The sequence below is a fragment of the Campylobacter concisus genome (genome assembly GCF_015230035.1).
Classification (GTDB): Bacteria; Campylobacterota; Campylobacteria; order Campylobacterales; family Campylobacteraceae; genus Campylobacter_A; species Campylobacter_A concisus_BK.
Window position 1 is genome coordinate 1 of the sequence record NZ_JAAKZD010000014.1, and the last position, 40,752, is coordinate 40,752.

The window sequence follows — 40,752 nt, forward strand, 5'->3', positions numbered from 1 at the left end:
CTGCGTTGGATTCGAACCAACGGCCCCCTCATTAAAAGTGAGATGCTCTACCGACTGAGCTAGCAAGACATGATTATTTAAAAAAGAATTGAGATTATACAAAAAACATTATTATATGTCAAGAAAAAATTAAATTTTAAATCAAATTAAAGCTATTTTGTCCGCTATTTCTAAGCAAAAAATATAAAATTTTATTTTTTAATCTTCTAAATTTAAAGCTAAAATTTCTTATAAATTTAAACCATTTTTACTTTGTAGCTCAACAAACAAAACTCCTTTGAGCATCTAATCCGCTTAGTGGTAAATTTAATTCTTGTCTAAAAATCTTATCGCCATTTTTCTAGCTTTTTCTATCTTTTCAGCCTCTTGATTTTGAACTGCGATAGATGATATCCACTTTTTACCAAATAAATTTTGAGCCGCTTCTATCATAACTGCACAAGCGTATGGCTCTTTTTCACTAGAGATGCCTTGCAAAAATGCAGCTTTTGTTTTATCTCGCAAGATTGCTTGGCTGACCCTGTGAAAGGATATTTGCATAAGGCTAGCTGCCGCCCAAGCTCTGCAAAGGCTATCTTTGCCTTTTAACATCTCGCTTATTAAAATATCTATTTGCTCTAACGTGCCAACCCAACCAAGCGCTATTATAAGCTTGCGGCGTAAGGCATCATTTGTCTCCAAAAAAGAGGTTATTTGAGGGATAAGACGGTCGCAAAATGCGGCATAAAAGTCTCTATGCTTAGACTTAGAAAGAATTTGCGCTATTAGATAGATAGTATCTACTTTTAGTTTTTGATCGCTTTCTTTGGCTAAACGCTCAAACAAAAACTCCAGCCCAGCGCCTCCATGCCTATCAAAACTGCTTTCTAAATTTAGTTGCCTGCCCTCTTGCCACTCTTTGCAAATGAGCTCGTAGTGATATGCTATCTCGTCACTTGCGCCCAAATTTGCTATAAATTTGATCCTTTTGCTGTCAGGAAAATTATCTTTTTTAAGCCCCAGATACTCTTTTTCAAGATCATTTAAACTTAGCACTAAATTTTACTTTATCATCTCAAGTTTGGCTTTGCAGGCATCTTTGTAAGCACTTGTGAAATTTGAGCCAACGCATTCGTTTAGATAAGGCTTAGCTAGCTTATACTGCTTTTGTCTGATGTAAATTTCACTTGCCAAATTTAGAGCATGCAATCGGTCCTCTGGCTCAAGCTTCATATTTAGTATAAATTTCGCCTCATCAAGCGCCTCGTCAAGGTTATCTATCTTTAGCGAAGCCTCCGAATAGTCAAAATTTAGCTTTGGTGAAAAGGTATTTATCTTGGCCCTAGTTTGCAGCTCAAGCGCCTTTTTAGCGTAGGTTGCAGCGATAGCATAGTCGTTGCTCTTCATCGCGTAGTCACATATAGCTGCGTATGCCTCGATGATCTTAAAGTCTTGCCCCCTTAGCTGCTCGATCGCACTGATCGTTGAGACCGCCTCGGTAAAGCGCTTTAGCGCAAGCAGCGAGTAAAATCTATCAAAAAGCGATGGCGTAGGATCCGAGTACTCGACTGCTGAGCCAAGCGAGAGTGCGTCATTTGCCGCAGTGATCGCATGCTCGTAGTCTTTATTTTTATATAAAATTTTGCTCAAATTTACCAGCCACTCGACTCTATCTTCTAAATTTTCATCCTTTACGTGCGCCTTTGCAAGCTCTAGCGCGTCGTTGTAGCGTGCCGTTCTAAAGTAGCAGTTAAAGAGCTTAAACTGTGGCAAAGAGACCTTGCTCACATCGTAGTTTTCTAGTAAATTTACAACCGCCGTGCAGTCATCTTTGATAAAAAACTCTTTTGTTAGCTCAAGCGCAGCCTCGTTTACAAGCTCCATAGCTCTACTTAAATTTTCATCTTTTGCGAGGTTGTGATAGGCTAGCGCATCGCCAAATTTACGCTCTTTTAGATCAAGCTCAAGCTCGCTAATTAATGCCTTTTGGCTGATATTTGTGCCTGCGTATTTTTCGATGAGCTCTTTATATCTTGCGTGAAGCGCGGTGGCGTTTTTGTCATCCTCTTCAAAAAATAGCCCATCCTTTGCCTTAGCGACCTCATCGATATAATCGCCATATTTAAACTCTTTTTCGTATCTGTTTAGATACTCATACGCCCTTTTTTCATCTTTGGTTTTAGCTAGATTTAGCGCTAAATTTTTTAATGCTGCCTCGTAAAAATCCTTTGTCCTGTCACTATTATTTACCAAAATTTCATAAATTTTAGCAGCCACGTCTGGCATATCTTTGCTGGCAAATGTATAGGCTAAATTCATCGATTTTGTCGGATCGTTCATGAAAAATTTTTCATTTGCATTTGCGATCTTTAGTACAAATTTCTTCGCCTCGTCAAATTTCTCTTTATCGATATTTGCGTCTGCTAGGCTTAGTGCAGCTCTACTTGCAAGGTCGATGTCGTTTGTAGAGTAGAGTACCTTTTCATAGTCACTTAGCGCCTCTTTTTGCCTGCCTATTTTATATAGGTAGTCAGCATAGTCAAGCGTGGCAAGCTTTGTAAATTTAGACTCTGCGTGCTCTTCACTTAGTATGTCAAGCATATATTTTGCATCACTTGCGATGCTATCTTTGAGGTAAGCTCTGGCGATGAGATATAGTACCTCTGAGTAGTTCTCGTCAGAAGGGAATTTTCTTATCCAGGCTCTACCCTCGCTTACGATATCCTTTGGCTCCAGCCCCTCAAACTCGCTCTTTGTCTCAAAAATTTTATCAAGCGCTCTTAGTCTAAAAAGTAAAAACTCACTTGAGAAAAGACTGGCTGGGTGCCTTTTCATCGCTGTTTGCGTATCTTTTACCACGCTTTCATAAGCGCCCTTTTCGTAAGCTCTTTTTATATTTATGTAGATGTCTATGTCGTTGCTATCAAGCCCAGCGATAGGCGCTTTGTTAAGATCAAGCGCTCCGATGCTTGGACTTAGCATATCTCTAAAATCAGGCGAAAAATTTAGCCCAGACACTCTTTTGTTGTTTTCACTTAGCGAAGTGTCGATGATGATGCTAAAGTGCTTTGAGATGGTCGTCTTTGGCGTATCTTGCACGCTTGGACTGCTGTAAAGCTCAGTTTGAACATTTAGAAGTTTTGAAGGCGCCTTTGGCATGATGACGATAAAGAGTTTGCCGTCTTGCTTTTTATATTTTATGTCCATTAAAGGCAGCGTCGTATCTTCGATCTTTGGCAAGATCCCATCATCGAGCATACAAACGTAGCGCTTCGTATCATAGGCTAAAATTTGCTCCACACATTCAAATTCTTTCTCGTCGCTTAGCTGAAGGACGCTATAAGGCTTATTTGCATTTGCGCCGCTGTTTAGGCTAAGGCTAAAGGCGGATAGATAAAGCGGTAAAAATAAGATGGTTAAGAGCTTTTTCATGCCGCCATTATAGTTAAATTTTCTAAAATCCTGAAGCAAAGACAAAATGCTCGATAAATTCCAAAATCGCCCCAGAAAATAAAAAGGCAAAGACCGTGCCAGCAACTGCAACTCCAACGATCACCTTTAGCGCCATCGAGACGTTTGAGATGTAGATATTTTTATCTTTTACGATAGGCTCTTTTAAAAACATAAAGACGATGAGCTTTAGGTAGTAATAAATCGCAATCGCGGAGTTTATCATGATGATGAGGCTAAGCACGACGTAATCAGACTTTATGAGCGACGAGATAAGCACCATCTTGCCCCAAAATACGCTAAAAGGCGGTATGCCAGCAAGGGCGATCATGAAAATTCCCATTATCACGGCGTAACTTGGCAAAATTTTAATAAGCCCTGAAAATTTCTCATACGGATGTTTAAAGCGCTTGTCCCAGCAGACGACGTCGTCGCACCTTGCGACCCAAAGCATAGAAAATGCGCCCAAATTTGCAAACAAAAACATGATCCAGTAGAAAAACAAGGCGACATTTGCCTCGTGAGAATTTGCCACAAGCGCGCAAAGCACGACACCAGCGTGAGCTATCGAGCTAAAAGCGAGCATCCTTTTGACGTCTTTTTGCACTAGCGCCATGATGTTTGCAAGGCTCATCGTAAGCACGGCGATGATGTAGAGCATATCTTTTATCCATGAAATTCCAGAGCCCTCAAGCATCGCAAAAATTCTTAATGCGACGATAAATCCAGCAACCTTTGGCACGATCGACATATAGCCTGCTAGCGGGGCATTTGAGCCCTCATAAACGTCTGGTATCCATGTGTGAAATGGTATGAGCGAGAGCTTAAAGCCAATGGCTGAAGCGATGAAAACGCAGCCAAGAAGGATTATTAAATTTTGATTTAGGCTAAGATCTTTTATGACAACGCCTATACGAGCGATGTCTATTGAGTTTGTTGCTAGATAAAACATCGCTATCGCCATCGCAAAAAAGCCAGCTGAGAGCGAACCCATCGCGAAGTATTTGATGGCAGCCTCGACGCTTTTTGCCTTGTTGTGAAGGGCGATTAGGGTGTAGAGGCAAAGCGAGCTGATCTCAAGGCCTAGAAAGATGATTAGTAGGTTGTTTGAGCTCACCATAAACAAAAATCCAGCGATCATAAACAAAAATAGCGCGTAATACTCGTAAATTTTATACTCAAAATACTCTTTTGTGCTAAGCGCAAGAGGGATGAAAAGGGCTGAGGCGATTAGGATAATGATCTGCGAGATGATAGAAATTCCATCAACTAAGAGCATATCCCAAAAGCTTAGGCTAAGCCCGTTAAAATCGAGCGTAATGCCTAAATTTACAAATATAGCGATGATGCAAAATACGCAGTAGAAATTCCTCGAAAGATCCTTTTTTATCGCTCCAACTATGAGGATAAAAAGCGCAAAAACCATCATGCTAAGCATCGGCGAGAGTGATTGCAAAGAGATCTCGTTTAGGTCTAAAAAGGCTATTTCGTTCATAGTTTGCTCCCGCCGTTTAAAGATGAAATTTTATCCTTCGTGCCGCTATTTACAGCTCTAGTTTGCATTTTGCTTATGATATTTTGCACGCTTGGCTCAAGCGGTTTTAGTATCAAATTTGGTGCGATGCCAAGAATGATTACGAGCAAACAAAGTGGCACAAGAGCGGCTAGCTCTTTGAAATTTAGATCTTTTAGACTTAAATTTTTCTCCTTGCACTCGCCAAAAAAGACCCTTTTATAAAGTACCAGCATATAAACAGCGCCCACAATGATACTAAAGCCACCAAGTAGCGCAAAGAGCTTGTTTAGCTTAAATACGCCAAGTAGGCTTAAAAACTCGCCCACAAAGCCAATCGTTAGTGGCAAGCCGATACTTGCAAGCGTTGCTATAAAAAATATAAGTGCGTATTTTGGCATCACCTTGGCAAGGCCGCCAAATTCGCAAATTTCTTTTGTGTGAGCCCTCTCGTAGATGACGCCAACTAGCAAAAATAGCGCGCCGCTTACGATGCCGTGGCTTATCATTAAAAATATTGAGCCGCCAAGGCCTATTAAATTTAGTGAAAAGATGCCAAGCATGATGACGCCCATGTGTGAAATGGAGCTATAAGCGATCACTTGCTTCATGTCGCTTTGCGCGTAGGCAACTAGGGCTGCGTAGATGATCATGATGATAGCTATGACGCAGACAAAGCCACTTAAAAGTAGGCTCGCATCTGGAAAAAGTGGGAGCGAAAATCTTACAAAGCCGTAAGTACCCATCTTTAAAAGCACGCTAGCAAGCAGCACCGAGCCGATAGTCGGAGCCTGTCCGTGCGCGTAAGGTAGCCACGTGTGAAATGGAAATAGCGGAGTTTTCACGCCAAAAGCGAAGAAAAATGCTAAAAATAGCCAAATTTGAGCATTTTCTCCGATGCCAAGCTTGTACCAATCAAGAAGATTAAAGCTAAAGACGCCGCTTTTTTGATAGCACAGATATCCGATAAAGATGATCGCTACTAGCATAAAGACAGAGCCTAAAAATGTGTAGATGAAAAATTTAATCGCCGCGTAAATTCTATTTTTACTACCAAATGCGCCGATGATGTAAAGAAGCGGTATGAGGCTAAGCTCCCAAAAGCTATAAAACAAGATCATATCAAGCGCGCTAAAGACGCCCATCATCGTGCTCTCTAAAAATAGCACGCTAATAACAAGGTGCTTTAAATTTCCATCATCGCTAAGTGCGGCGATAGAGATAAAGCTCATAAATGCGCTAAGGACTATAAGCACAAGCGAGATGGTGTCGATGCCGACAAAGTAGCTGATATTTAGGCTTGGTATGAGCGAGACTTGATGCGTTAAAACAAAGTCGTAACCCTGAAAATCGACATTTACGCAGATAAAAATGGCTAGCAAAAGCTCGATTAGCGCGATGCTTGCTCCATAAAATTTGATGCTTTTATTTTCTATCAAAAAGCCAAGTATTGCGCTTATTGCTGGGAAAAATATGATGACACTTAGCATTATTTGGCTCCGTTTAATAAAAATATAAAGCTTAAAAGCAAGGCAAATCCAGCGACCATAAATCTAAGCATGACACTTAGATCTCCACTTTGCATTTTATTTGCAAGATATGCAAATTTAGTAACCACAAATGCGACAAAATCGACACTTTTATCGACTATCATCTCATCAAATTTCTTACAAATTTTAGAGATTAAAGCGTAGCCATTTATAAAAAATTTCTCATAAAATTTTGGTATAAAGTAGGCATTTTGCAAAATTTTGTAAATTTTACTTTCGCAAATGCTCTCTTTAAAAATTTCTTTTTTATAAGCAAACACAGCAAAGCCAGCGCTTGCAAGAACTAAGCCAAGCGTTAAAACGAGTAAGAAAATTTCACTGCTGTGAGATAAATTTAGCTTAAAATCCCCAAGGCTAGCACCCAAAAACTCGCTAAAGTTGCTCCAAAAAAAGCCGCTGATAACTGAGAGAACGCCAAGCACACTCATGCCAACAAGCATGTAGTTTTTGGCTTCATGTACGTGCTCCTCGCTCTTTGGCCTTGCAAAAAAGACAAGCATGACAAGTCTAAAGCTATAAAATGCCGTAAGCACCGCGCCAAAGAGCAAGACAAGCCATAAAATTTGGCTCTGGCTAAAGGCAACTTCTAAAATTTTATCTTTTGAAAAAAAGCCAGCAAATGGGTAAAATCCAGCCAGTGCGCAGCTTGCTATGATAGAAAGTAACGCGGTTGGCTTCATAAATTTATAAAGTCCGCCCATTTTTTTGATATTTAGCTCATCATTCATCGCGTGCATAACGTTGCCAGCGCACAAAAAGAGCAGCGACTTGAAAAATGCGTGCGTGACAAGGTGAAAAAGTGCGATCTTATACGCCCCAAGTCCAGCCGCTACAAACATATAGCCAAGCTGCGAAAGCGTCGAGTAGGCGACTATCTTTTTAAGGTCATTATGCACAAGCGCAATGCTTGCGGCAAATATCGCTACAAATGCGCCAAGGCAGGCGATAAAGTGCGAGATTTCAGGCACATTTGCAAAGATGAAATTTGCGCGTATGACTAGATAGACGCCAGCTGTTACCATGGTCGCAGCGTGTATGAGCGCAGAAACCGGAGTTGGTCCCTCCATGGCATTTGCAAGCCAAGTGTGAAATGGAAACTGCGCGCTTTTACCCATGGCGCCTATAAAAAGAAGTGTGGCAATGATGCCTAAATTTAGCCCAGAAAGGTCGCTTCTAGCGTTAAAGACCTCGCTAAATTTAAGCGAGCCAAAGCTATAAAATATATAAAAGATACCAACAAGCATGGCAAGATCAGCCACTCTGTTCATCACGAAAGCTTCGTTTGCAGCGACATTTGCGCTAGGTCTTTTATACCAAAAGCCAATGAGCAGCCAAGAGCAAAGTCCAACGCCCTCCCAGCCGATAAAGAGCCCTATGAAGTTATCGCTTGATACAAGGACGTTCATGCAAAAGACAAAGAGCCCAAGGTAGCTAAAAAAGCGATTGAAACTTGCGTCATCTCTCATGTAGCCAATGGAGTAGATATGCACGATGCTAGCGACCACGCCAACAGTGCTAAGCATCACAAGGCTAATCGCGTCAAGGTAGAAGCTAAAGCTAAGATCGAGCGAGCCTAAGTTTATAAACTCTTTTAGGGTTAAATTTAGTGGCTCATCTACGCTAAGACTAGCCGTTAGCATGAGTGAAGCTGTGGCGCTAACGATCATGAGAAGCGAGCAAAAAAGACCGATAAATAAATTCTTACTGCTATGTGAAAAGATGCCAGCTATGATGAAGCTAAGAAGCGGGAAAAATAGCGAAATACAAAATAAAATCATCTCTTAGCCTTTCATATTTGTCATCGAATCTAAACTGATACTGCCAGTCTTTTTATACCAAAGCACGAGCAGTCCAAGCCCCACAGCGACCTCGCTAGCGGCGATGGCTACTATGAAAAATGCTATTATCTGCCCAGTTAGGTCAAAGTAGTATTTTGAAATGGCTGCAAGTGCGATGTTTGCTGAGTTTAGTAAAATTTCGCTTGAGAAAAATAGCATTATCAAATTTCTTCTTCTCATTATGCCAACTAGCCCTATGACAAAGACTAGGCTTGCTAGGATGAGGTAGTGAGTAAGGCCTATCATAGCATCTCCTCAAATTTGCTTTGCGCGTCTAGGTCTTTATGTATCAAGATGATGCCAGCCACCATCGCCACAAGCAGCATGATAGCGCACATCTCAAAGGCTAGCAGATACTTGCTAAAGAGCAAAATTCCAACCGCTTCGATATTGCCAAGGTTGTTTAGGGTAGAATTTACCACCTCTTGCTTAGCGCTATAGATCGGTGCTAAAAAGATAAATATCAAAAGAAGCGCTATGAAGCTACTTAAAAGATAGACGATGATCTTTGCTTTTTTGCCGCTTTTTGGCTCGCACTCCTTGCTGGTGTCAAAAAACATCATCGCAAATGCGTATAAAACGACCACCGCGCCTGTATAGACGACGATTTGCACCACGCCTAAAAACTCAGCCCCAAGCAAGAAAAATATAGCTGATATAAAAACCATGCCAGCAGCTAGCGCAGAGACCGCGTTTAGGGCGTTTTTGCAAAGCACGCTAAAAGAAAAACTAACTAATATAAGGGCGCTAAAAAGATAAAATGCAAAGCTCTCATACATCGCTTGACCCTTTTAAATTTATATCCATCACTTCTGCCTTATCTTCATTTGTAAGCGCATTTGGCGTCTTTTTTACCAGGCTATCAGCATTTTTAGGTAGCGCGCCATAGCCCTCAAACTCAGCTTGATCTTTTAAAAATTTATCATCCGTCAAAAACTCAGCCTTTGTGCCAAAGAGGATTTTGTTTTCACTTGCGACCTCGTACTCTTGCCCGCAGACGATAGCAAGCTCAGGGCAGACATCAGCGCAAAATCCGCAATAAACGCATCTGCTTAAATTTATCGTGTAGCTTGCGACCTTTTTGCGGCCATCCTCGCCAAGAGAGGTTTTCATCGAGATGCAGTTGCTAACGCAAATTTTCTCACATAATCCACAGCCTATGCAGCGCTCATTTTCGCTTTCAACAAATTTTAAAAGCCTGTGAATTCCCCTATATCTGGCGTTTAGCTCCATCTTTTGCATAGGGTATTTTAGAGTGTGCGACTTGCTAAAGAGCATCTGCTTTAGCGTGATCTTTAGCCCCACCAAAAGATCAAGCTTAAAAGTAGCGGCGATGAAGTGCTTAAATTTGTCAAATGCCCCTTTTGGCTCTATCTTTTCGTCTATCAAAATATATCTTTTCTCGCTCATTTTACGCCTTAGATAAGTAGTGCAAAGCCGGTGATTACGACATTTAAGATGCCAAGCGGAAGTAAAATTTTCCAGCAAAGCATGCTAAGCTGATCAACCCTTAGATGCGGCCACGACGCCCTCGTCCAAAGAAAAAAGAAAAAGACTAGGCTTGATTTTAAAAGTATCATTAGCCAGCCTGGGATAAATAAAAACTCATTAAAACCACCCAGAAATAGGAGCGTGATGATGATACTTGCTGCGATCATGTTGGTGTATTCGCCGATAAAAAACATCGCCCACCTCATGCCGCTATACTCGGTGCCATATCCTGCCACGATCTCGGTCTCGTTTTCTGTTAAGCAAAACGGCGTTCTGTTGCACTCCACAAAGCTTGCCATCACAAAAAGCACGAAGGCAAGGGGCTGCTTAAATATAAGCCAGTTAAAGATGCCTTTTTGGTAGTTGTTTATATCAACTAACGAGAGCGAGCTAGTGACCATGACAACGCTTAAAAGTGCCATGCCAGCGACCACTTCGAAGCTAAGAAGCGCCACGACTGCGCGAGCGGCGCTAATTAGTGCAAATTTATTGTAGCTTGCAAGGCCTGCTGCAAGTGGCGAAAAGACGCAAACCGCTGCCACGCCAGCGATATATAAGATGCCTACGTTTATGTCAGCAAGTATCGGTCTAACCGTGCGACCAAAAATTTCAAACTCAGGCAAAAATGGCACGGGCGCAAGCGCTGCAAATGCCGCGATAGCAGAGATTAGAGGGGCTATTAGAAAGATAAATTTATTTGCATTTGCAGGCACGATGTCCTCTTTTGTAAAGAGCTTTATCATGTCAGCCACGATCTGAAGCACGCCAGCAGGCCCCACCATATCAGGTCCCACGCGGCGCTGCATGTAGGCTAGCACCTTTCTCTCAGCATAAGTCGCAAGCCCTGCAAGGCTAGCCATGACGGCCAAGATGACGACTGCTTTAACAATAGTTGTTATCACAAAAAATAGCATTTCACTCATTCTCTGCCTTTATTATTTTTACGCTAGCAAAACTCTTGCCCTCAAAAATGGCGCTTACATCAAGCTTATCATCGTAGTCGCCAAGATAGGCTGCCACGCCTCCTAGCTCGCTATCAAGCTCCACGCAAATGGCAAGCTTTTGCCCATTTTTTTCTAAAATGACAGCTTCGTTTTGTGAAATTTCAAATTTAGCCATGAACTCGCCGCTTGCGTAAAGTTTCGCGCGTTTAGCTGTCTGGCTGGCATAGTTTGAAAAAAATGATGGCAGATTTATAGGATTTGCAAGGCTTATTAGCGCTTCGTCCTCTTTTAAATTTGGCTCATTTTTCTCTTTAAAAAGTGGCTCTATGTCCTCTTTTGGCGTGAAATTTGAAATTTCAAGCTTGTAGCCTCTATGGCTTGTGCCATCATTTGCATAAAAATTTTCTAAATCATCAAATTTAACGCCCCTGTAGCCTTTCTCTTTTGGTAGCTGCACTGTGTAATCAATCGTATTTTTAGCCACCAGCCCAAGCGCATTTGCGATATCGTTTAAGAAGTAGCCACTATGTGTCAAAGCCGCATTTGTCGGCACTACTTCGTTATTTATGCTTGTAAATGTGCCCTCTTGCTGATTTAGCGCACCAGCGTCAAGATCACCCTCAAAAATGCTAAATTTAAACTCGCCCATTTCATTGTATCCTAGCGTCTTGCCAGGCTTTCTCTCGTGTGAAAGCTTGCAAATTTTAGCCACACCAAGCGAGTTTGTGCGAGGTGGTATGAGCATCACACGAAACGGCGTAGTTCTTGCGATCACTCCAGCAAGGGCTGCAAGTAAATTTGCATTTTCATGAGCATAAAAGTCGCTACCTAAAATGAGCGTAAATTTAGCCTTGCCCTCGCTAAGAGTGGCTACCTCTAAGCCAAAGCTCTCTTCAAATTTTTCAAGTCTAGCCTGAAGTGCTGCTGGTAAATTTTCGCCCCAATTTTTAAGCACAAAGAGTAAAATTTGCTCCAAATCCCCAGCCTCATAGCTCACACAGGCGAAATTTTTTGAAAATTTCTTCACCACCTCATCAGCGATGTGATGAAAGTAAATTCCACTAGCTTTATTCATCTTAAGAGCGTTATTTAGCTTATAGCTTGTAACTGGGCTCTCATGGCGCAAGAAGCTGCCAGCCGTGATCACAAAGTCGCTATTTTTTAGGCTCTCATAGTCTGCGTTATATGAGCTAAGACCGCTAAATTCGCTAAAAATATTTAAGAAATTTTGAAATTTAAAAGCCTCATCGTTTAATAAATTTAGATCAAATTTCTCTCTCAAGCGCTCCAAAATAAGCGCCTCTTCGTTTGTTATGAAGCTATTAAATTTTATATTTTTTATGTTGCCGTTTTTAAAATTTAAGACTAGCTCGTTAAATTTCGCCTCATTTTTGCGGGCATTTTCGTTGTGAAAGTCGTAGCCAAACCTTGCCGCACCGCTTATCTCGCCAAAGTGAAAGTCGTTGCTAACGCGGTAAATTTGCTTGCTTCTATCGCTAGTGCTTTTTTCTTTTACATCATAAAAAATGAGCTCGCAGTCGCTTTGGTGCGGATTTGCCGCTGGGATACGGCTTAGCTCCCAGACGTTTGAGCTATACTGAAAATTTGAGCTAACAAGTGCGCCAACAGGACAGACGCTGATGCACTCGCCACAAAATGAGCAGTCTAAGCTTTCACCCACGCTTGGACCAATTAAGCTCTTTTGCATCTTGCTAAAGACGGCGTAAGCATCTTTTGGCATGCTCTCTTTTAGCTCTTTTGGCACCTCTACACCCCTTGGCACCGTTTTTAGCGCGCTCTCGCCAATTTTGTCTTTACAAACCGTGACGCACCTCTCGCAGACCACGCAAAGGGCTGGGTCGTAGTTTATTAGCCCCCATTTTTTGTGCGGTTTATGCGTGTCCTCTATGGCAAATTTTTGCTCATTTACGCGTAAATGCGCCGTTAAATTTTGTAGCTCGCACTCGCCACTTTTGTCGCAAACGCCGCACTGAAGGGGGTGATTGACGCAGTAGGTCTGCATGATCGCATTTCGCTCGGCAGCGATCTCTGGCGTATTTGTGTAAATTTGCATATCCTCTTTGGCTTTGGCGTTGCAGCTATAGACCACTTTGCCGTTTGCTTCGACCATGCAAAGTCTGCAAGCAAGCGTTGGCGAACAGCCACTAAGGTAGCAAAGCGCAGGGATGTAGATGCCATTTGCCCTTGCGATGTTTAGGATACTTTCGCCCTCGTTTGCCTCTAAAATTTGATCGTTTATGGTGATTTTCATTTGCTAACTACTACTTGTTTAAATGCATATCCATCAAAATTTTTTGCGCCAAGCACGGCAACCGTGCCTTTTAGCGTTGGATCAAGTCTAAATTTAGCGCTCACGCTAAAGTCTTTTGCCTTTAAATTTAAAATTTCGCCATCCTTCGCCTTTGCCACGATGCCAAACTGCACGCCGCCCACGATTTCATCGCTTGCGTTTTTGTTTAGATAGACGACCGCGCCGTCAAAATTGTCAAGCTCTCTTAGCTCGCCAACTTCGCCGCCTGCTGTAAATTCTCTCACTTCGCCGCCTGCTAAGACGACATTTTTACCTAAAATTTCAAGAAGCCAAAAGATCGCATCTTTGTCTGGATGAGCAAAGAGCGAGTCATCGATGATCACGTTTTTAACGTCCTTTATCCACTCGCCAAGCTCCTCAAACTCCTCCTCGCCCACGTTGCACTCGCCACTTATCAGCCCATCATCAAGCTCGTCAAAAAACTCATTTTGCACCAAATTTGCATACTTGCAAAGAAGCGCTAAGACATAGCTTATCGATCCTATCTCGCAGCGGATCAAATTTTTACTACCAAGCTCGTTATCTTCAAAGCATGAGATGTATTTAAACTCGTGCTCTTTTATCTTTTTTGCTAAATTTTTGTCGCTCAAACTTAGTAAATTTGCGATACTTAGGCTCTTGCCTGCTATTAGATCATTAAATTTCATATCTTGCCCTTTTTTATCGTTAATGCCCAATCAACTTGGTTAAATTTAAGCGAGTTCATCACCTCGCAGTTTAGGTTATAAGCCAAATTTACAGCTTTCTCTACACCGCTGTAATCTCCTATCTCAAACAAAAATATCACCACTTCGCCTGGCTCGCTAGCCTTTATCTGCTGTCCAAGAGCGCTCAAAAACTCGCCCTTTAGATGCCTAAGATCGACCCTTCTCATCTATCAACCTCGCCTAAGATGATATTTGTGCTGCCTATTATCGCAGCCACGTCTGCCACGTACTGCCCAACTAGCATATCTTCATAAATAGCGCAGTGCCAAAAGCTTGGAGTGCGAATTTTTAGGCGGTACGGGCTTGCGCTGCCGTCTGAATTTATATAAATTCCAAGCTCACCCTTTGGCGACTCACTAGCAAAGTAAATTTCGCCCTTTGGTGGCTTTAGCCCCTGAGTTATCAGCACAAAATGCTGCATTAATGAGTAGTTTTGGCTCATTATCTGCTCTTTTGAGGCACTAACATACTCTGGCGCGTCGGCGATGATAGCGAGGCTACTTGTCTGATACTTGCTAACGCACTGCTTTAAAATTTTCACGCACTCGCGCATCTCTTTCATATAAAGTAGATATCTTGCGTAGCAGTCGCCCTTGGTGGCGTAAGGCACGTCAAATTCTAGCTCGTCGTAGATGAGATATGGCTCTTCTTTTCTGATGTCGCGCGCGATGCCACTTGCTCTTAGCATGACGCCAGAGCAGCCGCTACTAAGGGCTAGCTCTTTGCTAACTACGCCCACATCAACAAGCCTTGCTTGCCAAATTCTATTTTCACTTAGCAGATCTTCGTAAAGCGTGATGTCGCTTGGAAATTTCTCACAAAATTTAAGAAGCTCCTCGCACCAGCCATCAGGCAGATCAAGCGGTACGCCACCGATCCTTATGGAGCTATGAGTTAGCCTTGCGCCGCAGTATTTTTCTATGAGATCAAGGACATATTCGCGCTCTCTAAATGCGTATAAAAAGACGCTCATTGCCCCCACGTCAAGGGCGTGCGTAGCTAAAAATAAAAGGTGCGAGCTGATACGATTTAGCTCCAAAAGCATCACTCTAATGATCTGCGCACGGCGAGGCACTTCTATGGCACAAAGCTTCTCCACGGCCGCGCAAAATGCGTAGTTATTCGCACTTGATGCGATGTAATCCACCCTGTCAGTTACTGGGATAAATTCCTGATAGGTCATATTTTCAGCCATCTTTTCAACGCCTCGGTGCATAAAGCCAACCTCTGGCATAGCGCGCACGACCTTTTCTCCGTCAAGCTCAAGCACAAGCTTTAGCTGTCCGTGTGCGCTTGGGTGTTGTGGGCCAAAATTTAGTATCATCTTGCCGTCATTTTGCTCAAATTCTAAATTTTCAAAAAATGGTTTTAAGCGGTTTGGTGCCTGGCTCAAGGTCTTTCCTTTACTATCTGGCTTTGGTTAAATTTAGCCTTTTTGACAAATCTCACGCCGCCTTCTTCTTGATACTCGTACTCTTCACTTTCGTCAAAGACACGTGAAAAGCCAAAGGTATCTTTCTCGTTCACAAAGGCTGGGTCGCGGTTCTCTTCGCCGATCTGCTCTCTAAACTCACGTCCAAAAATTTTATCCACCTCGTACCATTTAGCAGCCTCGTCGCCAACTAGCGGATAGCTCTTTAAAAGCGGGTGCGAGTGCCAGTCATCAGGCATTATAAGACGCTTTAAATTTGGATGATCTTTAATTAAAACGCCGCTTAGATCGTACATCTCGCGCTCCGCCCAGTTTGCGCTTTTATAAAGCTTGCAAACGCTTTTTAGCATTTCGTCCTTTTTGACAAAGCACTTTACTCGTGCGCGCCTATTTTTGCTAACACTTAAAAGCTGATAAAAGACCTCGTATCCGCCTTTTTGAGCTATATAATCAATCGCTGCTAGCTCACAAAGCTGCTCGTAGCCAAAGCGTTTTAATGCTTCAAGCGCTTTAAAATTTTCACTTGAATTTACGTAGAGAACAAGCTGATCAAACTCCACGTAGCTAGATAAAATTTGCACTCCGCTTTGCTCTAAAATAGCCAGCTCTTCGTCAAATTTAGAGCCACTTGCTGCCTCTTTTGGCGTTTCTTTGGCGATATAAAATTTCTCGCTGTAGTACTGCTTTTTTTGCAGGTCGTTTTTTGGCTTATACTCTCTCATATATCTAGCTTTCTTGGCTTTTGCGCCCTAAATGCACTCTGTTTTCTTATCTTTTTTTGAAGCATCATAAGTGCGTACTGAAGCGTCTCTGGACGCGGGGCACAGCCTGGGATGTAGATATCGACAGGGATTATGCGGTCTACGCCTTGAACGGTTGAATAGGTATTAAACATACCCCCAGTGTTTGCGCAGCTACCCATCGAGATGACCCACTTTGGCTCAGGCATCTGGTCGTAAAGGCGCCTTGTAAATTCAGCGTGCTTTTTAGTTAGCGTGCCAGCTATGATCATCACCTCTGAGTGCCTTGGACTAGCGCGAAAAATGGTGCCAAATCTATCAAAGTCATATCTGCTAGCGCCACTTGCCATCATCTCGATCGCACAGCATGCAAGCCCATAGCTAAGCGCCCAAAGTGAGTTGCTCCTACCCCACTGCACGAGCTTATCAACGGTTGTTAAAACTACTGGCAGACCGCCATTTGCAGCGTAGTTTATCTGATGCTTTGCCATTTAAAGACTCCTTTTTGCCAAGCGTAGGCAAAGCCGATGAGTAAGATCGCTACAAAAAGTAGCATTTCTATGAGCCCAAATAGCCCAAGCAGCCTAAAATCCACCGCCCACGGATACATAAAAATGACCTCAACGTCAAATAAAATAAATAAAATTCCATAAAAAAAGTAGTGGATATTTATCTTATTTGGCTGTTTTACGGTTGTCGGTCCGCACTCGTAAAAGCCTACTTTTAGGCGCTCAGTGTTGCAGTTGGCTAGCTTTTTGCTTATCTTTGAAGATAAAAATGTTATCAGACTAAATGAACAAGTAGCTAACAAAAGTATGATAAAAGCGCCAAGATAGGTGCTATCAAGCTCTGAGTGTGACATACTTCGCCTTTTTTAATTTTTCAAAATTCTACTAAATTTAAATTTATTTGATCTTGAAATAGCTCAAGAGTAGCGATGTAAATCTCTTTTTGTGTAAAAAATACTCTTATTTTATCTTTTCTACGGCGTCTTTTGCGGCACTTATGCGCTCTGCCTCATCAAGCTCGCGCACAAAGCCATCTTTTACTAAAATGATCCTAGTTGCCACGTCAAAGTAGCTATCATCGTGGCTTACGGCGATGACGCTTATGCCTTTGCTTTGCAAAAACGGCAAAATTTCTTTATAAAATTTACGCTTAAATAATGGATCTTGATCGGCCGCCCACTCATCAAGTATAAGTATAGATCGGCGCTCTAAGATGGCTATTAGCAGGCTTAGTCGCTTTCGCTGACCGGTTGAGAGCTGCGTGGTGCTAAGTTTATTATCCACCACACTTACCTTTTTATCTATCTCAAGCAGGGCCAAGAGCCCCTCTATATCGCTTTGGCTAGCAAAGCCGTCACAAGAGAGCGTTTGCGAAAATAGATAAAAATCAGCAAAAATAGCGCTTATCTTTGCTTGATAGCTTTGTAAATTTGCCTCATCTATCTTTGTGCTATCAAGGTAAATTTCGCCGCTGCTTGGGCGGATAAGTCCGCAAAGAATGTTTATAAGCGTGCTTTTGCCACTGCCATTTTTACCGATGATAAATGTTATCTCGCCGCGTTTGATCTCTAAATTTACATCTTTTAGGCTAAATTTGCCGTGGTCGTAGTTGAAATTTATATCCTTTAGCCTGATACTTTGCCACTCATCGCTTAGGCTATCGTCAAATTTAAAGCCTTCTTTAAATTCATTTAAATTTAAACTCATGATCTTTTCTAAGCTCACCTTTGCGCTAAGTGCGGCTGGTATGGAGCCAACCATGCTCATAAATGAGCCTCTTAAAAATAGTATCGTTAGGCTTATGCTAAGTGCTGTTTGCAGGCTCGCCCAGCCAAATGCCACGCATAAAAATACGCAAAGTCCGACCGCACCAAGGAGCATTATATTGGTGAAATTATCACTTAGCGCGTGAAATACGTCCGCTTTTGCCATGCTTTTACGCTTCTTATCGCCTGTTAAATTTAGCTCATCAAAGCAGATACTTGCTCTTACTCTATTTAGACTTAGCTCTCTGTGCCCCTCAACTATGTCGTCATAGTGCTTTTGCAAGGCGTCATCTTGGGTTCTGGACTCTTTGAAGTAAAAATGGATCTTTTTCATCAAAAGCGTGTTTATAACGAGTGTTGCGCCGATCCAAACTGCGCTAAATATAAAAACTTTTGGCGCGATGTAGGCTAGATAAAAGCTGGCACAAATGATGAAAACTAGGCTTTGTATAAAGCCAGTAGCGCTCATAAAGGCAAATGTGATCGTTTTTATGTCGTTGTTTAGACTTGCTATGATCTTTGCCTTGCCGATCTCGTTTATGACGCTATTTGGCGTGTCTAAAATTTGCTTTACGCTTTGATATCTAAGCTCGTAGATAAATTTATGTCCAAAATTTGTAAGCGAGATATTTGCGGCGATGGCACTTATGAAAAATAAGATCAAGATAGCTATAAATTTAACCGCCACAAAGGCATCAAATTCTTTTAAATTTACAAGTTCATTATTGACAAAAGAGAGTGTCCAGACGCCAATCCCGCTAAAAGCAAGCGTCAGGATCACTATTTTGATTATTGAAAAAAGATTGCTTTTTATTAAATTCGCAAGCATTACATCGCAGCGCGTGGCTGAATGATGTTTTGATCAAATTTTTGCTCGGTATTTTCACTCATGATGTGAAGCACCTTGCTGCGTTTGATCTTCGCGTCATCTTTAAATATCGCTCGCACCTTATCCATGCCAGCGTAGAAGTCGCGCATGAGCACGACGCAGATGTATTTGCCAAAAAATGTCGGCTTGATAACGCCGTTTTCTTCGTATATAGCATTTACAAGTTTTAGCAAGCTAAGCTCGACAAATAGGTCTTTGTTGATGTTTGCGTCGTTTTGCTCGTTGTAGGTTTTGATATCCACGGCGCCGTCAAAAAGCCTTGTTAAAAATGTATATTTTAGTCTCTCTTTTTTGCTAAATGCGCATTTTGCGATGACTGGGCTTTGTCTTGCTTTGACCTTTCTGCCGTAGTCAAGTAGGTTAAAGGCGTTAATAACTAGCTCGCCGTTTAAGAAGCTAAATGCCCCGCTACCAACGCCCACATACTCTAAATTTGAGCCTACGTATTCGTCGCGAAGGTCTGCGCTTTTTTCATTTGAAAATGCCCAAGCGTTGCTTTGTCTATATCCACCCTTGGCAAATTCACTCACAATGATCTCGTAAAATTCGCGCTCATTATCGACGTTTGAGACGCCAAGTGCGCGAGCGATGTTCTCTCTTGTTAGCTCTGATTTCATGAGCGGATAGAAGGTTATTTGCTGTGGGGAGATCGATTTTGCGACGTTTATGTCGTTTATTAGCTGCTCTTTTGTTTGATTTGGTAGGTTAAAGATGAGATCTAGGCTGATGACCGGGATCTTGCCGATAGCCTTCTCGAGCTTTCTTTTCGTCTCCTCGGCTGAGCCAAATTTCTCGTATCTGCCAACTCTTTTTAACGTCTCGTTATCAAAGCTTTGCACGCCTACGCTTAAGCGGTTGATGAGCCCATCAAAACGGTTTAGGCTCTCTGGCGAGATGTGGTTTGGATCGCTCTCGGCCGAGATATCTTCGATACTAAAGAGCTCTTTTGCAAGTTTTAGCGTTTTTTCAAGCTCTGGCTCGTTTATAAGCGTCGTGCCACCGCCCACATAAAGCGATGTAAAGTCAAAGCCAGCCTCTTTTATCTGCCTCATCTCCTCGCGTAAATTTTCAAAGTAAATTTTCGCAAGCTCCTGCTCGTAATGATACTTGTGAAACGAGCAATACGGGCAAAATGTGTGACAAAATGGCACGTGCGCGTAGAGCATATACTTTTTGTCTTTTTTTGGAGTTTTGGTATAAGTCGTGTTTAAAATGTCTATGTTAAATTCGTTATATAGCGATTTTTGTATAGAATTATGAGCGTAATTTACAGCAAAACTCTCAACAATATTTTTAAAAATCATAATTAATCGCCTTAAATAAGTTAGTTTTAATTTAGTCCATTAGGATAGCCAAATTTTAATAAATTTAGCCTTGCATTAACGTAAATTTTGAGTAAAAAATGCAATCATTTTTTAAATTTTCTATTTTTACAAACCTGCGATTTTTACATATCTAGCTCGCTTTTGCTCTATAAATTTAAGCTTTAGCCTACTTACTCTTTTACTCTTGAGATAACCTTGCTTGAGTCAAGCTCAAATTTCACTCCGTCTTTTGTCTGCAAGTAGTAAAATTTACCGATATTGCAAAGTGACTTCACATCATAAATTTTAACCGCCTTCTCATCTATCTCGCAAGGCATTTGCTCTTTGCCTTTTGCCTCACAAAGTGAGCTAGGTAGCGCCTTTAACGCACTTTTATCGACAAGCAAAAATTTATAATCCACATCGCCTATGTTAAAGGTTTTTGCTGTGTATTTGATAAACAAAAGCGAGTTTGAGACGATCATAAGCGAAAGCGCAGCGTAAAAAACAAATGAAAAATCCTTTGTCTCTTTGATGCTAGCAACCCCCAGCATAAAAGAGAGCATAAACGAGCAAAAGAGTATCCAAAGTGCCAAAAATCCGCCATCTTTTAAGACCACAACCGAAACGATAAATAGCAATGTTATGAGAAATGATAAAAGATAGATGATGAAATTTGATCTATCCTTAAAGAAAACTGCCAAATTTACCCCAGCATAAGAGAGCAAAAGTAGCGATGAAATAGCGCCCCAGCCGTAGTTTAGCTTGAATGCTGCAAAGGCTAAAATGGCAAATGAGATGAGTGTTAAAAAATAGATGAAATTTGAGCTATAAAAAAATAGAAATTTTGGCTTTTTAAATTTATATTTTTTATCGTCATTTTGGTAAAGGTATGAGACAAAGACCAAGATAGCGATCTCAAAAGCCGTCACGATCGCGGTCGCGCAAAATAGCAAAATGCCTGTAAATATCATCTCTGAGCTGTCTAAACTCGGAAAATATCGGGTCTCAAAGCCAAAATACAAAAAGTAGCAAAGCATGCTGACGACTGGGACGATTAAATTTGAATGTTTAAAGAAATTTGTAGCGCACTCTTTTATGAAATTTGCCTTTAAATTTGCCGAGTGCTCACCCAAATAGCTCTCAAAAAACGAGTTTAAAAGTAGCTCATTTTTTATCTTCTCAAGGCGCTCTTCATCGCTATTTGCTGCGCCTTTATAAATTTCATAGTTTTTGTCTTCAAAATCATTTGTGATCTCATCTTTTATGTCTAAGATCACAAAGCAAATTCGCTCTTTTAGCTCCTTTAACTCCTTTGAAATTTCAGCGTAATTTGTCCTATTTAGCTTTAAATAAAGCTCGCATTCGCTTTCTAAAAGTGCTATTAGCCTACCTTGTTTGCTGCTTATGATATGAGAGTTTAAAAACCTAGCCTTAATAAAATTTATAAATTTACTAGCCTCTTTTACGCTCTCATCTTTTTCATCTAAAATGTCTTGATAACTCAAATTTAAATCCTAAAAATTTACACAAAATGCTATTTAAGCACCTTTGCGATTTCGCTCCAGCCTATTTGCTTAGCAAGTTGGGCTGCGGTTTTGCCACTTTTTGTGCGAGCATTTTTATCAGCGCCGTTTTCTAGCAAGAGATTTACGATCGTTAAATTCCCAGCAAGCGCCTCGTGGTGAAGCTGCGTAAAGCCAAGCTCGTCAGTGTCTGCGACCATGCTTGGATGCGCTTTTATATACTGCTCCACCTGTCCGCGCATATTTTTGCTCATCGGATGCTCTATTAAATTTTCTGGATGCTCTTTTTGCTCGAAAACTACCAAAATGTCTTTAAAATCGCCAAAATCAAGCCCCCAAGCCGCGTCATGCTCAGCTAACTCATCTTTTTGCATGCGTGAGCGCATCGCCTGCACGCTAAAGCCGCCATAGGCGCGTCCGCCAATGGCAAAAAGCCAGTCGCTCATATCGATAAATTTTGCGCTTATTTGATCACCAACTTTCACGTTTTGCACGCTATCAGGCTCATTTACAAGCGTGCCATATATCGTCTCTCCGTCAAATTCAACGTCATTTACCCACATGTGCTCGCCAACTTCTTCGCCGTTTATGACATCTAAAAAGCAAATTTTTACCATCGCATAATCAAGCATAGGCGCGATCCTGCGGCGCTCCCAGTAAAGCTCACGCCAAAAATACTTAAAGCTCTCTCTGGCTTGCTCAAATGCACGCTGCATATAGTCTTCGTCGTTACTTACAAAATAGATCGGCATCTGCTCGCCAAGGTCTATTTGCTTACCAAGGATTTTCTCAAAAAAGCCCATTTTTACCCCTTTTTAGAATTTAGATAGATCAAATTTAAATAAAACGATAAGGCAAAATTCACCCACGAATACGCCAAATTTTAGATACAAAAACCATGCGAAATTTCGCAAATTTAGCCCAAAATCCTGCGAAATTTTAAATACAAAATTTGCATGACACTTTCGCAAAATTAAGCGAGGCGATTTGAATTTTTGTGACGGGAGTTACCGAGCTGGTAATGACCGAGCAAAAATTTAAATCAACGACGCATAATAAAGCGAAAATATGCGATATAGCCTGCGGAGCGAGAATTTTTCTAGCTCATTTAAAGGCACTCACGAGAAGCCATTATTTTAGGTTTTTAAAGCTTATCGGAAGTTCTAGGTTTAACCCTCTCACCAGCTTTATACACTCCTGCAGATCATCTATGCTTTTGCTTGTCACTCTGATCTCTTCTCCCCTGATCTGCGCGCTTACTTTGATCTTTGAGTCTTTGATCGCTTTGGTGATTTTTTTTGAGTTTTCGCCGTCAAGCGTGTCGTTTAGCTTTAGCGTCGCCTTTAAATTACCCCCACTCGCTGGCTCTCTTTTTGTCTCTGTGATCGCCACTGGTGGGATGTTGCGCTTGATAAGCTTTGAGATCACAATGTCTTTTAGCGCGTCGATCTTGTTGTCACTTGAGCTAAGAAGCGAGATAAATTTCTCTTTTTCATTTAGCTCAACTTCAGCCGCAAGCCCCTTAAAGTCATACCTCGCTGCGATCTCTTTTTTAGCCGTCTCAAGAGCGTTTTTAACCTCCATCATATCGACCTCGGCGCTTATATCAAAGCTATGTTCGCTTGCCATTTTCTATCCTTTTATAAATTCTTCTATATTTTTAACTATCAGCGAGATCAGCCGTTTTCTAGCCTCCAAGCTGCCCCATGCCACGTGCGGGGTGATGAGTAGATTTTCTTTGTTTTTTACATTTAAAAATGGGCTATTTTTGATCATTGGCTCGCTTTCTAAAACGTCGGTGCCAAAGCGTAAATTTCTCTCATCTATCGCCCTTGCCATCGCAGCTTCATCCACTATGCCACCACGTCCTAAATTTAGCACTATCGCATCATCTTTTAGCAAATTTATCTCGTTTGCTCCCAGTAAATTTCTAGTCTTTTCATTTAGTGGTGCGTGGATGCTGATGATGTCGCTGCTTCTTAGTAGCTCATCTAAGCTTTTTTGCGCAAACTCGCTATTTTTATTTGCTCCACTTGTCGAGTAGTAGCTCACGTTTGCGCCAAATGCACGTGCCACTGCCGCCACGCCGCGTCCTATCTCGCCAAGTCCGATGATGCCAAACTCTTTGCCAGCGATCTCGCTGATGTCTGCGCCAAGATAGGTGAAAATTTCACTCTTCACCCACTCGCCACTTTTTACGTAGTGATCATAAAATTTGATGCGATTTGTTAGCTCAAAAAGCAAGGCAAATGTGTGTTGCACGACGCTTGCGGTTGAGTAGCCAGCGACGTTTTTCACAGCTATATTTTTAGCTTTTGCATGCTCAAGATCTACGTTATTCATACCAGTTGCGCTTATGCAGATAAGCTTTAAATTTGTCGCGTCCATCACGGCTTTGTCGATGACGACCTTGTTTGTGATGACGATATCCACGCCCTTTAGACGTGGCACGACCTCATCGCTTTTGGTTTTTTGGTAGCTGACAAACTCGCCAAATTTCTTAAAAACACTAAGATCAACGTTTTCACCAAGCGTGGCCGCGTCTAAACAAACGATCTTCATCCTTAGTCCTTAATGAAATGTCCTACAAATTTAGAGTAGTTATCTAAAATTTTACCGCCCTTTCTATATCCAAGCGCGCACGCCTCATAAGCGTAAAATACTCCGGCTTGATAACTCTCGCCTCTCTCATCTTGATTAAACTCGTAAAATTCTTGATAGATGGCTTTATTTGAGTCGTATTCGCCATCGTTGCTTGCTATTTGTGCGCCGTTTTCATCGTGTATCGAGACGTTTGCGCCTTCTCTGCCAAATACCGGCTTTTTCACATATTTTTTGCCTTTTAGCGGCTCATTTGAGGTTTCAAGCAAGAGCGGATGATTAGGATATAGATCCCAAAGGATTTTTAAAATCCCCTTGCTTTGGAAAAGCAGCGTGTAGGCTGGATTTATGATGATGGCTTTTTGATTTTTGATGATGTTTGAGAGTATCAAAGCCAGCTCGCCCTCGTCGATCGCTATGCTCTCCCAAGGGACAAGCTTGAACCAGTACTCGAAATTTTCTTCGCCTTTAAAAATGCCCTCATTATCGTCAAAAACGACCTCATCAACGTAGGCAAAGTCTGTTTTAAAGCCAGCCTCTTTTGCGATGTATTGCAGAAGTTTTACGGTCTGCTCGTCCTCGATACTGCCTGCGATACTGCTAAATAGTATCCCCCAGCCCTCATAAATGTCATCAAAATCCACATCATCATCGCCAAGTGTGACAAGGCGTTTGAAATTTTGCTTTAGCGACTCGTAAAGGTCGTTAAACTGGGCTGCTTCGTCCATGTGATTTAGCTTTAGCATAGCCCACTGGATGATCGCCGTCTCAAAGACTGCCGTTGGCGTATCGGCGTTAAACTCAATGAGCTTTATGGGCTTACCATCAAGCCCTCCAGCTAGATCAAATCTGCCGTAAAGGTGCCAATGAACGTCATTCTCCCAGCTATTTTTTATGATATCAACAAGGTTAAATGGTATGCCTATCTCGTGAAAAAGGTTGTTGTCGATCACGTGTTGAGCGGCATTTACATACATATCATATAGCTCGTTTGCCGCCTCGTAGTAGGCATTTGCCTCTTTTTCGCTTACTTGCACGATCTCATCAGCGATATATGAGCTGTTATCGTTATCTGTATGCCACGCAAAGCCTATTTTCTCCATAAATTCATTGTTTAATGGGGTGATTTTTCTTAAATTTATCATTTTCAGCCTCCAAAGCTTGATGAGCTAGAGCTTGACTTTGAGCCACCACCAAAAAATCCGCTCTTTCCACCGCCGCTTCTTGCAGCAGAATTTGCCGCTTTTTGCTTGTTAAAGCTATCGACGCTTCTTGTGTAAGCACTTGGATTTTTATATGTGCTTTGGCGATTTGCTTGGAAATTTTGATTACCAAAAAGCTTACTGCCTATCCAACTACCAAGTATCGCGCCAGCTGCTGAAGCAAGGATAGTCTCACCAAGGCTTAGTCCGCCGCTGCTTAGCTGTGCGTCGCTCGTTCTTGTCAAATTTGAAGTGTTATTGTCGATCTTTGCGTTTGCTTGAGCTAGAAGTTTATCGATCTCATCTTTACTTAGCACGCGCTCAGTGCCGTTCATATCTTTTAGCACGACTCTAGTTTCAGTGCTTGGATACTCTTCTAATATTTTGTAAACGCCAGGTGCGCTCTCTTCGATGATGACAAAGGCGCCGTTTTTTTGCGCAACTTCGTTTAGTGCGTTTTCATTACCGCCATCGTCGCTCCCACAACCTGCAAGTCCAGCCATGATAATGGCACCAAATCCCCCAACCGCAGCATAAGTAGCTATTTTTTTGATGTGTTTCATATCTCTCCTATCAACTCTTTTAAATTTTTATGTCTTCTAACAAGTATCACGCCGCGTTTAAATTTGATAAATTTGGAGTGATGTATCGCTTTTATTATCTTTTCACTGATCTTTTTCGTTGCCTTTGGTTTTAAATTTAACTCCTTTAGATATTCGCTTAAATTTATCCATTTTGACTCATCCTCTATCTGCGCATCTATCGCCACTTCGCTTGTGGCACTTTCATTTTTAGGTGTTAAAAGTGGCCTTTGCATGGCGTTTAGAAACTGCATGAGCTTCTCGTCTCTATCTTTGTAAATTTGCAAAATTTCATTTTTGCGCTCGATAAGCATCTGCTCTTTTTCTTTAAAAAGCCTATCTTTGTCGGCTTGCAAATTTAAATTTAAGCTCTTAAGCTCATTTAGCTCATTTAGCAAATAACTTACAAACTCGTCGTTTTGGGATTTAGTTTTTGTGCTTTTTGAAGCGGTTTTTGCGGGCTTTTCACTACTTGGCTCCTCGTCAAGGATGACAAATTTTGTGCCATTTTCAATGACTGTTTTCAACGAGCCTCGGCGGATTCTATTATAGACTGCTTCTTTTGTTATGCCTAAAATTTCTGCAGCTTCATTTACAGCTAGCTTTTGCATCGGATTTCCGTTTAAAATAAAATAAAAAAATTGCTTTGATTATAAAAAAATAAGGCTAAAAGAAGAGTTAAACAAAGAGAGCAAAGCCCTCTTTGTCTTGGTTTTAGAGTCTTGACTCGTAGCGTCTAAGCATATAAAGACGTTTAAGCATTTTCTTGCGAGCTGCAATTTTTTGTTTCTTGCGGATCTCAGTCTTAGGCTCAAAGAAGCGTCTAGCTCTTGCTTCAGTAACGACTAAATTACGGTCAGTTTGTTTTTTAAACTTTCTGTAACCCTCGTCAAATGACTCGTTAGGATGTACCTTAATACCAGGCAACGTCCTCACCACCTTTCAGATTAAAATAAGCCGTGAGTATAGTTTAACTTTCATAAATTTAAGCTTTTAGGCAAAATTATTTAATGCACTTTTAATGCCCCAAAGCCTATAATCAACAAAATTTTAAAAAAGGTTTATTATGTCGAAAAATTTAAATTTTAGCTACGCCAAGAGGCGTTACATTTTTTTTGCCTGTATCACGCTATTTGTCTTTATTTTGCCATTTATCAGGATAAATGACGCGCAACTATTTTTGCTAAGTTTTGATAAGAGCAGGGTTGATCTATTTTTTACAAAATTTGACATGCAAGAGCTATATTTGCTGCCGTTTTTGTTTATCACTTTGTTTTTGACTATATTTTTTCTAACGACGCTTGCAGGGCGCATCTGGTGTGGCTGGAGCTGTCCGCAGACCATTTTTAGAACGCTCTTTCGTGACCTTTTGCAGACTAAAATTTTAAAGATCCGAAAAAATATCCAAAATAAACAAAATGAGCCGCAAGGTCAAATTTTTAAGCGTGCATTAGCAGTTGGAATTTGGTGCGTTTTAGCACTTATCATAGCTGCAAATTTCTTGTGGTTTTTTGTGCCACCGCTTGATTTTTTTGCTTATCTAAATGATGCAAGCGAACATAAAATTTTACTTGCATTTTGGCTTAGCATCGCTGCTTGGCTAGTCTATGACGTGGTCATTTTAAAAGAAAATTTCTGCGTCTATGTCTGCCCGTATGCGAGGGTGCAGTCAGTTATGTTTGACAGCGACACGATACAAGTTATCTACAATCAAAAACGAGGCGGCGTCATATATGATGGCAAAGAGAAATTTAAAAAGCCAAAAGAAGATGGCGCGCTTTGCACTGGTTGCGAGGCCTGCGTGAGGATATGTCCGACGCATATAGATATAAGAAAGGGCATGCAGCTTGAGTGCATAAACTGCCTTGAATGTAGCGATGCGTGCGCTAAAGTGATGGGGCATTTTAACGAAAGCTCGCTCATCGAGTGGAGAAGTATAAATTCTCAAAATGAAAATAAAAAGGTGAAAATTTTTAGATTTAGAACGGTTGCTTATCTTGTCATTTTGTGCGTAGTTTTGGTAGCTGCGGCGCTGATGAGTGGCAAAAAAGAGAGCATGCTTTTAAATATAAATAGGACAAGCGAGCTTTACAAGGTTTTAGATCAAGGTGAGGTTGAAAATTCTTACGTTTTTTTAGTACAAAATACCCAAAGCAAGGATCATAAATTTTACTTTGAGATAGATGATAAAAGTATAGAAATTTCTCGTCCAAATAAGCCCTTTACGCTAAAAGCTGGTGCAAAACAAAAGGTCATCGTCACGCTAAAATCAAAAAATGAAAACACGAGCGAAAAAGATCTTTTAAAACATATAAATATAAGAGCTTACGCCACTGACGAGCCAACTATCAACGTGCAAAGAGCTAGCACCTTTATCTATCCTAAAAGATGATAAAATGGCGAAAATTTAGCGGGAAGTGAAATGGCGATCTCAGAAAAAGGCAAAAAACGATACGAGCTCATCGTAAAAACAGCGCTTGAGCTATTTTTAAAAAATGGCTACGAAAAGACTAGCCTTAGCGATATCGTGGCGATAAGTGGCGGCTCGCTTGCTAGCATTTACACATTTTTTGAGAGCAAAGAGGGGCTTTTTCAAGCGATCATCGAGCAAGAGATAGATGCGCTTATAAAAGAGGTCGATGAGAGGATATATCTTAAAATTTCTCACAGCTTGGAGGAGTTTTTAACCAAATTTGCAACCATTATTTTTTCTATCATCTGCACCAAGAAAAATATCGCACTTGGCAGGATAATGATGAGTGAGGGTTCTAAAAATGGCGGCAAGCTTGGCAGGGCATTTTTGGATCAAATTTTAAATAAGATCGACCTTGTACTTATAAATTTCTTTGAAAGAGATGAGGTAAAAGCCGAGCTTAATCCAAAATTTCCAGTCAAATTTGCCGCAAAGTGCTTTATGAAAAATGTAATTGGTCTTTATTACTTCGACTCGCTTATGATAAACAAAGAGCCAAAACTAAGCAAAAAAGAGCGTGAGGAGCACGTTGCTTTGTGTGTTGAGCTATTTTTAAATGGCATTATTAAGAAGTAGAATTGACTTTTAATTTATTTTTGGTTATATTCACGGCATTTAAAATTTTGTAATGAAAATTACAAAACTAAACTTGGGATTAAAATTTAAAATTAAGAGGGGTTTTTATGTTGAAATTTAAGAGTTTTCTTGTGCTTTCAGTTGCCGTTTTTTTGCTTTCTGGCTGCTTTGAAAGTGGCGACAAAAAGGCTGCTGCAGGCCGCCAGATGCCGACATCTCATGTTGATATATTTGTGGCTAAAAAGATGGATGTGCCTATTAGCTTTGACTACACGGCCACAGTTACTAGCAACCAAGACGTCATCATCTATCCAAAAGTTAGCGGCACGATCATAAAGCAGTTTTTTAAGCCTGGCGACAAGGTCAAGGCTGGAGAGAAGCTATTTCTCATAGATCCAGAGAAATATCAAGCTAGCTATGACTCACTTGATGCAGCTGTTGGCGTGGCAAATGCAAATTTAAAAAATGCGCAGACTGAATTTAAGAGAATTTCTGCCCTTTATAAGAAAAATGCAGTCTCTCAAAAAGACTACGACGCAGCTGTTGCGGCTTACGATATCGCAAATGCAACTTTAGTAAGCGCAAAAGCAACTTTAAAAAATGCCAAGATCGATCTTGGCTATACAACTATCACGGCTCCATTTGACGGCGTTGTTGGCGATAATAAGGTAGATGTTGGCTCACTTGTAGTAGCAAGCCAAACTCAGCTTGTAAGACTAACAAAGATAAATCCGATCGAGGCTGACTTTTACATCGCAGACGTGGATAATCTAAGTAGAAAAGCAAATTTAGATAACGGCGCTTGGCAGCAACTAAATAGCGAGGCTGTCTTAAATTTAAACAATGAAAATTTCACTGGCAAAGTGACATTTATAGATAACGTCGTAAATACCGCGACTGGCAGCGTTTTGGCAAAGGCTAGCTTTGATAATAGTGAGGGTAAAATTTTACCAGGTGCGTTTGGTCATATAAAGATGAGCGGATTTGTTCAAAAAAATGCCTTTAATATCCCGCAAGTTGCCCTTCAGCAAAGTGCTACAAACACTTATGTTTTAGTCGTAAAAGATGGCAACGTAAGCCAAAAAAATGTTAAAACTAGCTACCAAACAAAAGATATGGTCGTAGTAACTGAGGGCCTTGAAGAGGGCGATAAGATCATCGTAAATAACTTCCTTAAAATAGGCGTTGGCAGACCAGTGCAGACAGATAAAGACCTAAGTGCGGAATTTATAAACGGCAAAGACGCAAACGCTACAAAAAGCAAGTAAAGGCAGATAGATGTTTTCAAAATTTTTCATAAACCGCCCGATATTTGCAACTGTTATATCTATCATCATAGTTATAGCAGGTTTTATGGGTATCAAAGGGCTTCCAATAGAGGAGTATCCAAGTCTTACTCCGCCTGAAGTATCGGTAAGCGCGTCATATAGCGGTGCTGATGCGCAGACTATCGCAGACTCAGTCGCAAGTGCCATTGAGGATCAGATAAATGGTGTTGAAAATATGCTTTATATGCAAAGCACATCAAGCTCTGCTGGTACAATGAATATAAGCGTCTATTTTAAGATCGGCTCATCATCAAAACAAGCTACGATAGACGTAAATAACCGCGTCCAAGCTGCCCTTTCAAGATTGCCTCAAGAGGTGCAAAATATGGGCGTAACGGTGCGTGAAAGAAGTGGCTCGATCCTTCAAGTAGTTGGCTTTACAAATCCAAATATGAACCTAGTTGAACTATACAACTATGTAAATTTAAACATTGCTGACGCGATCAAAAGGGTAAATGGTATCGGCGATACAGCGCTCATTGGTGACAAAGAGTACTCAATGAGAATTTGGCTAAAGCCAGACAGACTTGCTCAGTTTAAACTAACTCCAAGCGACGTCATCTCTCAAGTAAGAATTCAAAACTCACAATACGCCGCTGGCAAGATCGGCGAGCAGCCATCAAAGGGTGAAAATCCTTATGTTTATTCTGTAGTTTCTGAAGGACGTTTTAAAGATCCAAAACAATTTGGCGAAATTTTGATAAAGAGTGAAGATGGCACAGTTGTTAAGCTAAAAGAGGTCGCCACAGTCGAGCTTGGAGCTGCTAGCTACGCATCAGATGCTATGCTAAATGGCAAGCCAGCAGTGCCACTTTTGCTATTTTTACAAAATGACGCAAACGCACTTGCAACTGCAGAGGCAGTCGCTGCAAAGCTTGAAGAGCTAAAGAAAACTTACCCAGTTGGCTTAGAGCACACGATAGCTTATAATCCAACTGAATTTATCACCGTCTCAATAGACGAAGTTATAAAAACTTTCGTAGAAGCGATGGTGCTAGTTCTTATTGTAATGTACTTCTTCTTAAAGAGCTTTAGAGCTACCATCATACCGATGCTAGCCGTGCCAGTCTCTATCATAGGTACATTTGGCGGTCTTTATGTTATGGGCTTTAGTATAAATTTGATCACGCTTTTTGCCCTGATCCTAGCCATCGGTATCGTCGTGGATGACGCCATCATCGTTATAGAAAACGTTGAGAGAATTTTGCACGAAGATAAAGAGATAAGTGTAAAAGACGCGACATTTAAGGCGATGGAGGAGGTGCAAACTCCGGTCATCTCTATCGTGCTAGTGCTTTGCGCAGTTTTCGTGCCAGTTTCATTTATGGAGGGCTTTGTTGGCGTTATACAAAAGCAGTTTGCGCTAACACTTGTTGTTGCTGTTTGTATCTCGGGCTTTGTCGCTCTTACTCTTACGCCAGCGCTTTGTGCGGTTATGCTTAAGAAGCAAGAGAGCAAGCCATTTTGGATCGTTCAGAAATTTAACGACTTCTTTGACTTTAGCACTAGACTCTTTACAGCAGGTGTGGCAAAAATTTTAAAACATGTATTTATTAGCTTTATAGTCATTGGCATAATGGGATTTGCAACGTATGGGCTATTTCAAAAAGTGCCAAAAGGACTTGTGCCTTCAGAAGACAAGGGCGCTTTGTTGGTTATCACCTCGCTTCCACCTTCAACAAATATGCTAAAGACCAAAGAAGAGGTAAAATCTATTAGTAACGCCATTTTGAGCAACCCAAATGTCGAATTTACCATGGGATTTGCAGGCTATGATATGCTAGCTAGCTCACTTAGAGAAAACTCAGCCATCAGCTTTATCAAGCTAAAAGACTGGAACGAAAGAAAAGGTGCAACGGACGGTGCAGATGCCTTAGTAGGTCAGTTTAACGGCATGCTTTGGGGTTCAAAAAACTCAATGACCTTTGTCGTAAATGTGCCACCTATCATGGGTCTATCAATGACTGGCGGCTTTGAGATGTATCTACAAAATAAGAGCGGCAAGAGCTACAACGAGATAGAAGCGGATGCTAGAAAGGTAACTGCAGCTGCAAACGCAAGGCCTGAGCTAACTGGCGTAATAACGACGCTTGAGACAAACTACCGCCAGTTTAAGATAACAGTTGATAAAGAAAAGGCAAGGCTATTTGGCGTAAGCGAGAGTGAAATTTTCAGCACGATAGCGGCTACTTTTGGCTCTTACTATATAAACGACTTCAACCTTGCTGGTAAATCTTACCGCGTATATGCAAGGGCGAGCGATAACTTTAGAAACAACCCTGAGGATCTAAGAAAAATTTTCGTCCGCTCAAATGAGGGCGAGATGGTGCCATTAAATTCAGTAGCGACGCTTACAAGATCGATCGGACCTGATATCGTTGATAGATTTAACCTCTTTCCAGCGGCTAAGATCATGGGCGATCCAAAACCTGGCTACACATCAGGTGATGCGATAAGAGCGATCCAAGAGGTCGTAAATGACACGCTAAGTAGCGACGACTACGCTATAAGCTGGGCAGGAACGGCATATCAAGAGGTAAATTCTCAAGGAACAGGCACGGTCGCCTTTATCTTTGGTATGGTCTTTGTCTTCTTGATCCTTGCTGCTCAGTACGAAAGATGGCTCATCCCACTTGCAGTCATCACAGCCGTGCCGTTTGCGGTATTTGGCTCGTTGCTAGCTGTTTGGATAAGAGGGCTGACAAACGACATCTACTTTGAGACCGGTCTTTTGCTACTCATCGGTCTAGCGGCCAAAAACGCCATCTTGATCGTAGAATTTGCTATGCAAGAGCGCGAGAGCGGAAAGAGCATATTTGAATCAGCTGTAAATGCAGCCAAACTTCGCTTTAGACCTATCATAATGACCTCGATCGCATTTACGCTTGGTGTTTTCCCAATGGTCATAAGCACAGGTGCAGGCGCTGCATCTCGCCACTCACTAGGAACTGGCGTGGTTGGCGGTATGATCGCATCAACAACGATAGCGATATTTTTCGTGCCTATGTTTTACTATTTGCTTGAAAATTTAAATGAAAAATACTGGAAAAAGGGAGCAAAAAAAAGATGAGAAATAAGGCATTTATACTTATAACAGCGGCGTTTTTGGCTGGTTGCTCGTTTCGCCCAGATATGCCAAATGTGGATACAAATTTCACCTCAACATACACTTTCGAGACAAGCGATATAAGAGATCTTTGGTGGAAAGAATTTCACGATGAAAATTTAAATGTTCTTGTCGAAAGCGCACTTGAGAAAAATACAAATTTACGCATTGCATATTTAAATTTAGAAAAAGCAAAGGCAAGTCTTGGCATTGCTGAGGCTGACTTGCTGCCGGGGGTAAATTTAAACGCAGGTGCCACAAGAACTAGAAATAGTGCCGAAACTGCCGCGCATATGCCTCAAACTACCACAAAAAGCTATGAGATAAATTTAGGTCTTAACTACGAGATAGACCTTTGGGGTAGAGTGCGAAATAGCGTGCTTGCAGCTAATGAAAATTTAAACGCAAGCAAATTTGACTACGATAGCGCAAGGCTAAGCCTTAGCTCAAGTGTGGCGAAAAGCTACTTTGCTCTAGTATCGCTAAACATGCAAGAAGCGGTGCTAAAAGAGACTCTAAAAACCTATGAAGATACGTTAGCACTTCGAAAGACGCAGCTTGATCTTGGTGGCATAAATGAGATGACCTATCTGCAAAGCAAGGCTGAGGTTGAAAGGGCAAAAACAAGCCTAACTTCAGTGCTAAACTCTAAGTCACAAGCGCTTACTTCGCTAGCCATCCTAACTGGCAAGAGCAATGATGAAATTTTAAAAGGAGCTGTTGCTAGTGCGCAAAATTTACCAAGCTCACCTGAGATAAAGGCTGGTATTAGCTCAGATGTCTTGCTTAGAAGAAGTGACGTGGCAAAGGCGCTAGCAGATCTAAAAGCTACAAATGCCCTTGTGGGCGTAGCGCGCGCTCAATACTTCCCAACACTATCCCTTACAGGTCTTTTTGGCTTTGCAAGTGATGAGTTTGATAGAATCTTTATGGGCAGCGCAAGCGTTTGGAGCTTAGGAGCAAATTTAACACAGAAAATTTTTGATTTTGGCAGGACAAAAAATAATGTCCGTGTTGCTGAGACAAACGAACAAATCGCAGCTATCACTTACGAAGCGACTGTTAGATCGGCACTTGGCGAGGTTAGAGATGCCCTTATATCAAGGCAAAATGCAAAACTCTCTTTGGATCAGGTAAAAAATTTGCTACAATCGCAGCAAAAAATTTATTCGCTTGCTAAAGATCAGTATAACGCTGGCTATATCGGTCACTTAGAGCTTCTTGACGCGGAGAGAAATTTGCTTCAAGCAAAACTTCAAGATGTCTCTGCAAAGCTTGATGAGGTAGATAGCGCGGTCGAAGTTTATAGAGCACTTGGCGGCGGATTTAAAGTAGATAAATAAACTCAAAAAGGAGAAAAGTTGATGACTAAGATTTTAAATTTCTTATTTTCTTGGGGATTTTTTGTTTTTGCTATCGCTCTTGGCGTAGCATTATGGTTTGCGATAAATTACGTGGATACCATTAGGCTTGAGTCAAGCTTTTATGATATCGGCGAGATATTTATGATGGCAGCTGTCTTTGGTATCGTTTTTTACCTTATCGCAGCGATATTTGTTATACCTATTAGGGCGATGACAAAAAAAGCCTAAAACCTCTCTTCATCTAAGAATTAAATTTCTTAGATGACCCCTCAAAAATATCTTATAAATTTCTTTTTACTTATTTAAATTTGCAAGAGTATAAAGGGCGAAGATCGCCCCTTGAAGTATAAAATTTGATTATTTCGCGCTTTTGCAGCCGCATGTGCAGCCTAAAATCCTATAAATGATAGCTCCAATGATCGCTCCAACGATAGGTGCAACCCAGAAAAGCCAAAGCTGCTCTAGTGCCCAAGTGCCTTGAAATATCGCAACACCGGTTGAGCGAGCTAGATTAACCGATGTGTTTGTGATAGGTATCGAGATAAGGTGGATCAGCGTCAAACCAAGGCCAATAGCGATCGGTGCAAAGCCCTTTGGAGCACGCTCATCAGTAGCACCTAGGATGATGATAAGGAAAAACGCAGTTAGAACTATCTCTGCAACAAGTGCCGAGACTATACTGTAACCATTTGGTGAGTGCTCGCCGTATCCGTTGCTAGCAAAACCGCTTGCAACAGCGTCAAATCCAGCCTTGCCTGAAGCGATAAGATATAGCACAGCAGCAGCTGCGATCGCTCCGATAACTTGTGCGATGACGTAAGGTACTAGATCTTTTTTTGTCAAATCTTCCGCCAACTAATAGGCCTACTGAAACAGCTGGGTTGAAGTGTCCGCCACTGATGTGACCAACTGCGTAAGCCATCGTAAGAACCATAAGAATAAATATTTTTATGTAATTTCAATTCCTATCGCTTCTCGTTTATTTTTACATATCCAGCTATCAATTTTATCCTTAAATTTTTAAGTGCCTCGTCGAATAAGTAATCTACTAATTTTCATTAGCTGCTATGCAATCAACCACTCATCTTTTTTTACGCCAAATTCAAATTCTGCTTGCCCAAAGGCATCTTCTAAAGTCTCATGATACGTATCTGCCTGCTCTTCTCCGAATTTATCAAGATAAAGCAAATAATATCCTTCATTGTCGCTATATTTTACGATACTTAGTGCAAATGGTTTTGGCAAAAGAGTGTTGCTAGAATAGTGAATTGTTTTTGGCGTTTGCCCCAATTGCGCATTGTCTTTTAAATAAATCTTATAAAGTTCTCTCATTTTTCACTATCCCTAATAATTTCTACAGCCGTATTTTCTGTTATTTTTTCTACCACTTTTAATTGATACCTCAAAATGAGCATGATCCTTTTTGACGTTGTTTCATGTTTTATATATAAAATAATTTTTAGCCTAACGCAAATCATCTACTATTTCGTATTTGTCGCTACATTTTTCATATAAAATTTTTCTAAGCTCATTGATTTTTTGCATATATTTTGCTTCGGATTCGGGACTAGCAAAGCCCTTATAGCTAAATTCTTTTTCATTGTTTATAAAAAGACTATTGTATTCTTTCATAATCTCCGTTGAGAGCCTTTTTATATCTGGGCAAGATAACAGTTCATCTGGGAGTTTGCTGTCCCAAGATGTTTCATCTTCTTGCTCTACCAATGTTCCGCCATTTATGTTTTTGCCAAATTCATCATATATCCAAAATACGCTATCACATGCGAATTCTGTTTGTAAAACTATTTTTAACTTTTTATTCACTTCAAACTCTTTCTATTCAATGCTACATTTTACACCTTCAAAATTTCTAGCTTCACTTATCCATTTTGAGTTATTTTCATCTTTTAACTTTCGATAACTAATGTAATATTTAAAAAATCATTATCATTTTTATCATAGTAATTTAACATTTCACTTTTCACATCGCTGATGAAATTCAATAATTTATTTGCTAATTCGCTATGTTCTTTATAAAAATTATTAAAATTTATAAAAATTAACTTTAAATTATCCCTAACGCCTTGTTTATTTTTAACTCCACATTTATTATCTTCTTCTTTTATCATTAAAAATTCATCATAGCTAGCCCAGCCGTCTTCTGGTTTAAATTCTTGTAATTCCTTGAAATGTAAATATTGATAAAATTCTTTAAATGCGTCCCAAATGTGAGTTGGAGGTAAATTTAATTTTAGTGATAAAAAATATAGCATCTTTTCTTTTATATTTTCTGGAATACGATTGCCATAAGCATAGTTCAATTCTCTAATATTATCAATTTCATCAAAATCAATTCTAACTTCTATCATTTAATACCTCCAAACATTTTATTTATCGTTTCTTTAGGCAATACACCAACTCTATAAAAAGGGATACCATTTCCATTTTGTCCATAATGGTTGTTTGAGTAATAATATGTTCCGTCGCTTCTGGCTACTATTGTATGAACATTTTTTTATTTTATCTACGCTTACCCCGTGCTTTTTATATTGCTACTACAGAAGTCAAAAAAATAAATTTATCTCTTTAACTTTCGCTTTTTATTTCTAGGCTTTGATCTAAACAGCGGCTCGGTCTTTGGTTTTGGCCTTGTTTCATAGTGTGTGTTATAGCATTTTAGCAGCTCTTGTCCGCACTTTTCACATGTAGTTTCACCTATATTATAAAATTTCATGCAATCAGGGCACCACATGCCCTCTAGCCTTTGCACGATTGGCGGCTCTTTTCTAAAAGCCATCCAAAAGCTATATATGCCCAAAAATAAAAAACTAAAAGCTGGCAAAAGATATAAATTGCCAGCATCGTCAAATTTAAAAAACTTCTCACCTACTTTTACATTTTTATGTATTAACATAGATATGCAATCAAGCAAGCACATAAATCCTATAAAAGACCAGCCTATACGTTTAAACATCTTATTTATCCTTGCTTTTACTGTATATGATTTATAAACTCAGCAACATTATTTTCTACAACATACCAGATGTATATATAGTATAAAAGCAGTCTTTATCTATATTATGATATTTTTCTATGTAATCAATTGCTTTTTTAGCAGAATACTCATGTAGATCATATGTATATTCTTCAGAATTAAAGCTCCAATTGTCATAAGTATATTCAGCTGCTTGCCCATCATACCTTATTACATCACCACCGACAATAACTTGCCCCTTGGCTTTCAATACCGCGATCTTCTTTATAGCATTTTCGTAGTCGTAAGCAATTTCACATATATTGCTAAAAAAGAATTCCTCTATTTTTATCACATCATTTATTAAATTCATACTATTTTTCCTTTATTTTAAAAAATCTATGATTAACTGTATTATCAGGCTCTATTATATACTCAAACACTCCATCGTGATTTTTGTAGCTACCTTGAATTTCAATCTTTACTCTCTTAATCCCATCATTACCGATAATTTCCGATTTTTTACCATATTTAGCAAAAGCATCTACTGCATTTGGAAACGAATGAAAGTAATCACTTTTGTTTGACATTTGGGTCAAAACTTTTTTGTATAACTTATATTTTCTAATGGGTTTTTTAGCGCAGTATTTTTAAAAAAGCCAAATGCACTTTTTGAAAAAATAGGCGCTGGCAAGAATGATAAGCTTCCATCCTCTAGCCCACACTCTTATCAGGCGTATAACCGCTGTTATTATACTGCTCTTTTGTAGCAGTAAAGTAATCTTGTTTAGTAAATTCCTCTTTATATATCTCTAAAAGATTTTTCTTTAGAATTTACTAGCAGATATGCTTTAGCGTTATTTATATCTCCTTGATTAAATTTATAAAATTTCTCATTGTAGTTTATTACACTTATTTTATCATTTTCATCTCTTGCTTCAAATTTCTCTTTTGAAGCAAAATCATTATATGAACCTTTATCTACTAGCACACTAGCAGCAGTATATAAGATTTTAATAGCCTGCTCTTTAGAGATATTGTTTTTAGCAGCATAATCATCTGCCATAGAGTTTATAAAGTCTATCTCTCTTTGATGAAGCTGCCTATTATAAGTATCTGCACTTGTAGTTATTTTATAGCCTGTGTTTGCTCCTTTATCGCCATTAGTATCATTTAAATTTAGAGAAATACCACATCCGGTTATAATAAAAATGGTAAATGCACAAATGAAATTTATAAATTTAGTCGTTTTTATATTCCGCTATCCATTGCCTAAAACATTTTTTAGCAAATAAAATTTTATTTACTAATTTTTAGCTCATAGATGATATAAATACTATCAAGTTTTATACTACCCAAATTTCTGGCGATATACTACTAAAAAACCATCTAAATTTTGAAAATATAGACCACTTAAAAACCTATACACGTAAATGTACGCTTCATTTTATAGTTAATAATTTAATTCCAATTGGGTCGTGTTGAAGAAGGTAGTGTTGTAGGGTGGTCATTTTGCCTGCCGAATTTTATATATTTATTAAATTTAATCATTTTTAATCCTTTACCAACCATTGTAGCGGGCAAATATACTCACCTTACGAAACTATTTTTTATCTATAAAATCAATCATTATTCTCACAAAAATTTCTTTGGAATTTGTTTTAATTGTTTTTCTAGCGACCAATTATTAGGCTTAATACTAGAACGAAACCAACTATTAAATATGATACATTGTTTTGCCATTTCAATTTACCACTCAGCCATTGTTTTCTATATTCTCTAATAACATCTATATTGTAATCATCGCAACCAAATTCGCAACCACAACAGCCACAAATTTCAAAATTAGCAGTTTTGTCATCATCACCCCATGGTGCCTCTAGCTGCTCTAATCCACAAATTCTACAATAAAATTTATTTTTGTCTATCAAAATAATCCTTTCCTTTGGAAAGTTGCTATTAAATAATTTATACATCTTTATATACTTCTTTGTATTTATTCCAAGCAACTATGACATTTTGTGCTTTTTTAACGATGATCTGCCAATTTGGGTCTTTAATAATCGCTTCATCATCATTATCATCTTCTGCAATATAATTTTTTAGTTCATCTCTAAAATCACGTAATGAATTTATAAGTTCATCCGAAAAACCTAAAGTGGATGCCGTATTTTCCACAAAGTCATCAAATTTTAAATCATCAAAAAGCGAGCACATCAATTCAACATAAGACGATACTCCGCCATCAATATTGTCCTCATTTAGCCAATGCATTTTTTGTTGTTTTATATCAGAAGCTTCTTTTATCCAATAATAAATCCATGGTAAAAACTTTTTCTCAATATTTAAATCTGCCATATTCATTAGTTCCATAATTTTAGTAAGTATATTTAAGTCAAAATTTTCCAAATCTATATGACTTTCAAAAGATGCCAACGGTTTGTCGCTTTTTATTATATTGCCATTTTTATCATAAAAGCCTTTATCAGTTTTTATCTTTATATAATCATGCTGCTTGCTAGATATTGACTATTTGTTTTTCCGGGCATTATTCTTATTTCAAATTATGAATTAGATGAATTTATATTTTTTACACATCTCTCTTGTTTGATTGTTTGATAGTAACATAGTGCGATCATCATTGTCCACAAAATTTTTATCATTTTTAATCCCTTACCAACCATTGTGATAGAGGAGGATACTCACCCTACAAGTATCGTCATTTTATTATTTTCTTTATCTATCATTTCATATTTTTTAATTGCCCCATATTTTGCCAAACTAAGCAAAAAATTTGCAAAATTCAATAACTTTGTTTTATCACTGAAAGATAGAAATACAAAATTTTCTTCATAATTATTTTTAAAAAATATATTAACTTTTTCTTTAAATAATGATTTATCTATTTCTATATATTGATTTTGCATATTTAAAATTTGAGAACTATCTTCTATATCGATTAAAAATTTACAACTTTTACTTCTCAATCTAACACCATTAACAATATCATTATTCAAATTGGGTATAAATTCTAAAAATGGCACACAATCTTTATCAAGAGCACGATATAATAAATTT

At 39.8% G+C, this 40,752-nt stretch carries 43 protein-coding genes and 1 pseudogene; 6 read left to right on the forward strand and 38 right to left on the reverse strand.

Annotated features, from left to right (window positions below):
* Positions 1-306: 306 nt before the first annotated feature.
* The 26 genes from G6W41_RS08740 to rpsU all read right to left on the reverse strand — a co-directional run bounded on the left by G6W41_RS08740 (position 307) and on the right by rpsU (position 26,780).
* Positions 307-1,035, reverse strand: coding sequence for a HEAT repeat domain-containing protein (locus G6W41_RS08740; protein ID WP_194171262.1), 729 nt, complete (start codon positions 1,033-1,035; stop codon positions 307-309).
* A 6-nt stretch (positions 1,036-1,041) separates the two neighbouring features.
* Complete coding sequence (locus G6W41_RS08745) at positions 1,042-3,411, reverse strand: tetratricopeptide repeat protein (protein WP_194171263.1); 2,370 nt, start codon at positions 3,409-3,411, stop codon at positions 1,042-1,044.
* 22 nt (positions 3,412-3,433) lie between these two features.
* Positions 3,434-4,924 (reverse strand): NADH-quinone oxidoreductase subunit NuoN, encoded by a 1,491-nt coding sequence (gene nuoN, locus G6W41_RS08750; protein WP_004317979.1) that lies wholly within the window; start codon positions 4,922-4,924, stop codon positions 3,434-3,436.
* Complete coding sequence (locus G6W41_RS08755; RefSeq protein WP_194171264.1) at positions 4,921-6,432, reverse strand: NADH-quinone oxidoreductase subunit M; 1,512 nt, start codon at positions 6,430-6,432, stop codon at positions 4,921-4,923. Before G6W41_RS08755 ends, nuoN begins: the two co-directional genes overlap by 4 nt.
* A complete protein-coding gene (gene nuoL / locus G6W41_RS08760; RefSeq protein WP_194171265.1) occupies positions 6,432-8,270 on the reverse strand; it encodes an NADH-quinone oxidoreductase subunit L in 1,839 nt (612 codons plus the stop codon). The genes G6W41_RS08755 and nuoL overlap by 1 nt, the downstream gene beginning before the upstream one ends.
* Before the next feature lie 3 nt (positions 8,271-8,273).
* Positions 8,274-8,576, reverse strand: coding sequence for an NADH-quinone oxidoreductase subunit NuoK (nuoK, locus tag G6W41_RS08765; protein WP_004317991.1), 303 nt, complete (start codon positions 8,574-8,576; stop codon positions 8,274-8,276).
* Entirely contained in the window at positions 8,573-9,109 is a 537-nt protein-coding gene (locus tag G6W41_RS08770; RefSeq protein WP_194171266.1) for an NADH-quinone oxidoreductase subunit J, read from the reverse strand. Before G6W41_RS08770 ends, nuoK begins: the two co-directional genes overlap by 4 nt.
* The gene (gene nuoI, locus G6W41_RS08775) at positions 9,102-9,740 is read right to left on the reverse strand and encodes an NADH-quinone oxidoreductase subunit NuoI (protein WP_149708145.1); all 639 of its coding nucleotides are present in this window, start codon (positions 9,738-9,740) and stop codon (positions 9,102-9,104) included. The genes G6W41_RS08770 and nuoI overlap by 8 nt, the downstream gene beginning before the upstream one ends.
* A gap of 8 nt (positions 9,741-9,748) precedes the next feature.
* Positions 9,749-10,744, reverse strand: coding sequence for an NADH-quinone oxidoreductase subunit NuoH (gene nuoH, locus G6W41_RS08780; RefSeq protein WP_194171267.1), 996 nt, complete (start codon positions 10,742-10,744; stop codon positions 9,749-9,751).
* Positions 10,737-13,037, reverse strand: coding sequence for an NADH-quinone oxidoreductase subunit G (locus G6W41_RS08785; protein ID WP_194171268.1), 2,301 nt, complete (start codon positions 13,035-13,037; stop codon positions 10,737-10,739). Before G6W41_RS08785 ends, nuoH begins: the two co-directional genes overlap by 8 nt.
* Positions 13,034-13,744, reverse strand: coding sequence for a hypothetical protein (locus G6W41_RS08790; RefSeq protein WP_194171269.1), 711 nt, complete (start codon positions 13,742-13,744; stop codon positions 13,034-13,036). Before G6W41_RS08790 ends, G6W41_RS08785 begins: the two co-directional genes overlap by 4 nt.
* On the reverse strand, positions 13,741-13,971 hold the full coding sequence (locus tag G6W41_RS08795; protein WP_012001121.1) for an NADH-ubiquinone oxidoreductase subunit E family protein: 231 nt from the start codon (positions 13,969-13,971) through the stop codon (positions 13,741-13,743). Before G6W41_RS08795 ends, G6W41_RS08790 begins: the two co-directional genes overlap by 4 nt.
* Entirely contained in the window at positions 13,968-15,197 is a 1,230-nt protein-coding gene (gene nuoD / locus G6W41_RS08800) for an NADH dehydrogenase (quinone) subunit D (RefSeq protein WP_194171270.1), read from the reverse strand. The genes G6W41_RS08795 and nuoD overlap by 4 nt, the downstream gene beginning before the upstream one ends.
* Positions 15,194-15,958, reverse strand: coding sequence for an NADH-quinone oxidoreductase subunit C (locus tag G6W41_RS08805; RefSeq protein ID WP_021092818.1), 765 nt, complete (start codon positions 15,956-15,958; stop codon positions 15,194-15,196). Before G6W41_RS08805 ends, nuoD begins: the two co-directional genes overlap by 4 nt.
* Positions 15,955-16,467, reverse strand: coding sequence for a NuoB/complex I 20 kDa subunit family protein (locus G6W41_RS08810; RefSeq protein ID WP_021083979.1), 513 nt, complete (start codon positions 16,465-16,467; stop codon positions 15,955-15,957). The genes G6W41_RS08805 and G6W41_RS08810 overlap by 4 nt, the downstream gene beginning before the upstream one ends.
* Positions 16,449-16,838: an NAD(P)H-quinone oxidoreductase subunit 3 gene (locus tag G6W41_RS08815; protein ID WP_021092801.1), complete on the reverse strand. Its 390-nt coding sequence runs from the start codon at positions 16,836-16,838 to the stop codon at positions 16,449-16,451. Before G6W41_RS08815 ends, G6W41_RS08810 begins: the two co-directional genes overlap by 19 nt.
* A gap of 106 nt (positions 16,839-16,944) precedes the next feature.
* Positions 16,945-18,579 (reverse strand): multidrug ABC transporter permease/ATP-binding protein, encoded by a 1,635-nt coding sequence (locus G6W41_RS08820; protein WP_194171271.1) that lies wholly within the window; start codon positions 18,577-18,579, stop codon positions 16,945-16,947.
* The gene (locus tag G6W41_RS08825; RefSeq protein ID WP_194171272.1) at positions 18,579-19,943 is read right to left on the reverse strand and encodes a coproporphyrinogen III oxidase family protein; all 1,365 of its coding nucleotides are present in this window, start codon (positions 19,941-19,943) and stop codon (positions 18,579-18,581) included. The genes G6W41_RS08820 and G6W41_RS08825 overlap by 1 nt, the downstream gene beginning before the upstream one ends.
* Before the next feature lie 191 nt (positions 19,944-20,134).
* Positions 20,135-21,451 carry a hypothetical protein gene (locus G6W41_RS08830; RefSeq protein ID WP_194171273.1) on the reverse strand — a complete coding sequence of 439 codons (1,317 nt, stop codon included), beginning with the start codon at positions 21,449-21,451 and terminating at the stop codon, positions 20,135-20,137.
* 29 nt (positions 21,452-21,480) lie between these two features.
* Entirely contained in the window at positions 21,481-22,272 is a 792-nt protein-coding gene (locus G6W41_RS08835; RefSeq protein WP_194171274.1) for a DUF2314 domain-containing protein, read from the reverse strand.
* A gap of 328 nt (positions 22,273-22,600) precedes the next feature.
* On the reverse strand, positions 22,601-23,098 hold the full coding sequence (locus G6W41_RS08840; RefSeq protein ID WP_194171275.1) for a YajQ family cyclic di-GMP-binding protein: 498 nt from the start codon (positions 23,096-23,098) through the stop codon (positions 22,601-22,603).
* Positions 23,099-23,101: 3 nt separating this feature from the next.
* Positions 23,102-24,031, reverse strand: coding sequence for a D-2-hydroxyacid dehydrogenase (locus G6W41_RS08845; protein WP_194171276.1), 930 nt, complete (start codon positions 24,029-24,031; stop codon positions 23,102-23,104).
* A gap of 2 nt (positions 24,032-24,033) precedes the next feature.
* On the reverse strand, positions 24,034-25,215 hold the full coding sequence (locus tag G6W41_RS08850) for a glutathionylspermidine synthase family protein (protein WP_194171277.1): 1,182 nt from the start codon (positions 25,213-25,215) through the stop codon (positions 24,034-24,036).
* A 2-nt stretch (positions 25,216-25,217) separates the two neighbouring features.
* Positions 25,218-25,835 (reverse strand): UPF0323 family lipoprotein, encoded by a 618-nt coding sequence (locus G6W41_RS08855; RefSeq protein ID WP_103570117.1) that lies wholly within the window; start codon positions 25,833-25,835, stop codon positions 25,218-25,220.
* Entirely contained in the window at positions 25,832-26,464 is a 633-nt protein-coding gene (locus tag G6W41_RS08860; RefSeq protein WP_103634321.1) for a DNA-binding protein, read from the reverse strand. The genes G6W41_RS08855 and G6W41_RS08860 overlap by 4 nt, the downstream gene beginning before the upstream one ends.
* A 103-nt stretch (positions 26,465-26,567) precedes the next feature.
* Entirely contained in the window at positions 26,568-26,780 is a 213-nt protein-coding gene (gene rpsU / locus G6W41_RS08865) for a 30S ribosomal protein S21 (protein WP_009294994.1), read from the reverse strand.
* A gap of 139 nt (positions 26,781-26,919) precedes the next feature.
* On the opposite strand from rpsU, the gene ccoG reads away from it, so the two are divergent.
* The 6 genes from ccoG to G6W41_RS08895 all read left to right on the forward strand — a co-directional run bounded on the left by ccoG (position 26,920) and on the right by G6W41_RS08895 (position 34,928).
* Positions 26,920-28,245 carry a cytochrome c oxidase accessory protein CcoG gene (ccoG, locus tag G6W41_RS08870; RefSeq protein WP_194171278.1) on the forward strand — a complete coding sequence of 442 codons (1,326 nt, stop codon included), beginning with the start codon at positions 26,920-26,922 and terminating at the stop codon, positions 28,243-28,245.
* Between the two features lie 30 nt (positions 28,246-28,275).
* A complete protein-coding gene (locus G6W41_RS08875; RefSeq protein ID WP_194171279.1) occupies positions 28,276-28,902 on the forward strand; it encodes a TetR/AcrR family transcriptional regulator in 627 nt (208 codons plus the stop codon).
* A gap of 107 nt (positions 28,903-29,009) precedes the next feature.
* Positions 29,010-30,170: an efflux RND transporter periplasmic adaptor subunit gene (locus tag G6W41_RS08880; RefSeq protein ID WP_194171280.1), complete on the forward strand. Its 1,161-nt coding sequence runs from the start codon at positions 29,010-29,012 to the stop codon at positions 30,168-30,170.
* Between the two features lie 10 nt (positions 30,171-30,180).
* Positions 30,181-33,300, forward strand: a complete 3,120-nt coding sequence (locus tag G6W41_RS08885) for an efflux RND transporter permease subunit (protein WP_194171281.1) — start codon at positions 30,181-30,183, stop codon at positions 33,298-33,300.
* Positions 33,297-34,679 (forward strand): efflux transporter outer membrane subunit, encoded by a 1,383-nt coding sequence (locus tag G6W41_RS08890; protein WP_194171282.1) that lies wholly within the window; start codon positions 33,297-33,299, stop codon positions 34,677-34,679. Before G6W41_RS08885 ends, G6W41_RS08890 begins: the two co-directional genes overlap by 4 nt.
* A gap of 21 nt (positions 34,680-34,700) precedes the next feature.
* Positions 34,701-34,928: a hypothetical protein gene (locus G6W41_RS08895; RefSeq protein ID WP_004318043.1), complete on the forward strand. Its 228-nt coding sequence runs from the start codon at positions 34,701-34,703 to the stop codon at positions 34,926-34,928.
* Positions 34,929-35,057: 129 nt separating this feature from the next.
* Here G6W41_RS08895 and aqpZ read toward each other — a convergent pair whose 3' ends face one another.
* The 12 genes and pseudogenes from aqpZ to G6W41_RS08950 form a co-directional block, all read right to left on the reverse strand.
* Positions 35,058-35,555, reverse strand: a complete 498-nt coding sequence (aqpZ, locus tag G6W41_RS08900; RefSeq protein ID WP_275944627.1) for an aquaporin Z — start codon at positions 35,553-35,555, stop codon at positions 35,058-35,060.
* A gap of 25 nt (positions 35,556-35,580) precedes the next feature.
* Positions 35,581-35,634: pseudogene (locus tag G6W41_RS10530) on the reverse strand (hypothetical protein); the annotation flags it as partial.
* A gap of 131 nt (positions 35,635-35,765) precedes the next feature.
* On the reverse strand, positions 35,766-36,032 hold the full coding sequence (locus tag G6W41_RS08905; RefSeq protein ID WP_194171283.1) for a hypothetical protein: 267 nt from the start codon (positions 36,030-36,032) through the stop codon (positions 35,766-35,768).
* A gap of 132 nt (positions 36,033-36,164) precedes the next feature.
* Positions 36,165-36,524 (reverse strand): hypothetical protein, encoded by a 360-nt coding sequence (locus tag G6W41_RS08910; RefSeq protein WP_194171284.1) that lies wholly within the window; start codon positions 36,522-36,524, stop codon positions 36,165-36,167.
* Between the two features lie 83 nt (positions 36,525-36,607).
* A complete protein-coding gene (locus tag G6W41_RS08915) occupies positions 36,608-37,069 on the reverse strand; it encodes a hypothetical protein (protein WP_194171285.1) in 462 nt (153 codons plus the stop codon).
* Between the two features lie 209 nt (positions 37,070-37,278).
* Positions 37,279-37,674, reverse strand: a complete 396-nt coding sequence (locus G6W41_RS08920) for a hypothetical protein (RefSeq protein WP_194171050.1) — start codon at positions 37,672-37,674, stop codon at positions 37,279-37,281.
* 55 nt (positions 37,675-37,729) lie between these two features.
* Positions 37,730-38,047, reverse strand: coding sequence for an Imm40 family immunity protein (imm40, locus tag G6W41_RS08925; RefSeq protein ID WP_194171286.1), 318 nt, complete (start codon positions 38,045-38,047; stop codon positions 37,730-37,732).
* 1 nt (position 38,048) lies between these two features.
* A complete protein-coding gene (locus G6W41_RS08930) occupies positions 38,049-38,264 on the reverse strand; it encodes a hypothetical protein (RefSeq protein WP_196779842.1) in 216 nt (71 codons plus the stop codon).
* A 212-nt stretch (positions 38,265-38,476) separates the two neighbouring features.
* The gene (locus G6W41_RS08935; protein WP_194171287.1) at positions 38,477-38,740 is read right to left on the reverse strand and encodes a hypothetical protein; all 264 of its coding nucleotides are present in this window, start codon (positions 38,738-38,740) and stop codon (positions 38,477-38,479) included.
* A gap of 607 nt (positions 38,741-39,347) precedes the next feature.
* A complete protein-coding gene (locus G6W41_RS08940; protein ID WP_196779843.1) occupies positions 39,348-39,605 on the reverse strand; it encodes a hypothetical protein in 258 nt (85 codons plus the stop codon).
* Between the two features lie 37 nt (positions 39,606-39,642).
* Positions 39,643-40,110 carry a hypothetical protein gene (locus G6W41_RS08945; RefSeq protein ID WP_194171288.1) on the reverse strand — a complete coding sequence of 156 codons (468 nt, stop codon included), beginning with the start codon at positions 40,108-40,110 and terminating at the stop codon, positions 39,643-39,645.
* 266 nt (positions 40,111-40,376) lie between these two features.
* On the reverse strand, positions 40,377-40,752 hold a 376-nt coding region (locus G6W41_RS08950), incomplete at its 5' end, for a hypothetical protein (protein WP_194171289.1).

Excerpts from the sequence above, each read along its gene's own strand:
- G6W41_RS08745 (WP_194171263.1), bottom strand. The coding sequence starts at position 3,411 with ATGAAAAAGCTCTTAACCATCTTATTTTTACCGCTTTATCTATCCGCC.
- nuoN (WP_004317979.1), bottom strand. The coding sequence starts at position 4,924 with ATGAACGAAATAGCCTTTTTAGACCTAAACGAGATCTCTTTGCAATCA.
- G6W41_RS08755 (WP_194171264.1), bottom strand. The coding sequence starts at position 6,432 with ATGCTAAGTGTCATCATATTTTTCCCAGCAATAAGCGCAATACTTGGC.
- nuoL (WP_194171265.1), bottom strand. The coding sequence starts at position 8,270 with ATGATTTTATTTTGTATTTCGCTATTTTTCCCGCTTCTTAGCTTCATC.
- nuoK (WP_004317991.1), bottom strand. The coding sequence starts at position 8,576 with ATGATAGGCCTTACTCACTACCTCATCCTAGCAAGCCTAGTCTTTGTC.
- G6W41_RS08770 (WP_194171266.1), bottom strand. The coding sequence starts at position 9,109 with ATGTATGAGAGCTTTGCATTTTATCTTTTTAGCGCCCTTATATTAGTT.
- nuoI (WP_149708145.1), bottom strand. The coding sequence starts at position 9,740 with ATGAGCGAGAAAAGATATATTTTGATAGACGAAAAGATAGAGCCAAAA.
- nuoH (WP_194171267.1), bottom strand. The coding sequence starts at position 10,744 with ATGAGTGAAATGCTATTTTTTGTGATAACAACTATTGTTAAAGCAGTC.
- G6W41_RS08785 (WP_194171268.1), bottom strand. The coding sequence starts at position 13,037 with ATGAAAATCACCATAAACGATCAAATTTTAGAGGCAAACGAGGGCGAA.
- G6W41_RS08790 (WP_194171269.1), bottom strand. The coding sequence starts at position 13,744 with ATGAAATTTAATGATCTAATAGCAGGCAAGAGCCTAAGTATCGCAAAT.
- G6W41_RS08795 (WP_012001121.1), bottom strand. The coding sequence starts at position 13,971 with ATGAGAAGGGTCGATCTTAGGCATCTAAAGGGCGAGTTTTTGAGCGCT.
- G6W41_RS08805 (WP_021092818.1), bottom strand. The coding sequence starts at position 15,958 with ATGAGAGAGTATAAGCCAAAAAACGACCTGCAAAAAAAGCAGTACTAC.
- G6W41_RS08810 (WP_021083979.1), bottom strand. The coding sequence starts at position 16,467 with ATGGCAAAGCATCAGATAAACTACGCTGCAAATGGCGGTCTGCCAGTA.
- G6W41_RS08815 (WP_021092801.1), bottom strand. The coding sequence starts at position 16,838 with ATGTCACACTCAGAGCTTGATAGCACCTATCTTGGCGCTTTTATCATA.
- G6W41_RS08820 (WP_194171271.1), bottom strand. The coding sequence starts at position 18,579 with ATGCTTGCGAATTTAATAAAAAGCAATCTTTTTTCAATAATCAAAATA.
- G6W41_RS08825 (WP_194171272.1), bottom strand. The coding sequence starts at position 19,943 with ATGATTTTTAAAAATATTGTTGAGAGTTTTGCTGTAAATTACGCTCAT.
- G6W41_RS08835 (WP_194171274.1), bottom strand. The coding sequence starts at position 22,272 with ATGGGCTTTTTTGAGAAAATCCTTGGTAAGCAAATAGACCTTGGCGAG.
- G6W41_RS08840 (WP_194171275.1), bottom strand. The coding sequence starts at position 23,098 with ATGGCAAGCGAACATAGCTTTGATATAAGCGCCGAGGTCGATATGATG.
- G6W41_RS08845 (WP_194171276.1), bottom strand. The coding sequence starts at position 24,031 with ATGAAGATCGTTTGTTTAGACGCGGCCACGCTTGGTGAAAACGTTGAT.
- G6W41_RS08850 (WP_194171277.1), bottom strand. The coding sequence starts at position 25,215 with ATGATAAATTTAAGAAAAATCACCCCATTAAACAATGAATTTATGGAG.
- G6W41_RS08855 (WP_103570117.1), bottom strand. The coding sequence starts at position 25,835 with ATGAAACACATCAAAAAAATAGCTACTTATGCTGCGGTTGGGGGATTT.
- G6W41_RS08860 (WP_103634321.1), bottom strand. The coding sequence starts at position 26,464 with ATGCAAAAGCTAGCTGTAAATGAAGCTGCAGAAATTTTAGGCATAACA.
- ccoG (WP_194171278.1), top strand. The coding sequence starts at position 26,920 with ATGTCGAAAAATTTAAATTTTAGCTACGCCAAGAGGCGTTACATTTTT.
- G6W41_RS08875 (WP_194171279.1), top strand. The coding sequence starts at position 28,276 with ATGGCGATCTCAGAAAAAGGCAAAAAACGATACGAGCTCATCGTAAAA.
- G6W41_RS08880 (WP_194171280.1), top strand. The coding sequence starts at position 29,010 with ATGTTGAAATTTAAGAGTTTTCTTGTGCTTTCAGTTGCCGTTTTTTTG.
- G6W41_RS08885 (WP_194171281.1), top strand. The coding sequence starts at position 30,181 with ATGTTTTCAAAATTTTTCATAAACCGCCCGATATTTGCAACTGTTATA.
- G6W41_RS08890 (WP_194171282.1), top strand. The coding sequence starts at position 33,297 with ATGAGAAATAAGGCATTTATACTTATAACAGCGGCGTTTTTGGCTGGT.
- G6W41_RS08895 (WP_004318043.1), top strand. The coding sequence starts at position 34,701 with ATGACTAAGATTTTAAATTTCTTATTTTCTTGGGGATTTTTTGTTTTT.
- G6W41_RS08905 (WP_194171283.1), bottom strand. The coding sequence starts at position 36,032 with ATGAGAGAACTTTATAAGATTTATTTAAAAGACAATGCGCAATTGGGG.
- G6W41_RS08915 (WP_194171285.1), bottom strand. The coding sequence starts at position 37,069 with ATGATAGAAGTTAGAATTGATTTTGATGAAATTGATAATATTAGAGAA.
- G6W41_RS08920 (WP_194171050.1), bottom strand. The coding sequence starts at position 37,674 with ATGTTTAAACGTATAGGCTGGTCTTTTATAGGATTTATGTGCTTGCTT.
- imm40 (WP_194171286.1), bottom strand. The coding sequence starts at position 38,047 with ATGAATTTAATAAATGATGTGATAAAAATAGAGGAATTCTTTTTTAGC.
- G6W41_RS08930 (WP_196779842.1), bottom strand. The coding sequence starts at position 38,264 with ATGTCAAACAAAAGTGATTACTTTCATTCGTTTCCAAATGCAGTAGAT.
- G6W41_RS08935 (WP_194171287.1), bottom strand. The coding sequence starts at position 38,740 with ATGGCAGATGATTATGCTGCTAAAAACAATATCTCTAAAGAGCAGGCT.